39 protein-coding genes are annotated in these 54,677 nt (G+C 71.3%); 16 read left to right on the forward strand and 23 right to left on the reverse strand.

Features of this window, described 5'->3' with window-relative positions; translation table 11 throughout:
• Nucleotides 1-62: 62 nt before the first annotated feature.
• The 4 genes from ABZ896_RS24820 to ABZ896_RS24835 all read right to left on the reverse strand — a co-directional run bounded on the left by ABZ896_RS24820 (nt 63) and on the right by ABZ896_RS24835 (nt 7,594).
• Nucleotides 63-2,006, reverse strand: a complete 1,944-nt coding sequence (locus ABZ896_RS24820; RefSeq protein ID WP_360933049.1) for an ATP-dependent DNA helicase — start codon at nt 2,004-2,006, stop codon at nt 63-65.
• 301 nt (nt 2,007-2,307) lie between these two features.
• Nucleotides 2,308-3,141 (reverse strand): GNAT family N-acetyltransferase, encoded by an 834-nt coding sequence (locus ABZ896_RS24825; RefSeq protein ID WP_360933052.1) that lies wholly within the window; start codon nt 3,139-3,141, stop codon nt 2,308-2,310.
• A 38-nt stretch (nt 3,142-3,179) separates the two neighbouring features.
• Entirely contained in the window at nt 3,180-5,201 is a 2,022-nt protein-coding gene (locus ABZ896_RS24830) for an IucA/IucC family protein (protein WP_360933055.1), read from the reverse strand.
• 686 nt (nt 5,202-5,887) lie between these two features.
• Nucleotides 5,888-7,594, reverse strand: a complete 1,707-nt coding sequence (locus tag ABZ896_RS24835) for an aminotransferase class III-fold pyridoxal phosphate-dependent enzyme (RefSeq protein ID WP_360933058.1) — start codon at nt 7,592-7,594, stop codon at nt 5,888-5,890.
• A gap of 742 nt (nt 7,595-8,336) precedes the next feature.
• Between ABZ896_RS24835 and ABZ896_RS24840 the strand changes: the two genes are divergently transcribed.
• Nucleotides 8,337-9,539 (forward strand): hypothetical protein, encoded by a 1,203-nt coding sequence (locus ABZ896_RS24840; RefSeq protein WP_360933061.1) that lies wholly within the window; start codon nt 8,337-8,339, stop codon nt 9,537-9,539.
• A 370-nt stretch (nt 9,540-9,909) separates the two neighbouring features.
• Here ABZ896_RS24840 and hflX read toward each other — a convergent pair whose 3' ends face one another.
• The 6 genes from hflX to miaA all read right to left on the reverse strand — a co-directional run bounded on the left by hflX (nt 9,910) and on the right by miaA (nt 18,558).
• On the reverse strand, nt 9,910-11,403 hold the full coding sequence (gene hflX / locus ABZ896_RS24845; RefSeq protein ID WP_360933064.1) for a GTPase HflX: 1,494 nt from the start codon (nt 11,401-11,403) through the stop codon (nt 9,910-9,912).
• Between the two features lie 121 nt (nt 11,404-11,524).
• Nucleotides 11,525-13,099: a M1 family metallopeptidase gene (locus ABZ896_RS24850; protein WP_360933066.1), complete on the reverse strand. Its 1,575-nt coding sequence runs from the start codon at nt 13,097-13,099 to the stop codon at nt 11,525-11,527.
• A 176-nt stretch (nt 13,100-13,275) separates the two neighbouring features.
• A complete protein-coding gene (locus ABZ896_RS24855; RefSeq protein ID WP_360933069.1) occupies nt 13,276-15,783 on the reverse strand; it encodes an HD domain-containing protein in 2,508 nt (835 codons plus the stop codon).
• 282 nt (nt 15,784-16,065) lie between these two features.
• The gene (dapF, locus tag ABZ896_RS24860; RefSeq protein WP_360933072.1) at nt 16,066-16,935 is read right to left on the reverse strand and encodes a diaminopimelate epimerase; all 870 of its coding nucleotides are present in this window, start codon (nt 16,933-16,935) and stop codon (nt 16,066-16,068) included.
• 72 nt (nt 16,936-17,007) lie between these two features.
• Nucleotides 17,008-17,511, reverse strand: coding sequence for a hypothetical protein (locus ABZ896_RS24865; protein ID WP_360933160.1), 504 nt, complete (start codon nt 17,509-17,511; stop codon nt 17,008-17,010).
• Between the two features lie 108 nt (nt 17,512-17,619).
• Nucleotides 17,620-18,558 (reverse strand): tRNA (adenosine(37)-N6)-dimethylallyltransferase MiaA, encoded by a 939-nt coding sequence (miaA, locus tag ABZ896_RS24870; protein ID WP_360933076.1) that lies wholly within the window; start codon nt 18,556-18,558, stop codon nt 17,620-17,622.
• A 166-nt stretch (nt 18,559-18,724) separates the two neighbouring features.
• Between miaA and ABZ896_RS24875 the strand changes: the two genes are divergently transcribed.
• Nucleotides 18,725-19,003, forward strand: a complete 279-nt coding sequence (locus tag ABZ896_RS24875) for an antitoxin (RefSeq protein WP_360933079.1) — start codon at nt 18,725-18,727, stop codon at nt 19,001-19,003.
• 93 nt (nt 19,004-19,096) lie between these two features.
• Here ABZ896_RS24875 and ABZ896_RS24880 read toward each other — a convergent pair whose 3' ends face one another.
• The 6 genes from ABZ896_RS24880 to ABZ896_RS24905 are packed head-to-tail and all read right to left on the reverse strand — an operon-like array spanning nt 19,097 to nt 27,721.
• Nucleotides 19,097-19,825 carry a class III extradiol dioxygenase subunit B-like domain-containing protein gene (locus ABZ896_RS24880; RefSeq protein WP_360933082.1) on the reverse strand — a complete coding sequence of 243 codons (729 nt, stop codon included), beginning with the start codon at nt 19,823-19,825 and terminating at the stop codon, nt 19,097-19,099.
• A gap of 32 nt (nt 19,826-19,857) precedes the next feature.
• The gene (locus tag ABZ896_RS24885) at nt 19,858-20,151 is read right to left on the reverse strand and encodes a hypothetical protein (protein ID WP_360933085.1); all 294 of its coding nucleotides are present in this window, start codon (nt 20,149-20,151) and stop codon (nt 19,858-19,860) included.
• Between the two features lie 22 nt (nt 20,152-20,173).
• On the reverse strand, nt 20,174-21,700 hold the full coding sequence (gene miaB / locus ABZ896_RS24890; RefSeq protein WP_360933088.1) for a tRNA (N6-isopentenyl adenosine(37)-C2)-methylthiotransferase MiaB: 1,527 nt from the start codon (nt 21,698-21,700) through the stop codon (nt 20,174-20,176).
• A gap of 29 nt (nt 21,701-21,729) precedes the next feature.
• On the reverse strand, nt 21,730-23,370 hold the full coding sequence (locus ABZ896_RS24895) for a beta-1,3-glucanase family protein (protein ID WP_360933091.1): 1,641 nt from the start codon (nt 23,368-23,370) through the stop codon (nt 21,730-21,732).
• 22 nt (nt 23,371-23,392) lie between these two features.
• Entirely contained in the window at nt 23,393-24,829 is a 1,437-nt protein-coding gene (locus ABZ896_RS24900; protein ID WP_360933094.1) for a glycoside hydrolase family 76 protein, read from the reverse strand.
• A 21-nt stretch (nt 24,830-24,850) separates the two neighbouring features.
• Complete coding sequence (locus ABZ896_RS24905; protein WP_360933097.1) at nt 24,851-27,721, reverse strand: alpha-L-rhamnosidase; 2,871 nt, start codon at nt 27,719-27,721, stop codon at nt 24,851-24,853.
• 248 nt (nt 27,722-27,969) lie between these two features.
• Between ABZ896_RS24905 and ABZ896_RS24910 the strand changes: the two genes are divergently transcribed.
• Together ABZ896_RS24910 and ABZ896_RS24915 are read left to right on the forward strand one after the other, a co-directional pair.
• Nucleotides 27,970-29,796 (forward strand): glycoside hydrolase family 76 protein, encoded by a 1,827-nt coding sequence (locus ABZ896_RS24910; RefSeq protein ID WP_360933100.1) that lies wholly within the window; start codon nt 27,970-27,972, stop codon nt 29,794-29,796.
• 208 nt (nt 29,797-30,004) lie between these two features.
• Nucleotides 30,005-34,072, forward strand: a complete 4,068-nt coding sequence (locus ABZ896_RS24915; protein ID WP_360933103.1) for a helix-turn-helix domain-containing protein — start codon at nt 30,005-30,007, stop codon at nt 34,070-34,072.
• A 2-nt stretch (nt 34,073-34,074) separates the two neighbouring features.
• Here ABZ896_RS24915 and ABZ896_RS24920 read toward each other — a convergent pair whose 3' ends face one another.
• Complete coding sequence (locus ABZ896_RS24920; protein WP_360933106.1) at nt 34,075-34,767, reverse strand: M24 family metallopeptidase; 693 nt, start codon at nt 34,765-34,767, stop codon at nt 34,075-34,077.
• 102 nt (nt 34,768-34,869) lie between these two features.
• Between ABZ896_RS24920 and ABZ896_RS24925 the strand changes: the two genes are divergently transcribed.
• Together ABZ896_RS24925 and argG are read left to right on the forward strand one after the other, a co-directional pair.
• Nucleotides 34,870-35,541 (forward strand): TetR/AcrR family transcriptional regulator, encoded by a 672-nt coding sequence (locus ABZ896_RS24925; protein ID WP_360933109.1) that lies wholly within the window; start codon nt 34,870-34,872, stop codon nt 35,539-35,541.
• Between the two features lie 67 nt (nt 35,542-35,608).
• On the forward strand, nt 35,609-37,063 hold the full coding sequence (gene argG / locus ABZ896_RS24930) for an argininosuccinate synthase (RefSeq protein WP_360933112.1): 1,455 nt from the start codon (nt 35,609-35,611) through the stop codon (nt 37,061-37,063).
• Between the two features lie 134 nt (nt 37,064-37,197).
• Here the strand turns inward: argG and rutA are convergent, their stop codons facing one another.
• A complete protein-coding gene (gene rutA, locus ABZ896_RS24935; RefSeq protein ID WP_360933115.1) occupies nt 37,198-38,280 on the reverse strand; it encodes a pyrimidine utilization protein A in 1,083 nt (360 codons plus the stop codon).
• Nucleotides 38,281-38,382: 102 nt separating this feature from the next.
• On the opposite strand from rutA, the gene ABZ896_RS24940 reads away from it, so the two are divergent.
• Nucleotides 38,383-41,274 carry a SpoIIE family protein phosphatase gene (locus ABZ896_RS24940; RefSeq protein ID WP_360933118.1) on the forward strand — a complete coding sequence of 964 codons (2,892 nt, stop codon included), beginning with the start codon at nt 38,383-38,385 and terminating at the stop codon, nt 41,272-41,274.
• Nucleotides 41,275-41,341: 67 nt separating this feature from the next.
• The gene (locus tag ABZ896_RS24945; RefSeq protein WP_360933121.1) at nt 41,342-41,737 is read left to right on the forward strand and encodes a hypothetical protein; all 396 of its coding nucleotides are present in this window, start codon (nt 41,342-41,344) and stop codon (nt 41,735-41,737) included.
• Here ABZ896_RS24945 and ABZ896_RS24950 read toward each other — a convergent pair.
• On the reverse strand, nt 41,724-42,371 hold the full coding sequence (locus ABZ896_RS24950; RefSeq protein WP_360933124.1) for a response regulator transcription factor: 648 nt from the start codon (nt 42,369-42,371) through the stop codon (nt 41,724-41,726). The two genes, ABZ896_RS24945 and ABZ896_RS24950, sit on opposite strands and share 14 nt — an antisense overlap.
• Nucleotides 42,371-43,312 carry a HAMP domain-containing sensor histidine kinase gene (locus tag ABZ896_RS24955; RefSeq protein ID WP_360933127.1) on the reverse strand — a complete coding sequence of 314 codons (942 nt, stop codon included), beginning with the start codon at nt 43,310-43,312 and terminating at the stop codon, nt 42,371-42,373. The genes ABZ896_RS24950 and ABZ896_RS24955 overlap by 1 nt, the downstream gene beginning before the upstream one ends.
• 170 nt (nt 43,313-43,482) lie before the next feature.
• Between ABZ896_RS24955 and ABZ896_RS24960 the strand changes: the two genes are divergently transcribed.
• The gene (locus ABZ896_RS24960) at nt 43,483-43,968 is read left to right on the forward strand and encodes a TrkA C-terminal domain-containing protein (RefSeq protein ID WP_360933130.1); all 486 of its coding nucleotides are present in this window, start codon (nt 43,483-43,485) and stop codon (nt 43,966-43,968) included.
• Between the two features lie 4 nt (nt 43,969-43,972).
• Nucleotides 43,973-45,184 carry a cation:proton antiporter gene (locus tag ABZ896_RS24965; RefSeq protein WP_360933133.1) on the forward strand — a complete coding sequence of 404 codons (1,212 nt, stop codon included), beginning with the start codon at nt 43,973-43,975 and terminating at the stop codon, nt 45,182-45,184.
• A gap of 71 nt (nt 45,185-45,255) precedes the next feature.
• Here ABZ896_RS24965 and ABZ896_RS24970 read toward each other — a convergent pair whose 3' ends face one another.
• On the reverse strand, nt 45,256-45,648 hold the full coding sequence (locus tag ABZ896_RS24970) for a MazG nucleotide pyrophosphohydrolase domain-containing protein (protein WP_360933135.1): 393 nt from the start codon (nt 45,646-45,648) through the stop codon (nt 45,256-45,258).
• 819 nt (nt 45,649-46,467) lie between these two features.
• On the opposite strand from ABZ896_RS24970, the gene ABZ896_RS24975 reads away from it, so the two are divergent.
• Entirely contained in the window at nt 46,468-47,463 is a 996-nt protein-coding gene (locus ABZ896_RS24975; RefSeq protein WP_360933138.1) for a TAXI family TRAP transporter solute-binding subunit, read from the forward strand.
• A gap of 129 nt (nt 47,464-47,592) precedes the next feature.
• Here the strand turns inward: ABZ896_RS24975 and ABZ896_RS24980 are convergent, their stop codons facing one another.
• Both ABZ896_RS24980 and ABZ896_RS24985 read right to left on the reverse strand, forming a co-directional pair.
• The gene (locus ABZ896_RS24980; RefSeq protein WP_360933141.1) at nt 47,593-48,975 is read right to left on the reverse strand and encodes a HAMP domain-containing sensor histidine kinase; all 1,383 of its coding nucleotides are present in this window, start codon (nt 48,973-48,975) and stop codon (nt 47,593-47,595) included.
• Between the two features lie 64 nt (nt 48,976-49,039).
• Entirely contained in the window at nt 49,040-49,726 is a 687-nt protein-coding gene (locus ABZ896_RS24985; RefSeq protein ID WP_360933144.1) for a response regulator transcription factor, read from the reverse strand.
• Nucleotides 49,727-49,975: 249 nt separating this feature from the next.
• Here ABZ896_RS24985 and ABZ896_RS24990 point away from each other — a divergent pair, with 249 nt between their 5' ends.
• The 5 genes from ABZ896_RS24990 to ABZ896_RS25010 form a co-directional block, all read left to right on the forward strand.
• Nucleotides 49,976-50,752: an amino acid ABC transporter ATP-binding protein gene (locus ABZ896_RS24990; protein ID WP_360933147.1), complete on the forward strand. Its 777-nt coding sequence runs from the start codon at nt 49,976-49,978 to the stop codon at nt 50,750-50,752.
• Nucleotides 50,753-50,822: 70 nt separating this feature from the next.
• The gene (locus tag ABZ896_RS24995) at nt 50,823-51,671 is read left to right on the forward strand and encodes a glutamate ABC transporter substrate-binding protein (RefSeq protein WP_360933149.1); all 849 of its coding nucleotides are present in this window, start codon (nt 50,823-50,825) and stop codon (nt 51,669-51,671) included.
• A gap of 96 nt (nt 51,672-51,767) precedes the next feature.
• Entirely contained in the window at nt 51,768-52,442 is a 675-nt protein-coding gene (locus ABZ896_RS25000; protein ID WP_360933152.1) for an amino acid ABC transporter permease, read from the forward strand.
• The gene (locus ABZ896_RS25005; protein WP_360933155.1) at nt 52,439-53,347 is read left to right on the forward strand and encodes an amino acid ABC transporter permease; all 909 of its coding nucleotides are present in this window, start codon (nt 52,439-52,441) and stop codon (nt 53,345-53,347) included. Before ABZ896_RS25000 ends, ABZ896_RS25005 begins: the two co-directional genes overlap by 4 nt.
• Before the next feature lie 188 nt (nt 53,348-53,535).
• Nucleotides 53,536-54,677, forward strand: a 1,142-nt coding sequence (locus ABZ896_RS25010) for an FAD-dependent monooxygenase (RefSeq protein WP_360933158.1), incomplete at its 3' end; no start/stop codon positions are given.

Below are 54,677 nucleotides of genomic sequence, written 5' to 3' on the forward strand. Positions count from 1 at the left end.
CAACCGATGTGACGGACCATCGGTCCGATAGGTGCCGGCCCCACCGCAGTGACGGGCTCCGCTTACGCTCCACCCGAACCCCTCCCGGCATCCCAGTCCGTGGTGTACCAGAAGTCCGGCAGGGACGCCTTCAGGTAGCTGCCGTAGCGCGCGGTGGCCAGCCGCTGATCGAGTACGGCGACCACACCGCGGTCTCCGGACGCACGCACCAGGCGTCCGGCTCCCTGGGCCATCAGCAGGGCGGCGTGGGTGGCGGCGACCGCCATGAAGCCGTTGCCTCCGTTGTCCTCCACCGCCTTCTGGCGGGCGCTCATGATCGGGTCGTCGGGGCGCGGGAACGGGATCTTGTCCATGACGACCAACTGGCAGCTGGTGCCGGGGACGTCGACGCCCTGCCAGAGCGACAGCGTGCCGAAGAGACAGGTCTTCGGGTCCGCGGCGAAGCCCTTGATCAGCTCGCCCAGGGTCTCCTCGCCCTGAAGGAGGATCGGGAACTCCGGGATGCGGGTGCGCAGTTCCTCCGCGGCCAGCTGGGCGGCCCGCATGGAGGAGAACAGCCCCAGGGTGCGGCCGCCAGCCGCCTGGATGAGTTCCGTCAGCTCGTCGAGCATGTCCGCACGGTCGCCGTCCCGCGCGGGACGCGAGAGATGCTTGGCGACATAGAGAATGCCCTGCTTGCGGTAGTCGTACGGTGATCCCACGTCGAGGCCCTTCCACTGGGGAAGGTCGTCGCCCTCGGTGCCCTCCGGGGCGAGGCCCAGGGACGCCCCGACGCCGTTGAAGTCGCCGCCCAGCTTGAGGGTGGCGGAGGTGAGCACCACGGAGCGGTCCGTGAACAGCTTCTCCCGCAGCAGGCCCGACACCGACATGGGGGCCACGCGCAGGGAGGCGCCGAACCGGTCGTGGCGTTCGTACCAGACGACGTCCCACTCCGAGCCGTTGGTGATCCGCTCCGCCACGTCGTGGACCGACTCGACGGAAGCCAGCGCCTGCTTGCGGACGGCGTCCTCGTCCTGGACCGACTTGTCGCGGGTCGCGCCGATCGCGGAGATGACCGTACGCGCGGCGTCGCGCAGCGCCATGAGCGCGTAGCCGAGGTCCTCGGGGATCTCCTCCAGGCGGCCGGGCAGGGCCAGCTCCATCAGCCGCTCGAAGCCCTCGGCGGCGGTCTGGAGCTGGTCGGCGGCCTTCTCGTTGACCAGCTTCGCGGCGCGGCGCACCGCGCGGTTGACCTGGCCGGGGGTGAGCTCGCCGGTGGCGACGCCCGTGACCCGGGAGACCAGTTCGTGCGCCTCGTCGACGATCAGCACCTCGTGCTGCGGGAGGACCGGGGCGCCTTCGATGGCGTCGATCGCGAGCAGCGCGTGGTTGGTGACGACGACTTCCGCGAGCTTGGCGCGCTCGCGGGCCATCTCGGCGAAGCACTCGGCGCCGTACGCGCACTTCGAGGCGCCCAGGCACTCGCGGGAGGAGACGGAGATCTGTGCCCACGCCCGGTCGGAGACGCCCGGCGTGAGGTCGTCGCGGTCGCCGCTCTCCGTGTCCTGCGACCAGTCCCGCAGCCTGAGCAGGTCCTGACCCAGTTTGCTGGTGGGCGCGGCCGCCTCGAACTGGTCGAAGAGGCCCTCCTCCTCGTCCTGCGGAACGCCTTCATGCAGGCGGTGCAGGCACAGGTAGTTCGACCGGCCTTTGAGCATCGCGAACTCGGGGCGGCGGCGCAGCAGGGGGTGCAGCGCGTCGACCGTACGCGGCAGATCGCGCTCCACGAGCTGTCTCTGCAAGGCCAGGGTGGCTGTCGCCACGACGACACGCTCCCCGTGCGCGAGCGCGGGCACGAGATAGCCCAGCGACTTTCCGGTGCCGGTACCGGCCTGGACCAGCAGATGGGAACCGTCGTCGATCGCTTCCGCGACGGATTCGGCCATGGTCACCTGGCCGGGGCGCTCCGTGCCGCCGACGGCAGTGACGGCAGCATGCAGGAGTTCGGGGAGTGAGGGCTTCGTCATAGCGCGACCACCCTACGGCCCGGCACTGACAAAGGGGTGATCAAGGCAGGGGCCATGGGTGGGATCAAGACCGGGAGCTCGTCGGACGAGGGGTGGACGGGTGTCGGATCGGTTCGTGTCCGGCCGGACTTGGTCCGCTCAGGGGCGGGATCGGCTTATCGGAGACCGGAATTGACCGGGTGGGTCGCGAACTCTCGCGGTCCGGCCGATGGTTGGCGGGCTCTCCGGAAAATTCTGGAATCGGGTGGGAACCTGATCGGCTCGGGCGGTGTACCAAAAGTGACGAAGCGAGGACGCAGAGCTACAGCACATCGCGCAGGGAACGATCCCGGACCATGAGGGCCGCCCACTTGGCGGGCAGGTCGATCTCGGCGGAGAACCGGAAACCTGCGCTCAGAAAGGCGGCGACGGAAGGAATGTTGATGAGGTCGGGTTCCGCGACAACACGAGTACAGGCGGGTCGCCGGTCGAGGACGAGATCGGCGACGGTTCTCAGAAGAGTCGTGCCGAGACCGCGCCCGCGATCGGTGGCGGCGCCGATGAGGAGGTGGATACCGGTGTCGTGTGGCCTGGCCGGATAGTGGCGGGCCAGCGGATCGAGGTCCGCCCGGTAGATCTCCCAGTAGCTCATCGGCCTGCCGTCGAGCGTGCCGAGGCAGGGGACGCTGCGTCCGTCGCCTCCGAGTTGGGACCGCAGATGGCTCTCGGTTCGGTTCCGGGGCCCGGCCAGCTCCCAGAACTCCGCGACGGCGGGGGTATTCATCCAGCGGGAGATCAGTGGGAGGTCTTGCTCTACGTGTACGGGGACGAGTTGGACGACGCCGACGGAGGTGGGGACCGGTCCCCAGTGGGCGACGCCGTCCAGTAGGTCGTCGCTGGGGTGGGTGTCTGGGTCTCCCGCGCCGGCGGTCCGCTCGCTGCGGCGGGGAGCGAGGAGTTCCTGGGGCAGGCGCAGCTCCAGGGTGTCCTCGCAGTTGCCTTGTCCCCGGGTGGCAGACGCGGTGTGGCTGTCATTCGGATTGGGGCCGGTGCCGATGCGGGGGTCGGAGTCGGGGTCAGGCACCGCACAGGTGCGGGTTCGGGCGCGGGAGAGGGGTACGGAATCGGCGGTGGCGCGAGCGTCGGCGGGAGGCACAGGGCGCTCCTCTCAGGAGTGGGAGACGGGCATGTTCCTCAGGAATGAAGGGGGTTGGCGATGGTGACGTAGACGGACTGGGTGTCGACCGGGCCGACGAGTTCGTCGAGGTCGTGCACACGGGTCAGGAGGTTGGCCTTGCAGCGCAGGACGGGTGAGTCGAGCAGATGGCCGGGGAGTGTGGTGCGCAGTCGGGAAGGACCGGAGGCCACGCCGTCGAGGAACCGGCGGAAGGCGGCGAGCAGGAGACGTTCGTCAGCCAGGTGCTGGGAGCCGAACGCGCCGATGAGGCCGAGGACGTTGTTGATCGCCAGGTAGTAGGCGAACCGCTCGTCGGTGACCTCGTCGGACACGAAGGTGTCGCTGTGGTCGCCGATTCCGGGGAGCCGGGCCTGGAGCTGCGGCCGTCGGGACTCACGGAAGTAGTAGCCCTGGTTGTCGCGGTAACGGCCGCCGGCGGGCCAACCGTCGTCGTCCAGCAGGACAAGGGTGTTCTGCTGGTGTGCCTCCAGTGCGATCCCCGCTTCGGCGTCGAGCCACAGCACCGGGCGGACAACTTGCTCGAGGTAGCGCAGGAACCACTCCGCGGCGACGGCTCCTCTGGGGCGGCCGGTGCGGGCGGCGAGGCGGGTGACGAGTACGGCCAGCCGGGACCGCCAGACCGTCCGGTCCGGATCCGGGTCCGGACCTGCTGCAGCGCCCGGCCCTCCTGCGACGGTGCTGGTCGGGGTCCACGGGCAGGGTGAGACGAGTCCGGCGATGCAGGACACGTCGTGTGTCGGGCTGAACGGGTTGTGCCGGATCACTACGTCGAGCCCTGGGACGGGAGTGCCGTCGGGTGCGTCGACGGCGAGCCACGCCGGGTCGCGGACGATGTCGAAGGCCGGGTGGGCCGCCTGCCACTGCTCGGCCAGGCCGCTGCGCAGGAGTCGGTGCACCTCGACACCGCGATGGAGTTCCTTGCGGAGGTTCTCACGACGGGAGTTGGTGATGCGCAGGCCGAGCGAGAGCTTGAGCATGGCGGGGGCGTTGGAGCGGTGGACGGTTCGTACGGAGGAGGTGGGGTGCCAGGGGTCGCCGTGGGGGCCGAGGTCCTGGAGCAGGCCGGTGTCGAACAGCGCGGCGACCTCGGGGCGGTGGCGGAGCTCACGGAGCTGCCAGGGGTGCAGGGGCAGGGCCGTGTGGCCGTCGGGGAGTGGCAGGTCGGGGCCGGCCAGCCGTCGGGCGAGGCGGGGTGCGGCGACCGGGCGGCCGCCTTCGGTCCAGGCCGAGTCGGTGGCGAGCAGGGAGGGGGCGACAGCGAGCCAGTGCAGGGGGAAGGAGCCGCGCAACTCCGGTGAGTACGTGGGCGCTTCTGCTTCGGAGAGGCCTTCGCGGCTTTTCGGGGCGGGGTGCAGGGGGTGTCCGAGGACGAGTGCTTGCTCGGCGGAGAGGAAGAGATCGGTGCCGTTGGTGGGGTGCATACGGCGGTCGCGGATGAAGGTGGCGGTGCGGCGGGCTGAGTCGGCGACGCGTGCGACGAGTTGGGCTGCGGAGGGGGCTTCTGTTGTCTGGGGCTTTCTGGGGTCTGTGGCCTCACTTGGCTCCCTGGACTCCGTGGGCTCCCTCGGAACGGACTCCCTCGACTCCTTCGACTCCCTCGCGAGCAGGGACGCGAGGGTGACCGAGTCGACAGGTGGGGACTGGTCGGGGGCTCCGGTGAGATAGGGGCGACCGAAGCGGTGCCAGCCTGTCGGGGACCAGTAGTGCACCGGGGCGAGGAGGGACGTGCCGCTGGCGGGGAGGGGGATATGCAGGGTGCCGTCGTCGGGGGCCGGGAGGTCGGCTTCGCGGGCCCAGCAGCGCAGCAGGTTCTCTACGGCGGCTGCGTCGGCCGCGGTGTTCGGGTCGGGGTGGTCCAGGGGGTCGGTGGGGGTGCCGCGCAGGAGCTCCCGTTGTGGTGGGCCACCTTGGGTGGGGGCGTGGTTCTGCCTGTGGGGGTGTGGGGAGGAGGGTGAGGCGTCGGAGGGGCCGTGTGCGTGGGTGGGGGTGTGACTGTTGGGGGTGGGGGTGGCGTTCAAGGCGCTGTTCCTCGGGGCGGGGTGGTTCTGGGGTGGGGAAGGGGACGGGTCAGGGTTGCCGGTGGGGGTGTGGCGGGCTCGGGTCGTGGTGACGGCTGGTTGGGGGAGGTGGGTGCTTCAGAGGAAAAAGGCTGGCGGCTGGATCACGGTGGTCGGCTGGACAGACAGGTCTTCCGCCTGCGGCTTGGGCTTTGGCGTCGGCCCCCGCTGGCGGATTCCAGACAGGGGGTTCGGCGGCGGGTGGCGTGTGGGCTGGGAGCGGGAGCAGCCGCTGGTCCGGTAGCGGGTCGGGCTGCTGGCCAAGCTGGTGGTGGGGCGGCTTCGCTTCTCTCGGGGCATGCCAACTGGGCTCTCGCACCGCTCTGAATCCAGTGCCGCACCGGCCCTCCCACTCCGGGTCCACCTTGGCCCGGCACCAACAGAAGCCATAGTTCCGAGAGCAGGTGCGGCACCTGCATGAAGTCCAGCTCCGGCTCCGAGCGCTACCTCCAGCCACGGCCTCGGCTCCACCTCCAGCTCTGGCCCTAGCCCCAGCTCTGCCCCTGGCCCCGGCCCCAGCCCCAGCCCCAGCCCCAGCCCCAGCCCCAGCCCCAGCAAGCTTCCGATCAGACCGATCCCGTGCCCTCTCCGCCATCCGCCCCACCCCCACCAAGTCCGCAGCCCCGCCCCTCCGTTACCCCGCCCGATCACCCATCGCCCCGGCCGCCACGCCGCCCATCACCCCCCGAAACCCTCCCCCGCACTCGCCCAACGCCCCCTGCCCTGTACTCACCAGCCACCGTCGCCACCGCATCGGTCAGTCGGTCAAGGACCGCGTTGGTCTGTTCGTCGGTGATGGTCAGTGGGGGAAGAAGGCGGACGACGTTCGTGTGGTGGCCGCCGAGGTCGACGATGAGGCCGCGGCGGAGGCACTCCCGTTGGATGGCGGCGGCGAGTTCGGGGGCGGCTGGGCGAGGGCGGGAGGTGGTGGCTGCTGTGCCGGAATCGGCGGTGTGGTTGGTCGAGGGGGCCGGGGTGCGTTCGGCGATGCCGTGGGCGGACGTCCGTCGGCCGGGCCAGTCCGCTCCGGCGGCGTCCAGAAGCCTCGCCTTGGCTGGGGCTTCGCCGTCGGGGTGGTTGGGGTCCGGCAAGGGGGTCCGGACGGCGCCCTCTGAGACGGGGGCGTGGTTCGGCGCCGGCGGGTTCTCCGACAAGTCGAAGAGTGCGGGTTCAGCATCGCATCCACCCCGCTCTCCGAAGCCCGGACCGATGTGTTCGATGTCTCCTGCCGGGTCCACCATCTCCAGGCCGATCATCAGGCCTCTCCCCCGCACATCGCCGATGACGGGGAACTCCCGGGCGAGTTGGCGGAGGTGGGTGAGCATGCGGGTGCCGAGGGTGGCTGCGCGTTCGGTGAGGGCGTTCTCGCGGACGTAGGCCATCGTGGCGGTGCCGGCGGCCATGGCGAGTTGGTTGCCGCGGAAAGGGCCTGCGGGGGTGTCCGGTTCTCCGGTGTCGAGGTCGTCGCGGTGGACGAGGACGGCGAGGGGCAGGCTGCCGCCGATGGCCTGGGAGAGGATCATGGCGTCGGGTGTGATGCCGCTGTGGTCCACCGCCCAGAAGGCACCAGTGCGGCCGACGCCCGTGTGGCTCTCGTCGACGATCAGGGGGATCGAGCGGTCGGCGGTGATCTGTCGCATGCGCCGTAGCCAAGAGTCCGGTGCGGGGAGGAATCCGCCCTCGTTCTGGACGGGTTCGAGGATCATCCCGGCGGGCTGGGGCGCCTCGGGCCGGGGGTCGTCGAGGAGGGACTCGGTCCAGCGGGCGGCGAGTTCGGCGCCGTACGGACCGCCGATGCCGAAGGGGCGGCGGTAGTCCTGCGGATAGGGCAGGCGGGTTGCCCGTGCGGAGGAGGAGGGTGCCTCCGATGCGGCGCGGGAGTAGGTTCCGTGGGCGTCGGTGAAGGCGAGGATGTCGGGGCGCCCGGTGGCGGTGCGGACGAGTCGGGAGGCGGCCTGCACCGCGTCGGTGGCGGTCGGTCCGCAGAACTGGACGCGGGCGCGGTCGGCGAGGCCGGGCGGCAGGGTGCGGAGCAGTTCGATGACGAAGGCTTCCTGGACGGGGGTGGGCAGGTCGGGGACGTCCAGGGGCGCTCCCGAGTCGAGGACCTCGCGGATCGCTTCCAGGACCACGGGGTGGTTGTGCCCGAGCGCCAGGGTGCCGGCGCCCGAGAGGCAGTCCAGGTAACGGCGGCCGTCGGCGCCCTCGATGGTCAGGCCGCGGGCGCGGACGGGCACGATCGGCAGAGCGCGGGCGTAGGTGCGCGCCGCCGACTCGCGCGCCGGTTGGCGCCGCGGGACGCTCCCCCGCGTGGCGCGCGGAACGGACGCCCCCTCAACGACACCACCCGGCACCGACGCCTCCCGCACGGCAGCGGAAGGAACCAGCGGCTCCTCAACGCCAACACCCCGAACCGACGACTCCCCCACAGCACCACCTGGAAGAGGCGGCTCCTCAACACCAGCACCCCGAACCGACGACTCCCCCACAACACCACCTGGAAGAGGCGGCTCCTGAACGCCGACACCCCTCACCGACAACCCCTGCGCGGCAGCGGACCGCACCGGTGGCTCCTCAGAAGCACCGTGCGGAACAGACGGCTCCGGCCCGGCAGTGCGTTCCGTGATGGTCTCCCCCGGCGCAGTCTCGGTCACGGCCACTGTTCTCCCGTTCTCGCGCTGTGCGGGGCGAGCGACGTTCCGGTGATCTCGCCCGCTCCGACATACGAAAGCCCGAGGATCTTTGCTCGACGTCCCGGCACATCGCGCCGCCGGTGTCTCGAAATCTCCGGGGACTGGGGCATGGGAGACCGGACCGTCCACGGACAGCGAGCCCCCCACCGCTACCAACCCCGGACCGCCGAACGGGTTACGGGTGGCGCCAAGATCCTTGAAAGGCGCGGTCCTTGGGGGCAGCGCCAAGCGGCCGCATGGCCTCGGTGACGGAACTGTTGCGGTTCCGTCGGCTCGCCCCCACAGCGGGTGCATAGTGTGTGATGCCGTCCCAACATGCCGCGAGAGCGGGCGAATCCGTGAAGATCAGCGGGAAACGGCTAGGGGTGGCGTCCAGTTCGTCCACTCCGGGGGGAGTCAGATCATGGGATCCGTACGGTTGTCGTCGACCGTCCGTGGGGGCAGGGGCGCGCGTCTGTCGGCCGCGGTAGCGCTCGCCGCGGCGCTTGCACTGACCGCCACCGCCTGCGGCTCGGGCGGTACCGACGCGAATGCGCAGGCCTCCGCGTCCTCGACGGGTGACGACAAGATCACGATCCCGGACGACATCAGGGACCGGCTGAAAGAGCACGGGATCGACGTCGACCAGTGGAAGAACGGCGCGTGGAAGAACTGGGACAGGGACGACTGGCTGCGCGAGGCCCAGGACTACATCAACCCGATCATCGAGGGCCTGTGGGACCCGGACCGGATGCGGGAGGCCGAGGATCCGGACCGGGGTGTCCGGGACAGCGACCTCTCCGGTGACCAGGGAGTGACCGACCCGGAGCCGGCGCCGGTGCGGGCGCGGCCCGTGTCGCCCACGTATCACGCCAACGCCCCCGAGGCGGGCAAGGTGTTCTTCGACTCCCCCGAGGGCACGATGGTCTGCTCGGCGACGGTCGTGGCGGATCCCGCCGCCCCGGGGCGCTCCAACCTGGTGTGGACGGCGGGGCATTGTGTGCACGCGGGGGCGAACGGCGGGTGGTACCGCAACATCGCGTTCGTGCCGTCGTACAACGACCGGGGCCTGTCCGCAGCCCAGTTGGAGAACGCGAGCCGTGCGGAGTCCGCTCCCTACGGGGTCTGGTGGGCGGACTGGGCGCAGACCTCGGAGCAGTGGATCGAGCAGGGCGGGCCGACCGGCGGGGCGGGGGCGCCGTACGACTTCGCGGTCATCCATGTGACGCCGGAGGAGGGCGGCGGCGGCAAGTCGCTGGAGGAGACGGTCGGTTCGGCGCTGCCGGTGAACTTCGCCGCGCCCGCGGTGCCGCGGGTGGCGAGCATCACGGCGACGGGTTATCCGGCGGCGGAGCCGTTCGACGGGCAGACGATGTACCGGTGCGCGGACCGGCCGGGGCGGTTGTCGCTCAGTGCGGCGGACCCGACGATGTACCGCATCGGCTGCACCATGACCGGCGGTTCGTCGGGGGGCGGCTGGGTCGCGACGGGGGCGGACGGCAAGCCGGCGCTGGTGTCCAACACGTCGATCGGTCCGGTGACGGCAGGCTGGCTGGCGGGGCCGCGGCTGGGCGAGGTGGCCGAGGGTGTGTACGACTCGGTGAGCGAGAAGTTCGCGGGGCAGTGACGGCGTACGACGACCGATGACCACGGACTATGAAGCCCATGCCGCTCGACGACCCACGCCGGCCCGGCAAAACCGGCTCCCCTGTGAGCCACGCCGACCCCGCAAAACCCGGCTCCCCTGCGATCCACGCCGGCACACCAAAAGCCCGGCGGTCCACGCCGACACACACGAGCCCGACTCCCCCGGCCACCCACGCAGACACACCTGAGCCCCACTCCCCCAGCCGTCCACACCGGCACGCCTGAGCCCGGCCCGGCTCCCGCGAAGACCCACCCAGCACACCGAAGCCCCGCCGCTCAGCGCCACACACCGGCACGCCGAAGCCCCGCTCCTCACAGGAGGAACGGGGCTTCACACGGAGCAGAGCCTGTCAGGCCACCGGTGCCGGCACGTACGGTGCCAGATCCGCCGCCAGTTCCTCGTGGACCCGCACCTTGAGGAGCGTGCCCTCCGCGGTGTGCTCCTCGGAGAGCACCTCGCCCTCGGTGTGGGCGCGGGCGACGAGACGGCCCTCGGTGTACGGCACGAGCGCCTCGATCTCGACCGAGGGACGCGGCAGCTCGTTGTCGATGAGCGCGAGCAGTTCCGCGATGCCCTGGCCGGTACGGGCCGAGACCGCGATGGCGCGCTTCTCGATCCGCATCAGCCGCTGGAGCGTCAGCGGGTCGGCCGCGTCCGCCTTGTTGATCACGACGATCTCCGGTACGTCGGTGGCGCCGACGTCCCTGATCACCTCGCGTACGGCGAGCAGCTGCTCCTCCGGGTTCGGGTGCGCGCCGTCCACCACGTGCAGGATCAGGTCGGAGTCGCCGACCTCCTCCATCGTGGAGCGGAACGCCTCGACCAGGTGGTGCGGCAGGTGCCGTACAAAACCGACCGTGTCGGCCAGGGTGTACTGGCGGCCGCCAGGGGTCTCGGCCCGGCGGACGGTGGGGTCCAGGGTCGCGAACAGGGCGTTCTCGACCAGGACGCCCGCGCCCGTGAGGCGGTTGAGCAGGGAGGACTTTCCGGCGTTGGTGTAGCCCGCGATGGCGACCGAGGGCACCTTGTTGCGCCGGCGCACCTGGCGCTGGATCTCGCGGCCGGTCTTCATCTCCGCGATCTCCCGGCGCATCTTCGCCATCTTCTCGCGGATCCGTCGCCGGTCCGTCTCGATCTTGGTCTCACCGGGGCCACGGGTGGCGAGGCCGCCGCCCTTGCCGCCGCCCATCTGACGGGACAGCGACTGACCCCAGCCGCGCAGCCTCGGCAGCATGTACTGCATCTGCGCGAGCGCGACCTGCGCCTTGCCCTCTCGGGACTTGGCGTGCTGGGCGAAGATGTCGAGGATCAGGGCCGTACGGTCGATGACCTTGACCTTGACGACGTCTTCGAGGGCGATGAGCTGGCCGGGGCTGAGCTCGCCGTCACAGATGACGGTGTCGGCGCCGGACTCCACGACGATGTCGCGCAACTCCAGGGCCTTGCCGGAACCGATGAAGGTGGCCGCGTCGGGCTTGTCGCGGCGCTGGATCACGCCGTCGAGCACGAGCGCGCCCGCGGTCTCCGCGAGGGCGGCCAGCTCCGCGAGGGAGTTGTCCGCGTCCTGCACGGTCCCCGTGGTCCAGACGCCGACGAGGACGACCCGCTCCAGGCGGAGCTGGCGGTACTCGACCTCGGTGACGTCCTCGAGCTCGGTGGAGAGGCCCACGACGCGGCGCAGGGCCGCGCGCTCGGAGCGGTCGAACTGGTCGCCGTCCCGCTCTCCGTCGATCTCGTGGCTCCAGGCGACGTCCTCTTCCATCAGGGCATCGGCCCGAAGACCTTCGGCGTAGGTGTGCGCGGTGCGCTGCGTGTCCTGGGAAGAAGATGAAGAGGAGGTCATTGGATCCTTACGTCGTTGGGGATGCTGTCCGGTCAACGTACGAGTACCCCGGGAGATTCCCGAGCCCCGTGCCGCGCCGACCTGAAGAGGATCGCACGGGACGGGGCGTCTCGTCATCGCCTTATTGCGCGGGCGCGACGGCCTTCCAGTCGGGGTGACCGGGCATCGGCGGGGTCTTCTCGGCGTAGAGCCAGTCGTGCAGGAAGCCGTCGAGGTCGCGTCCGGAGATCCGGGAGGCGAGGCGCACGAAGTCGGCCGTCGTGGCCGTGCCGTCGTGGTGGTCGCGCACCCAGGCGCGCTCCAGGTTGTCGAAGGCGTCGGTGCCGATCTCCTGGCGCAGGGCGTACAGGACGAGGGCCGCGCCGTCGTAGACGTTCGGGCGGAAGATCCCGATCTTCTGGCCGGGCTGGGGCGGCTTGGGGGCCGCGGGCGGTCCGCCGCCCGCGCGCCAGCGGTCGGAGGCGCCGTACGCCGCCTTCATGCGCGCCTGGAGGGTGCGGCCGGACTTCTCCTCGGCGTACAGGGCCTCGTACCAGGTGGCGTGCCCCTCATTGAGCCACAGGTCGGACCAGGTGGCGGGGGTGACGCTGTCGCCGAACCATTGGTGGGCGAGTTCGTGGACCATGATCGAGTCGACGTACCACTCGGGGTAGGCGGGCTCGGTGAACAGGTCCTTCTCGAAGAGGGAGAGGGTTTGGGTTTCCAACTCGAACCCGGTGTCGGCGGACGCCATGAGCACGCCGTACGTCTCGAAGGGGTACGGGCCGACCTTGCCCTCCATCCAGGCGATCTGGCCGGGGGTCTTCTTCAGCCACGGTTCGAGGACCGCGCGGTCCTTCGTCGGTACGACGTCCCGGACGGGCAGGCCGTGCGGTCCCGTGCGGCGCAGCACGGTGGAGCGGCCGATGGAGACCTGGGCGAGCTCGGTGGCCATCGGGTGCTGGGTGCGGTACGTCCAGGTGGTGGCCCGCGCGGAGCGGTCCACGTCCGTGGGCAGACCATTGGCGACTGCGGTGTAGCCGTTGGGGGCGGTCACCCTGATGGTGAACATCGCCTTGTCGGAGGGGTGGTCGTTGCACGGGAAGACCAGGTGGGCGGCGTCGGCCTGGTTCGCCATGGCGAGCCCGTCCGCGGTGCGCACCCAGCCGCCGTCCCGGTCCTCGGCGGAGACCGGGTCACTGGTGTGCCGGACGGTGATCCGCATCCAGCTCCCGGCGGGCAGCGGGTCCTCGGGTGTTACGACGAGGTCCTCGCCCGCGCTGCTGAACGAGGCGGGCGTCCCGTCGACCGTCACGGACTCGACGTCGCCGTGCGCGAAGTCGAGGTTCACGCGCTCCAGCTCGGTCGTCGTCCACGCGTCAATGGTGGTGACGGCCGCGAGCGGCTTGCTGTTGCTGCCGGGATAGGTGAAGGCCAGGTCGTACGACGCCACGTCGTACCCGGGATTGCCGAGGTACGGGAAGAGCCGGTCCCCGACGCCGAGCGGCGCGGCCGGAGCGCTCGCGGCGAGCAGGCAGACGGAGACGGCGGAGGCGAGCAGTGCGGCGGCCTTACGACGTCGAGAGCTTCCGGTACGGCGACGGAGGGCGCCGAGGCCGGGGCGGCAAGGGCGGGTGACGTCAGCGGGACGGTGACCGTGGGTGGGAGCGGCAGGGGCGCCGGGGAGGAGGCCGTCGGCGCGAGGGGTGAGCGGCATGGACCACCGCTACCAGCGCGCGCGTGCCCTGCGGCGACGGCGCGCGACCGGCCCACCCGAACGGGTAAGGCGGGTGCTCCTGCCGTGCCGGGCCGGGGCAGGGCGGGAGGGCGGCACGCGTGCGTGGAGTACCGGCAGCAGGCCGCCTCGGACCTGGCCTCAACCGGCACCAGGGGTCACGCCCCCGGCGTCTGTGCCCTGCTCACGTCGTACACCCCGGGGACGTTCCGCATGGCGCGCATCAGAGCGGGGAGGTGGGTCGCGTCCGGGAGTTGGAGGGTGTAGGTGTGGCGTACTCGCTGCTGGCTGGGGGGTTCCACGGTCGCCGAGACGATCTCCGCGCCCTCCAGGGCGATGGCCTCCGTGAGGTCCGCGAGGAGGTGCGGGCGGCCGAACGATTCCGCGAACAGCGTGACCCGGCACTCGGACGTGTCACCCCAGTGCACCCCGACCTCGGTCCGCCCCAGCCCCTTCATCCGGGCCACGGCGGCGCATCCGGTGCGGTGCACGGTGACCACTCCCCCGCGTACGGCGAAACCGGTGACCTCGTCGGGCGGCACGGGCGTACAGCAGCCGGCCAGCCGCACGGTCGCCCCCGGCTGGTCGACAAGGGCGTTGGCAGCGCCCGGGTAGTCCGATGAGGACGGCGACGAAACGGTCGAGAGGGCGGAGGCCGCCGAGTCGGACGCGGCGGCGGAGAGGGAGTCGGAGGCAGCCGCCGACTGCGCGTCCGAAGCCGGTGAGCGGCCGTACGCGTCGGTGTCGGCGTCGGCCGTGCCACGCCCCACAGCACCTTCGCCGACACGCCCCGCAGCATCGCCGTCGGCACCAGACCCGCTACGGCCCACCGCACCAGCCCCGCTGCGCCCCCCAGCCCCCGGCTCCCCGTCGAGAACGGTCCACGCCCCATCGGCGTCCACCCGACCCCCACGGCCGCCCGGCCGGGACCCGCCCCGGTCGGGCCGGAAGGCGCCCGTGTCGGGCCGTGGTGCCCCCGTGCGGGGCCGGAGGGCGTCCGTGACGGCCTGGGAGGCCTCCGCGACGATCCCGGGGTTCTCAGCCCCGCTCGCGGCGTCGGCCCGCGCGTCCTCCGGTGACGGCGACGGATGCGTCGTGAGCCAGCGCTGGATGGCGATCCGGGCCGCCGGGGTGTGGGCGTGCTCCAGCCACTCCCGGGAGGGCTCGGAGGCCGGGTCCTGGCCCATGAGGAGCTGGACGGTGTCGCCGTCCTTGAGGACCGTGCTCAGCGTCGCCAGACGGCCGTTCACGCGCGCGCCGAGGCAGGCGTGCGCGTCCTCGCCGTACTGCGCGTACGCCGCGTCCACACAGGTCGCCCCCTCGGGCAGGCCGAGCGTGCCGCCGTCGGGCCGGAAGACGGTGATCTCACGGTCCTGGGCGAGGTCCTCGCGCAGCGTGGACCAGAAGGTGTCGGTGTCGGGCGCGGCCTTCTGCCAGTCGAGGAGGCGGGAGAGCCAGCCGGGACGGGTGGGGTCGACCCGCTCGCCGTCGAGCGCGCTCTGCTCCTCCAAAGGACCGACGTACGGGTTGCCGAGCGCGACGACCCCGGCCTCGGCGACCTTGTGCATCTGGTGCGTGCGGATGAGGACTTCGACGACCTGGCCGTCGCCGCGGGCCACGGCGGTGTGCAGCGACTGGTAGAGGTTGAACTTCGGTACGGCGATGAAGTCCTTGAACTCCGAGACGACCGGCGTCAGACAGGTGTGCAGTTCGCCGAGGACGCCGTAGCAGTCCGCGTCCTCGCCGACCAGGACCAGCAGCCGGCCGAAGTCCGCGCCGCGCAGCCGGCCGCGCTTGCGGGCCACCCGGTGCACGGAGACGAAGTGCCGTGGCCGGATGACGACTTCGGCCTGGATGTCGGCCTCGCGCAGCACCCCGCGCACCTCGTCGGCGACCTCGGCGAGCGGGTCGTCCGCGCGGGAGGCGTTGTCGACGATCAGCTCCCGCGTGTGCTCGTACTCCTCGGGGTGCAGGATCGCGAAGACCAGGTCCTCCAGCTCGGTCTTGAGGGCCTGGACGCCGAGGCGTTCGGCGAGCGGGATGAGGAAGTCCCGGGTGATCTTGGCGATGCGTTCCTGTTTCTCGGGGCGCATCACGCCGAGGGTTCGCATGTTGTGCAGCCGGTCGGCGAGTTTGATCGACATCACGCGGACGTCGTTGCCGGTGGCGACGAGCATTTTGCGGAAGGTCTCGGGCTCGGCGGCGGCGCCGTAGTCGACCTTCTCCAGCTTGGTGACGCCGTCGACGAGGAAGCGGACCTCGGCGCCGAACTCCTCGCCTACCTGATCGAGCGTCACCTCGGTGTCCTCGACGGTGTCGTGGAGCAGAGAGGCCGTCAAGGTCGTGGTCTCGGCGCCGAGTTCGGCGAGGATGAGGGTCACGGCGAGCGGGTGGGTGATGTACGGCTCACCGCTCTTGCGCATCTGGCCGCGGTGCGAGGACTCGGCCAGGACCCAGGCTCGGCGCAGGGGTTCGAGGTCGGCGTCGGGGTGATGGGCGCGGTGGGCCTCGGCGACATGGCCGATCGCGTCGGGCAGCCGGTCGCGGGAGGCGGGGCCGAGCAGGGCGGCACGCCCCAGGCGGCGCAGGTCGATACGCGCACGCCAGCGCGCGGCGGGAGCGGCTGTCGCACCTGCGGTCGCGGGATTCGTGGCCTCCGCACTCATGGGCACCTCCGGCTGTGGACCGGCGGACGGGGTGCCCCATGGCGGACACGGCTCAGGGGATGGCATTCCCCCGTCCGGGCCGGTGCTTGATGCTACCGAGCCCATCACGCCCGGCTGACCGCCTCTCGGCGAGCGTGAAACGGATCACCCATTCGAGCGACGATTCGAAGGTTTACGTTTTCACGCCACCTGAACTGCGGGGTGCCGTGGTTTCGAACCGGGTGACGCTCCGGAGGCTGCGGTTCCACGCCTCCGAAAGCGTCTCGCTCATCATTCAATCGGTCAACGTACGGCGTTTTCAAGCCAGTCGGCGTCGATCTCGCCCTCGGCGACGATCACCGCGGGGCCGGTCATCTCGATCTCGCCGTCGGGCTGCTCGGTGATCACGAGGGTGCCGCCGGGCACGTCGACGGTGTACGTGACGGGGGCGCCGGTGACCGCCGGGTCGGTGCCGTCCCTGCGGGCGGTGGCCACGGCGACGGCGCACGCGCCCGTGCCGCACGAGCGGGTCTCGCCGGAGCCGCGCTCGTGCACGCGCAGGGCGACATGGCGGGGGCCGCGGTCGACGACGAACTCGACGTTGACGCCGTCCGGGTAGGCGGCGGCCGGGCTGAAGGGCGGCGGATCGTAGAGGGAGCCCGCGTGCGCGAGGTCGTCCACGAAGGCGACGGCGTGCGGGTTGCCCATGTTCACGTTCCGGGCGGGCCAGGTGCGGTCGCCGACGCTCACGGTGACGTCGCCCTCGGGGAGCCGGGCCTTGCCCATGCCGACGGTGACGTCGCCGGCCTTGTCGATGTGCACGGTCTTCACACCGCCGCGGGTCGCCACGGCGAGGTCGCCCTCGGTGGTGTGACCTGCGTGGACGAGGTAGCGGGCGAAGACCCTGACGCCGTTGCCGCACATCTCGGCGACCGAGCCGTCGCCGTTGCGGTAGTCCATGAACCACTCGGCCTCGTCGGCCAGGTGCTTCGCCTCGGGGTGTGACGCGGATCGCACGACGTGCAGGAGGCCGTCACCGCCGATGCCGGCCCGGCGGTCGCAGAGGGCCGCGACGGTCTCTCGGGGGAGGTCGAGGGTGTTCTCGGGGTCCGGGATGATCACGAAGTCGTTCTCGGTGCCGTGACCCTTGAGAAAGGGGATCCGCGTGCTCATGTATCGATCGTACGTGCAGGCCGGTGGGGGCTGGTCGCGCAGTTCCCCGCGCCCCTAAAAGACAGAAGACTTCTAGCGCAGCCTTGCCACACGCCACACGGCGAGAACGATCACCACTGCCACCAGCAGCACATATGCCAGTACGACCCGCCAGTCCGCGCGCCGGTCCGAACCCCTCTGCGGCAGACCCGGCCACGTGTAACCAACCCTGCGCGTCGCCATCATTCCCCAGCCCGCGGCACAGGAGCAGATCAGCAGGCCCAGCATCGCGATCACCGCTCCGCTGTCGCCGAAGTCGAAGGCCAGCGGGAAGGCGAACATCAGGGAGCCGACCGCGGCCAGGGAGACGATGGGGGCGAGCTGCCAGATGCGCAGGCGGCGCTGTGGGCGCAGTTCGACCTCGACCTCTTCCCCGCCCGCGAACATCTCCTCGGGGTCGGGGCCGTCGTCGGTCACACCGCCCGGCACCTCGTCCGGCCCGTCCGGGCTCAGACGGTCGCCGTCCTGCTCCGGTTCACCGCTGTCGGCGGTGAGGGGCTCAGTGCCTTGTGCGGTGTCGCGAGGGCCGGCCTCCATCGCCACGCGCCCTCCCAACTCGGACTCCACTTGGTCGATCGAAGCTCGATGATGGCACGGCGCCGGAGGCGGGGATGACGGCCGGAGCGTCCCGATGCCAGGACGTGATCAGGCTGTAACCGGTCGTTCGACCAACGCCAGTGCGAGCTGCGGAAGTTCCGTGAGATCCGCCGCGGCCCCACTCAACCAGTGCACCCGCGGATCGCGCCTGAACCACGAATCCTGACGGCGCGCGAAGCGTTTCGTGGACCGGACCGTCTCATTCCGCGCCTCCTCCAACGTGCACTCCCCGGCCAGGGCCGCGAGCACCTGCTGGTATCCGAGCGCACGCGAGGCGGTGACCCCGTCGCGCAGCCCCCGCGCCTCCAGTTCCCGCACCTCGTCGACGAGACCCGCCTCCCACATTCGGTCGACCCGGCGGGCGATGCGTTCGTCGAGTTCGGGGCGCGCCACGTCGACACCGATCTGGACGGTGTCGTAGACGGAGTCGTGGCCGGGGAGGTTGGCGGTGAAGGGCTTGCCGGTGATCTCGATCACCTCCAGGGCCCGGACGATACGACGGCCGTTGCTCGGCAGGATCGCCTGCGCGGCCCCGGGGTCGGCGGCGGCGAGACGGGCGTGCAGCGCGCCGGAGCCGCGCAGCTGGAGCTCCTCCTCCAGCCGGGCCCGGACCTCGGGGTCGGTGCCGGGGAACTCCAGGTTGTCGACGGCCCCGCGGACGTACAGCCCGGAGCCGCCGACCAGGACCGGCCAGCGGCCCTCGGCGAGCAGGGCGTCGATCCGGGCACGGGCGAGGCGCTGGTACTCGGCGACGGAGGCCGTGACCGTCACGTCCCAGATGTCGAGGAGGTGGTGCGGGACGCCGCCGCGCTCCTCGGCCGTCAGTTTCGCGGTGCCGATGTCCATCCCCCGGTAGAGCTGCATGGAGTCGGCGTTGACGACCTCGCCGCCCAGGCGCTGGGCGAGGAAGACGCCCAGATCGGACTTTCCGGCCGCGGTGGGACCGACGACGGCGATGACGCGGGGGGCGGGGGGTGCGCTGCTCACCGCCCCAGTCTCGCAAACGCCGGGGGTCGCACGGACGGACGTCCCGGATCACGCGGGAATCCCCTCACACGAGTAGCGTATGGAGTTGATATGGGCGTTTTCGCCACAGAAGCCCCGGCCGCCGAGGGCGCCCGCACGTAACAGCCCCCGCGTGGGAAGGTGGACGATGGGTCTCCTGGACAATTTGAAGGCCAAGCTCAACCCGGCCAAGGACAAGGTCTCCGGCCTCGCCCAGCAGCACGGGGACAAGATCCAGCACGGTCTGGACAAGGCAGCCAAGGTCGTCGACGAGAAGACCAAGGGCAAGTACAGCGACCGGATCCAGACGGGCACGGGCAAGGCCAAGGACGCCATGGACCGCCTCGCGCACAAGGACGGCACCGAGGGACACGGAGGCGCCGGCGGCGGCACCACACCGCCCGCCGCACCCCCGCCGATGTCCTGACCGACCGCACGGCACACCCACGGACGGCCGCGGAGCACGACGCTCCCGGCCGTCCACCGCGTTCCGGGCCGTTCACACAGTGCGCTACGGCGGTCAGGACCAGGTCGCGACCACGTACCCCACGCCGTACGGCGCGTCCTCGTACAGCAGCGTGCCCTCCAGGCGCGCGCCCTCCCCCGCACCCGCGAGGATCTGCCAGGGGGCCCGGCCCGAGGCCTTCAGTGCGTACGCCAGGTCCGCGTCCAGCCCTTTGAGGGCCGCCACGTCCGCCGCGCCCAGCGCACGCCCGACCGCCTCGTCGAAAGGAGCCGCGCGCTCGTCCAGGTAGCCGGGGGCCTTGAGTGTGCGGCAGGCGCTGGCGTCGCCCATCGCCAGCATCGCCACCCGCTCGGCCCGGGCGGCGAGATCCCTTCCGCTCTGGATACACCGCTCGGCCTCCAGCGGTTCCCCCACGCCGAGTCCCTCGATCGGGGCGTCGGACCAGCCGGTGCGTTCCAGCAGCCACGCGGCGACCGCCAGCGAGGGGGGCAACGGGCGCTCCGGCGCCGTATCGCCACCGTCCGGTCCGTGCCGTACTCCGAGCTGTACGTCGAGATCCACGCCGAAGCCGCGGAAGGAGCCCGGCGCGCCCCCGGGGTGCGGACCGCGCCCGGCCCGCTCGGCCGGCCCGACGACGACCAGCAGGTCGGGGCGGGCGGCGGCGAGCACGCCCAGCGCGTCCGTGCAGGCGGCACGCGCGGCGTCCAGCTCGGGCGCGGCACCCGCGGCGACGGCGGGCACGAGGAGGGGCGGGCAGGGGCAGACGGCGGCGGCGACCAGCATGATCGGGAGCCTACCGTCAGGGGTGGTTCGGGTCAGGAGCCCTTCGGTTCGGAGTCCGTGCTCCACACCAGCTCGGCCAGCCGGTACGTGGCGACGAACGTGCACACCATGCCCTTGATCCTGGTGTAGTAGGCGTCTCCGTCGCCGATCCGGAAGACCTCACGCCGCTGCTGGCGCAGCCCCTTGCGGGGAGGGTGGGTGCAGGCGATCTCGTAGAGACGGGCTCGGGCCCCGTCGCCGGTGTCCTCGAAGCGTGTCACCTCCTCGCAGGAGAAGTCGTCCACGCCCTCGTTGCCGTACTGGACGATCACCACCCAGTGCGCCATACCCGCCCCCTCGTCGACCCGCTCAGTGCGCCGCGCACCCCCCGGTGGCCGCCGGCAGCGGCTCCGGGACCCCGATCTTCGGCAGGCCCAGCATCACACCCGCCGGCTTCGCCGCCTCCGTCGCGTTCCGCTTCTCCCACGCGTCGCCCGCGCGCGTGCGGCGCACGTCGAGGACGGGGCCCTCGGCGAGGAGGTGGTGCGGGGCCGCGTACGTGATCTCGACCGTGACCACGTCACCCGGCCGTACGTCCTGCTCCGGCTTGGTGAAGTGGACCAGGCGGTTGTCGGGGGCGCGGCCGGAGAGGCGGTGGGTGGAGCCGTCCTTGCGGCCCTCGCCCTCGGCGACCATCAGATCGACCTTGCGGCCGACCTGCTTCTTGTTCTCGTCCCAGGAGATCTCCTCCTGAAGGGCGACGAGACGCTCGTAGCGCGCCTGGACGACCTCCTTGGGGATCTGCCCCTCCATGGTGGCCGCCGGGGTACCGGGGCGCTTGGAGTACTGGAAGGTGAAGGCGTTGGTGAAGCGGGCCTCGCGGACGACGTGCAGGGTCTGCTCGAAGTCCTCCTCGGTCTCGCCGGGGAAGCCCACGATGATGTCGGTCGAGATCGCGGCGTCCGGCATCGCGGCCCGCACCTTCTCGATGATCCCGAGGTAACGGTCCTGCCGGTACGAGCGGCGCATCGCCTTCAGGACGGTGTCCGAGCCGGACTGGAGGGGCATGTGCAGCTGTGGCATGACGTTCGGCGTCTCGGCCATCGCCGCGATCACGTCGTCCGTGAAGTCACGCGGGTGCGGGGAGGTGAAGCGGACCCGCTCCAGGCCCTCGATCGCGCCACACGCGCGCAGCAGCTTGCTGAACGCCTCGCGGTCGCCGATGTCGGAGCCGTACGCGTTGACGTTCTGTCCGAGCAGGGTGATCTCGGAGACGCCCTCGGCGACCAGGGCCTCGATCTCGGCGAGGATGTCGCCGGTACGGCGGTCCTTCTCCTTGCCGCGCAGGGCCGGGACGATGCAGAAGGTGCAGGTGTTGTTGCAGCCGACGGAGATCGACACCCAGGCCGCGTAGGCGCTCTCGCGGCGGGTCGGCAGGGTGGACGGGAACGCCTCAAGCGACTCGGCGATCTCGACCTGCGCCTCCTCCTGCACGCGCGCGCGTTCCAGCAGGACCGGCAGCTTGCCGATGTTGTGCGTGCCGAAGACGACGTCCACCCAGGGCGCCCGCTGGACGATGGTGTCGCGGTCCTTCTGGGCGAGGCAGCCGCCGACCGCGATCTGCATGCCGGGCCGCTTGGTCTTCATCGGGGCGAGGTGTCCGAGGTTGCCGTACAGCTTGTTGTCGGCGTTCTCCCGGACCGCGCAGGTGTTGAAGACGACGACGTCGGCGTCGCCGTTGGCCCCCTCCGGGGCCTTCTCGTAGCCGGCCTCTTCGAGCAGCCCGGACAAGCGCTCGGAATCGTGGACGTTCATCTGACATCCATAGGTACGGATTTCGTATGTTTTGGATGTCTGAACGTCCACGGCCGCGCTCCGGTCACTGCTGATGGTCATGGGTCAAGGGTAGGCGCTCCCCGCGGAGGTCAGGCCGCGAAGCCGAACCAGTGGACGTTGACGAAGTCGGCGGGCTGTCCGCTGGCGAAGGTCAGATATACGGTGTGGACGCCGGTGATCCTGCTGATGTTCGCCGGAATGGTCACCCAGTTCTGCCAGCCGCCGGTGTTGGCAACAGCGAAGCTGCCGACCGGCGTCGCCGTGGGGCTGTCCAGCGCGACCTGCACCAGACCGCTGACCCCGCTCGCGGCTCCGGAGGCCACGCGGGCGAGGAACTGGGTCGCCCCGCCGCTGCCGAAGTCGACGTTCGCGTAGCCGAGCCAGTCGCCGTTGGCGATGTAGCCCACGTCGTAGCCGCCGCCGGTGTCGCTGGTGGGCTCGGTGACGGTGCCGGACTGGCTGCTGTACGAGGCCGCCTGGATCGTGGAGTAGGCGCTGGTCCCGCCGGAGGGCGGGGTGGTCCCTCCGCCGCCGTGGACCGGGCTCAGCGTCACGGTCAGCAGGGAGGGGTCACCGGCGGTGACGAAGCCGGACTGGTCGGTGCCGCCGTCGGGGGTGACGTCGTCGTAGGGGAAGGCGTAGCCACGGCCTTCGGTGGAGGTGGCGTGCACGAGCCGGGCGTAGTGGTTGGTGGGGCTCGTCGTGTAGTAGGTGGCGGGGTTCTCGCCGTTCGGCTGGTCGGCGTCGGCGAGCAGGGTGCTGCGGTTGAGGGCCGCGCTGATGCGGGCGGTGAGGGCGCCCATGACGGCCGAGGAGACGTTGAAGGGGCCCGTGTTGCAGCTGAAGATGTCGGCGGCCGACGGCTTCGCGAAGGACCCGGCTCCGGGGAAGGTCAGCAGACCGCCGGAGACCGTGCCGGTCAGGGTGCCCCAGGACGCCTGGGTGTTGACGCGGAGCGGGGTGGAGGCGTACTTCGCCCAGACCTGGTCGACGTAGGAGGAGTAATAGCCGGAGAAGAGCGAGGAGTTGCGCACGATTCCGGCGTTGGGGCTGAGGGCCCGCAGGTTCTGGCCGCCGGAGGTGACGACCAGTTGCTCCCAGCCGCCTCCCTGCGCGCTGAGCCCGGCGCAGATCGTGTCGAGCCCGCCCGCCGGGAGCCCCGGGACGGTCTGGATGCCGCCCGAGTCGGTCGTGAGCTTCAGTCCGATCGGCAGGGACGCGAAGTCGACGGCGCTGATGTTGGCGTACAGGACCGAGCTGTTGAAGGTGAACTCGCAGAAACCCCACTGGATGCCGATGTTCGGGTCGGCGGAGTTGGTCACCGAGGGTTCGACGAGCGCGGGTCCGGGGTTGAGCCGGAACGTCAGCCTGCTGTCCAGGGAGAACCAGATCCGGCCGCCCGCCGTGCGCGGGATGGTGATCCGCCTGGCGCCCGCGCCCGAGGCGTTGAGCGGGATCGCGCAGTCCACCGCGAGCGGGGTGCCGTTCGAGGGCGGGGACGACGGGTAGTACGGCGTCCGGCCGTCCGCCTGGAGCAGATACCAGGCGTTGCCGTTGTCGAGCGCGAGTCCGGTGACGTACGCGTAGACCGTGCCGGATCCGGTGTTGTTCTGGAGGTCGACGCTGACGGTCGAGGCGGTGGCGGAGGCGCGGCCTGTCATACCGGCGAGGAGGGCGGGGGTGGCCACTCCGGCCAGGGAGGCTCTGAGAAGGGTTCGGCGGTTCAGCATGCGGTTCTCCTCAAGACGTGGGTCAGGACGCCGCGTTCATCAGGTCGAGCGCGCTCTGCTGGCGGGCCGCGTCCGTGGAGTCGAACGGCCCGTCCCAGTGGAGCCCGTACGCGTCCAGGGCGTTGCGGTCGTTGGCGTAGGCCGAGTTGGCCTGCCTGGCGATGTACGAGGTGTAAGGCCGGTCGGAGAGAAGGGAGTTGAAGGCGTTCAGCCCCCGGATGTAGGCGCCCTTGAAGGAGGGCCCGTCACCCCCGCAACCACCCGCCTCGCACGGCTCGCGCAGGATGCCGCCGGAGTTGAGCGAGGTGGAGGTGGTCGAGGCGTCGCCGATCTGACGGCCGGTGGTGAGCAGGGCCGTGTCTCCGGTGGCGCGGTACAACTCGGCCAGCCCGTTCAGCAGCACCCCTTGGTTGTACGACCACGCCGTGGACCCGTTGTTGCCACAAGTCGCCAGGTCTATGCCGTCGTTGACGAGATGGGAGCCGTTGATCATGCCGGTGCCCTTGAACCAGGACCACTCGGCATTGGCCCGGCCGAGGTAGAGCGTGTCGCCGGAGATCCGGTTGTGCAGGGCCGCGTTCAGTTGCAGGTAGAGGGAGTTGGCGATGGCGTTCTTGTACGTCCTCGCCGTGCTCCACCACACTCCGCCGCCGCAGGTGGAATCCCAGTACTGCGCCATGTGGTCGGCGTCGGCCCGGGCGGTGGCGAGGTAACGGGCGTCGCCGGTCAGGTCGTAGGCGGCGACCCAGGCGAGCCCCCACCACCCGGTGTCGTCGATGTAGTCGTTGCGGAACTGGCCGCCCTGGGCGCCCAGTTGGCGGTCGTAGGTGGTGGCGATGGCGTACCGGTAGCTGCCCATCCCGGTGACGCGGATGTTGTCGATGATCGCGGTCAGGGCGTTGGCGGAGTTCCACCAGCCGGTGGTGTCGAAGAGACCCGTCGAGGTGTTGTACGACTGCATCAGCGCGGTGGCCGCCGCCGTGGGCCGGCTCCAGGCGTTCCAGGTGGTCCGGGCCCACGCCGTGCAGGCGATCTCGGCGCGGTCGCCCGCCTTGCCGCAGGCGCGCAGGGCGCCGACGCCGTTGTTGCCCCAGTCGTCGACGTTGTACATCAGGGTCCGCCAACCCCGTTGCCCCGCGGGGATGGTGGTGTCGCCGAGCCTGCTGCCCGAGCTCCAGGTGCGGCCGCCGTCGAAGGAGCGGTCGAGCCAGACCTCGTCGGTGGGGCTGCCGTTGTCGATCGAGGCCCAGCCCATGGCGTCGGTGTCGTCGAAGTGCAGGGTGACGGTGCGGGAGTAGAGGGTGGCGGTGACGGGTTGGCGGTCGGTCGGGGAGAGGGCGGGGTCGCGGGCGTCGCAGTACTTGTTGCAGACGGTCGCCTCGGGGGCGGCGCTCGCGACACCGCCCGCCGTGACCGTACCGAGGAGGACAAGCGTCGTGATCAGGCCGACGGACTTCATGTCACCTACTCCGGGAAAGGGTCAGGGCGTCAGGTAGCAGCTCTTGAGCACACCGGGCAGCGGGTCCGTACCGAAGGCCGCCGTCGTACAACTGGCGCCCCCGGTAAAGGACTTGTAGAGGAACCGGCCGCGCGCTCCATAGGCGACGGTCCGCTGCCCGCTGAACGCACAGGTGCCGCCCTCGGCGGAGCAGGACGTGGCATAACCGGACGGCCCGCCGGTCGCCGTGTAGCAGGACTTCGACTCGCCGGGGATCGGGTCGCCGAACACGGCGTTGGTGCACGGGGTGTCGCCGCTGGCCGTGAGCGTGGTGAACGCCCCGTAGGCGCCGTAGGCCACCGGCTGGCCCGCGACGGCCGGGCAGGTGCCGGCCTCGGCGACGCAGAGGGTGTAGCCGGGCGGGGCACCGGCGCCCGCCACGTAGCATGACTTGGCGACGCCGTCGATGGGGTCGCCGAAGTGGGCGTTGGTGCAGGCGACCGAGCCGTTGGTCACCTGGTGGGCGAAGTTGCCGTTGCCGCCGTAGGCCACGTCACGGTTGTAGCCGGGGACGGAGCAGGTGCCGTTCTCGGAGGCGCACACGGTGTATCCGGGCGGGCCGCCCGCGTCGGCGACGTAGCAGGACTTGAGGATGTTCGCCGCCGGGTCGCCGCCGAAGGAGGCGCTGGTGCAGGGCGTGCCGCCGGTCACCGTCTTGTACGTGTACGTCCCGGCGCCGTACGCCACCGAGCGGGTCCCGCTGAAGGAGCAGGCGCCGCCCTCCCCGGCACACCGGGTGAACCCCGCCTTCAACTGGCCGCTCGCAGCGGGGTCGTTGGGCTCGGCCGGGTTGCCCAGGCCGGACGCGGTCACGGTGTAGCTGCCCGGGGCGACCCCGGTGAGGTAGACGTACGTGTCGTCCTGGCTCGCGCCGGTGATGCCGGTGGTGGGAGTGAAGGTGCCGTTGCTCCAGACCGTGGTGCCGTTCACGGCCACGGTGACGGTGCCGCCGGACTTGGGGATGCCGATCCGGCCGGTGGTGCCCGCCGGGCTGGTGAGCTGCGCCCAGTAGGTGCCGGCGTTGCGGTCGCGGGACCAGGAGGCGTCAACGGCCCCCTGGGGCATGGTGATGCGCCCCTGGGCGTTGGCCAGGTCGCCGGGGTGGGGGACGAAGCGGTAGGTGTTGGCGACGGACTCCGGGGCGATGCCCAGCACGTCGAAGGTGAGCGTCGAGGTGGGCGCGGTCGACCAGCCGTGGGCCAGGCTCATGAACGAACCGCCGTACGCCAGACCGCCGTCCGCCTTCACGCCCTCCCAGAAGGTGCTCTTGGTCCCGATGTCACTGTCGAGCATGTGGCCCCAGGTGCGGCGGATCTGGTCCAGGGCGGTGTAGTCGTCATTGGCCGCGAAGCGGGCGTTGAGCTCCATGCCGCCGGCGAACGGCGAGACGTTGCCGCCCCATTCGGGGGTGGTGGGGCCGTACGCGCCCCAGTTCTTCCCGAGCCCGGCCACGATGCTCTTCGCCTTGGCGGTGGAGTCGGTCAACCCGTACCAGACGGCTAGGGAGTTGCCGTCCTGCGGATACAGACCGCTGGTGGGGTTGTCCTTGTACATGCCCTTCGAGGCGTCCCACAGAAGGGAGTTGGCCGCGGTCCTGATGGCGGCCGCCTTGTTGATCCAGCTCGCGGCGAGCGCGCTGTCGCCTTCGGCCGCGGCCAGCGTCGCGCCGCCCTTGAGCGCGGCGAACAACAGCGCGTTGGCGGAGATGTTCTCGCCGCCCTGGCCGACCCGGGCCCAGTCCTGCGTACGCGTCACGTTGAGCAGGTTGTTGCCGTCGACCTTGCCCAGGATGAAGGCCATCCCGCGCTTGAAGTTCGTCCACTCGGAGTCCAGCCAAGCCCGGTCGCCCGAGTAGGTGTAGTACGTGGACGTGCCCAGCAGGGTCCAGGTGTGGTACGTGTCCGACCCGGTGAGGTTGAACACCGGTCCCGACCAAGGGATTTCACCCTCCGCCGACTGGGCGTCGTACATCGTGGAGAGCGCGTTGCGGGTGGCGGCGAGGCCGGCCGCGCCCGCGTAGGCGTACTGCGTGGGCACGGCGATGCCCAGGTCGCCCGGCCACACCGTACGGTCGCGCTTGGCACCGTCGACCAGGACGGAGTCGCCGACGCCGACGGTGGCGCTGCTGTCCCACGCCGAGGCGGGCGGGGGCCAGGCCCGGCCCTGGTTCGAGGCGATGGTGTTGAGCTGGACCGTGTAGGCACCGGCGTACCAGATGCGGTTGAGCAGGTCGTCGCTGGAGTGGAAGTAGTTGGGGTAGTCGGCGGGGTTCGCCTTCTCCGGATCCGCGGTGAAACCGAGACTCACGCCCTTCAGGTCCACCCAGCCCGACGTGTCGACGAAGACCGTCAAGTAGCGGAAGCCGCCGCGGAGTTGGGCGGTGGGCATGGTGTACGTGCCGTTCGCGGCGGCGGTGGTGTAGAGGGCGCCGTCCTCGCCGTCCCGGCCGCTGCTGCGGTCGCTGTTGGTGCCGACGTACAGGGACGACTCGCTGAAGGCCAGTCCGATCCGCTGGACGTTGTCGCTGGTGGAGCCGAAGGACAACGTTGCCACGCCGCCGACTTCCTTGCCGAAGTCGAGTGTGATCGCCGACTGCGAGCCGGAGATCCGGGTCGCCTGGCCGCTGAGGACGTTCTGCGGGTTGGCGACGCTGCCCGAAGTGGCGTACACGGCGGCCGGCTTGAGGGTGCGTGAGGTCGGCGCGTAGGCCAGGGGGTCGACTGCCGCCTGGGACACGGCGTTTGCAGTCGCCGACGCCGTGGTGGTCGCGGGAGGGGAGGCTTCGGCGGGCGGCGCGAGGGCCGTGGCCGTCATGGTGGCCGTGGCCAGGGCGAGGCCGAACAGGCGGCGCATGGGTACCTCCCGGAAGGAGCGCGGAGCACAGCGGGACACACGAGAGCGGTGTGAATCGATTCAACCCATGGAGACTGAACCGATGATGGGCGCCTGAAAACACGGGTGTCAAGCCGTCACACGCATCCCGAACTCCACAGAAACAAGCGAGTGTTGAGCCATTGACAGGGACTCGCCAAGCCGCTTCACTACCCGGAGGAAAGGTATGGACCAGTGCTCGATCCCCGGCCGCCCGACGGGACTGTCACATGCGCGCCCTCCTCCTGATCCTTGTCGCCGCGACCGTTGCACTGTTCCCGAATGCGACCCTCGCTGCGGCCGCAGCCGCCCCGGTGTGCGTCCTGTCCTGCGACACCCTCGACCCCTCGCTCGCCCGCCAGGAGACCTTCCCGGTGCCGGCCAAGGACCTCAACGGCCGCCGTGTCCAACTGCACGTCTCCGACGCCGACGACATGGCCTGGGCGAGCATCGACGGCGGCGTGACCGGCGACTCGGTGTGGCTGGACCGCTCGTGGGACGGCGGCGCGACCTGGGAGGGGCTGCTGGGCAGGGCGAGCATCCCCGGCACCTGGACCGGCACCAGGACGCTGATGTACAACCTCACCGACCCGCGCGCCCACCGCCGCGGGCTCGTCCGGGCCTGCGGCGACGCGGCCGCCGTCGGCTGCACGGCCTGGGCCCACCCCACCGTCTGCGACCGGCTCTGCGACGGAACCAGCGCCGGACAGGCGGCCGTTGACGACCAGCCGGTGCCCGCCACCACGATCCACGGCCGCACGGTCCGGCTCCACGTCGACCAGCGGAACTCCATGGCGTGGGCCTCCCTCGACAGCGGCGGCGCCGGCGACGAGATCTGGCTCGACCGCTCCTGGGACGCCGGCGCGACCTGGCCGGACGGCTCCTCGCTCGGCCGTACGGCGGTGCCGTCCGGGGCCACCACCACCCGTACCGCGATGTACGCGACCCGCGACCCGCGCGGCCTCCTCTACGGCGGTGCGGTCCGCGCCTGCGGCCGGGAGGCCGGGCACCAGGAGGGCGGTTGCACCGCCTGGGCCAGGCCCGCACCGACCCGGGCCCGCGCCGCGGCGGACACGCTGATGGCGTCGTACGACCCCTACGACGGCTGGTGGCGCGGCAGTTGGTGGAACTCCGCGGCCGCCCTCACCTCCCTCATCGACTTCGCCGGGGCCTCCGGCACCCACGACTACGACTGGGTGATCGCGCGCACCTTCGACCGGAACAGGGGGAACTTCCCGGCGGGGGTGCGCAGTTCGGACGCGATCGAGGGCCACTTCATCAGCCGGTCGATCGACGACTCGGGCTGGTGGGCCATCGCCTGGCTCCACGCGTACGACTACACCGGCGACGCCCGCTATCTCGACGAGGCGGTCACGATCGCCGACTACTTGCGGGGGTACTGGGATCCGGGCACCTGCGGCGGGGGCGTGTGGTGGGACCGCGAGCGGACGTACAAGAACGCCGTGACGAACGGCCAATACCTCTGGCTGACCACGGCACTTCACCAGCGTCTGCCCGGTGACACCGTATGGCTCCAGCGGGCGAGGACCGCCGCCGACTGGTACCGGTCCAGCGGGATGATCAACGCGGCGGGGCTGGTGAACGACGGGCTGACCTCCGCCTGCGCCAACAACCGCGGCACGGTGTGGAGTTACAACCAGGGACTGGCCATCGGCGGGTTCACCGAACTGTGGCGGGCGACCGGGGACGCCTCGCTGCTCGCCACCGCACGCACCCTCGCCGACGCCGCCGTCGGCGACTCGGCGCTGACCGTGAACGGCGTGCTCACCGAGTCCTGCGACATCGGCTCCGCCTCCTGCGACGACAACCAGAAGCAGTTCAAGGGCATCTTCATGCGCCACTTCGCCGACCTCGCGAAGGCCACCGGCTCGGCCGCATACGCGAGTTACGTCCAGAACCAGGCGGACACCCTGTGGGCGCGGGACCGCACCGCCCTCAACACCCGCGGCCAACGCTGGGCGGGCACATCCCCCAACCAGACCGACTGGCGTACCCAGTCCAGCGCCCTCGAAGCGCTGACGGCGGCCATGGGCTGAGAGTTGCGATGCGGGCCCCCGTGACCGCCCGGCGAAAGCTCCCCTCGAACGCCGGGCGGCCCGGTGGCCCCCGTCATGAGGAAACCCCGGCGCGCGGGGGTGGTACAGCCTGTTGCCGAAACCCCGTACGAGCCCCGACAGTGGTCGGACAAAGCCGGACAGGGGTGGTGGCGGTCGCCATCAGCCCATATGCCGCCCAGGGGGACGGATGCCGATGGGGGACGACGGGCGGCCTCGACACCACGAGGAGTCCGATCCGGCGACGATCGACTCGGTGTCCGACTTCGCGCACCGGCTGACCCAGGCCCGATTACGGGCGGGCCTCACCGTCCGCGAGGTGGCCCACGCCGTACGGATCGCGCCCAGCACGGCGGGCGACTACTTCTCCGGGCGCCATCTGCCTCCGGTACGGGCCGCGAAGCTGCTCACCGACATCCTCCTCGCGTGCGGTGTGAGCGACCCGGGCGTCCTCGGGCAGTGGCACGAGGCGCTCGTACGGCTGCGTATCGCGCCGGGACGCCCGGCGGCCGGGGCCCCTGTCCCGTACCGGGGGCTGCGGGCCTTCGAGGAGGAGCACGCGGAGTGGTTCTTCGGCCGGGAGGCGCTGACGGCCACGCTGGTGGAGCGGCTGCGCGCGCCGGCCGCGGCCGGGGGCGGGCTGCTGGCCGTGGTCGGCCCGTCGGGCTCCGGCAAGTCCTCCCTGCTGCGCGCCGGACTGGTCCCGGCGGTGCGGGGCGGCGCGCTGGAGGACGCGAGCGGTACGGCGGCGGGCCCGCGCCGGGTCGTCCTGATGACCCCGGGACGGCACCCGACGGACGAGCTGACTCCGCTGCTGGAGGGATCACCGCTCGTGGTGGTGGACCAGTTCGAGGCGCTCTTCACCGCCTGTCCTGACCCCGCCGAACGCGCCCGCTTCGTGGCGGCCCTCTGTGACCCGGGTGCCGGGCTCGTCGTCATCGGACTGCGCGCCGACTTCTACGCCCAGGCCCTCCAACTCCCGCCCCTCGCCCGTGCCTTGCAGAACGAGCAGCTGGTGGTGGGGCCGCTCACCCGGGACGAGATGCGCGAGGCGATCGTCGGTCCGGCTCGCAGGGCGCGGTTGGAGGTCGAGAGCGGGCTGGTGGAACTGCTGCTGCGCGACCTGACACCGCGCTCCGTGGCGGGAGACGCCGACCAGGACAGCACCGAGGACAGCACCACCGCCGCCCACGACCCCGGCGCCCTCCCCCTCCTCTCCCACGCCCTCCTCGCCACCTGGCAGGGCGCACCGCGCGGCCGACTCACCGTCGCCGCGTACCACGACAGCGGCGGCATCCGGGACGCCGTCGCCCGCACCGCGGAGACGGTGTTCGCCGAACTCTCCGGCAACCAGCGGGACATCGCCCGGCTGATCTTCCTGCGGCTGGTGCACGTCTCCGACCACGCCCTCAACACCAGACGCCGGGTCTCCCTCGACGAACTGCTCGACCCGGACGCGCCCCAAGCCGGCGAGTACACCGCCGTGTTGGCCGCCTACGTCGAGCAGCGGCTGGTCACCGTCGACAGCGAGTCGGTCGAGATCTCGCACGAGTCGCTGCTCACCGCGTGGCCTCGATTACGGGAGTGGATCGGCGCGGACCGGGCCGGACTGCGGATCCACCGGCGGTTGACCGAGGCCGCCCGGCACTGGAAGGAGGCGCAGCACGACCCCGGGCTGCTGCTGCGCGGCACGGCGCTCGCCGTGACCGGCGAATGGGCGGCCGACGCCGCGCACACCGACGCGGTCAACGCCGACGAACGCGCCTTCCTGGACGCCTCCTTGAGCCACCGGGACCAGGAGCGCAGGGCCGCCCGCAACCGCACCCGGCGGCTGTACCAGCTGCTCGCCCTGACGGTGGTGCTCCTCTTCGTCGCCTCCGGCCTCTACGGCTACGCCCGCCACCAGCGCGGTCTCGCCGAGGACGCCCGTGCGCAGGCGGAGTCGCGGCAGATGGCGGCGGAGGCGGTCCGGATCGGCCGGCACGACCCCTCGGTCAGCGCGCAGCTCGCCCTCGCGGCGTACCGGACGGCACGGACCCAGGAGGCCCGGGCGGGTCTGATGGACTCCTCGGCCGCGCCCTCCGCGATCCGGCTGACCGGCTTCACGGGGCTGGTCCAGGCGATGGCCTTCGACAAGGCGCGTACTCTGCTGGCGGCGGGCTCCTCGGACGGCACGGTGCGGCTGTGGAGCACCAAGGACGCGGCCCGGCCCGCCGCCCTGAGCAGGTTGCGCGTCTCGGCCGAACTGGCCGTGTTCGCGGTCGCGTTGAGCCCGGACGGCCGCACCCTCGTGGCGGGCGGCGGCCAGGGGCTGCTGCGTCGCTGGGACCTCGCGGACCCCCGGCATCCGCGCCCGCTGCCCGATCTGCCGGGCACGCCGGAGGCCACGGTGTACGCGCTGGCGTTCGCTCCCGACGGCCGGGGGCTGGCCGCGGCGGGCGCGGACCGCACGGTACGGCTGTGGCCGGACGCCCGCGCGACGGCTGCCGCCGGCGAACCTGTCGTCCTGCGGGGCGGCGACGACTACCAGCAGGCGGTGGCGTTCAGCCCGGACGGCACACTGATCGCGGCCGCGAGCCACGACGGCCGAGCCCGCCTGTGGCGCACACCGGGCACCGGAGACACGGCCGGCACCGGGGGCACGGCCGGCGGCGCAGACACGGCCAGCACCGGAGGCACGGCCAGCGGCGCAGACACGGCCAGCACCGGGAGCACGACCGGCAGCGCAGACACGGCCAGCACCGGGAGCACGACCGGCAGCGCAGACACGGCCAGCACCGGAGGCACGACCGGCGACGCAGACACGGCCGAGCCCACGACCGCCCGCGCCGCCCACAACACGGCCGACCCCACCACCCCCCTCGCCACCCTCCCCGCCTTCGAAGGCCCCGCCCTCGGCATCGCCTTCAGCCCCGACGGCCGTGTGCTCGCCGTCTGCAGTCAGGACCGTTCCACGCGTCTGTGGGACGTCTCGGCGCCCTCCCGGCCCCGCGCCGCGCCCTCCCCCGAGGGCGAGGCGGACAGCTGGGTCAACGCCGTGGCGTTCAGTCCGGACGGCGCGGCGCTCGCGATCGGCGGCAGCGACGACGCCGTACGCCTGTGGGACCGCGCGGCAGGCTACGTCTCGGCGACCCTGCCGCACCCGGGCGCGGTGACGTCCGTGGCGTGGCTCGACGCGCGGACGCTGGTGACCGGGTGCTCGGACGGCGTCCTCCGGCTGTGGTCGCTTCCCTCCCCCGTGCTGACCTCGGCGCAGGGCGTCAACGCGCTCGCCTACAGCCCCGACAGCCGCCTCCTCGCCGTCGGCACACTGGACCTGCGACTGTGGGACCTCGCCCGGCACGAACCCGTCGGCACACCGTGGAGTCCGGGCGGCGACACCTTCGTCCAGTCGGTGACGTTCGCGCCGAAGGGCCGGATCCTCGCCGTCGGCTACAGCGACGGCCTGGTGCGCCTGTTCGCGTACTCCACGAAAGGCGAACTGACGGCCCGGGGCGAGCCGTTCCGGGCGGCCCGCACCGGCACGGTCGAGTCCATGACCTTCGACCGCACCGGCAAGGTGCTGGCCACCGGCGCCGACGACAGCACGGTCCGGCTGTGGGACACCGCCCACCCGGACGAGGTGCATGCCCTGCGTACGCTCACCGGCGCGACGGACGCGGTCCTGTCCGTGGCCTTCACCCCGGACGGACGGCACCTCGCGGCGGGCAGCATCGACCGCGCCGTACGCCTGTGGGCGCTGTCCGCGCAGTCCGCCGATCCGCTGGTGACGCTGCACGGTCCGACCGGCTATGTGTGGTCGGTGGCGTTCAGCCCCGACGGCCGGACCCTGGCCGCGGGCAGCGCCGACCGCACGGTCCGGCTGTGGGACGTCACCGCCCCGCGCCGCCCGGTACGCGTGGGACCGGACCTGACCGGCTTCACCAGTTACGTCTACTCCGTCGCCTTCAGCCCGGACGGCCGGACGCTGGCGGCCGGCAGCACCGACTCGACGGTGTGGCTCTACGACGTCTCCGACTCCCGCGCGCCCGACCTGAACGCCGTTCTCACCGCCGCCACCGGCCATGTCTACGCGGTCGCCTTCAGCCCCGACGGGACCACGCTGGCCGCGGGCGGCGAGGACCACACCGTCCGGCTGTGGGACACCGACGTGGACGCCATCGCCCGGCACCTGTGCAGCACCCGCGGCGACCCGCTGACCCCGTCGGAGTGGCGCCGCTTCCTCCCGGCGGTCCCGGAGGTGTCGACCTGCCGGTGACTTCAGAGGGTGAGCAGTTCCTCGTGGAAGCCGCCGAACTCCCGTTCCCGGTCCACCAGATGGATCTCCAGGATCCAGTGGCAGACCCGCCCGGCCTTGTCGGTGCGGCGCAGCGGGGTGTCGTTGGCGGCCGTGATGTACGACTCCACGTCCGCGCCCTCGATCCACTCGTGCGGGAACTCCCCCACGAGGTGGCCGGCGTGCCAGCCGCCGAACTCCCAGCCGGCCTCCGCGGCCAGCCGCCCGACCTCGGCGTACAGCCGGGCGCCCGTCATCGAGGGATCGCTCTCGAAGAAGCGGCGCCCCGCGGCGAAGATCCTCGGCAGGTCGTCCCGCAGCCGGTGCTTGACGGGGTCGTCGCCGAGTACGAAGGTCCGCCCGAAGTCGGCCTCGTACTCCTCGAAGATCGGCCCGAAGTCGGCGAACACGATGTCGTCGGCGCCGATGACCCGGTCCGGCGGGTTCTCCTTGTACGGCAGGAGGGTGTTCGGGCCGGAGCGCACGATCCGCTTGTGCCAGTGCCGGGTGGTGCCGAACAGCTCGTTGGCGAGGTCCCGGATCCGGTCGCTGACCGCCCGCTCGCCCTCCCCCGGCGCGACGAGAGCGCGCTCGCCGATCTCGTCGAAGAGCCGCTCGGCCTTGGCCTGCGCGTCCAGGAGCCGCGCCGCGCGTGTGGGTTCGTCGTCGTCCGTCATGGGGCGAACGTAAGGACCGGGATCATCGTCGGCAAACGGATTTCACCGGATCCATCAGGGACATGCCACGGGTCTAGAGTACGCGGAAACGCGGAGGCGCCCATGGCCGAGAACATGGCCGAGAACACCGCGCCGAGGCGCCTCGACCGGCGCCGGGAGCGGACCAGGAACGCCCTGGTGTACGCGGCCCAGCGGCTGCTCGCCGAGCGGCGGACCGAGGTCGCGATCCAGGAGATCACCGACCTCGCCGATGTCGGGGTCGGCTCCTTCTACAACCACTTCGACAGCAAGGAGGCCCTCTTCCGCACCGCCGCGGAGGAGGCCCTGGAGTGGTGGGGCACGCTCATGGACCGGCTCACCGCGGACCTCGACGACCCCGCGGTCGCCTTCGCCCAGAGCCTGCGCCTGACCGGCCGACTGCACCGCCGCCACCCCCGCCTGAGCCGGGTACTGCTCTCCGTCGGCCCCGAACTGGCCCGCTCCGAGCGGGGTCTCGCACCGCGCGCCCACCGGGACATCCGGGCCGCGGCCACGGCGGGACGCTTCCGGGTGGACGACCCGGACCTCGCGCTGGCGATGACCGCGGGTGCCGTCCTGGCGCTGGGCGCGCTCGTGCACGCCCAGCCGGACCGCGACGACGCCAGCTCCGCGGACCAGGTCGCCCTCGGCCTGCTCCGGCAGTTCGGCGTCCCGGAGGCCGAGGCGTTACGCATCTGCTCGCTGGAGCTGCCCGACCTCGCGCGGCTCGACCCGATCGACGGTCCCTACGGATGACGTGAATCACGTGCGGGCCCACATCAGGGGCTTTGCATGACCATGCGTCGTGATGCATAATCTTCCTATGTCCAAGGTCCTCACGTCCCTGCCCGCCGGCGAGCGCGTCGGCATCGCCTTCTCCGGCGGTCTCGACACCTCCGTCGCTGTCGCGTGGATGCGCGACAAGGGCGCCATCCCGTGCACCTACACCGCGAACATCGGCCAGTACGACGAGCCCGACATCGACTCGGTGCCCGGCCGCGCGAAGACCTACGGTGCCGAGATCGCGCGCCTGGTCGACTGCCGTGCCGCGCTGGTCGAGGAGGGCCTGGCCGCGCTCACCTGCGGCGCGTTCCACATCCGCTCCGGCGGGCGGGCGTACTTCAACACCACCCCGCTGGGCCGCGCGGTCACCGGCACGCTCCTGGTGCGGGCGATGCTGGAGGACAACGTCCAGATCTGGGGCGACGGCTCGACCTTCAAGGGCAACGACATCGAGCGGTTCTACCGCTACGGCCTGCTCGCCAACCCCAACCTGCGGATCTACAAGCCGTGGCTGGACGCGCACTTCGTGACCGAGCTGGGCGGCCGCAAGGAGATGTCGGAGTGGCTCGTCGCCCACGACCTCCCCTACCGGGACTCGACGGAGAAGGCGTACTCCACCGACGCCAACATCTGGGGCGCCACCCACGAGGCCAAGACCCTGGAGCACCTCAACACCGGCGTCGAGACCGTCGACCCGATCATGGGCGTCAAGTTCTGGGACCCGTCGGTCGAGATCGCCCCCGAGGACGTGACGATCGGCTTCGACCAGGGCCGCCCGGTGACGATCAACGGCAAGGAGTTCGGCTCCGCCGTCGACCTCGTCATGGAGGCCAACGCGATCGGCGGCCGGCACGGCCTCGGCATGTCCGACCAGATCGAGAACCGCATCATCGAGGCGAAGAGCCGCGGCATCTACGAGGCGCCGGGCATGGCCCTGCTCTTCGCGGCCTACGAGCGTCTCGTCAACGCGATCCACAACGAGGACACCGTCGCCCAGTACCACAACGAGGGCCGGCGCCTCGGCCGTCTGATGTACGAGGGCCGCTGGCTGGACCCGCAGGCGCTGATGATCCGGGAGTCGCTCCAGCGCTGGGTCGGCGCCGCGATCACCGGCGAGGTCACCCTGCGGCTGCGGCGCGGCGAGGACTACTCCCTCCTCGACACCACGGGCCCGGCGTTCTCGTACCACCCGGACAAGCTCTCCATGGAGCGGACCGTCGACTCGGCGTTCGGCCCGGTCGACCGGATCGGCCAGCTCACCATGCGCAACCTCGACATCGCCGACTCGCGCGCCAAGCTGGAGCAGTACGTCGGCCTCGGCCTGATCGGCACCGGCAGCCCCACCATCGGCGCCTCCCAGGCGGCCGCGACGGGCCTCATCGGCACCATGCCGGAGCTCCCCGAGGGCGGCGCCGAGGCCATCGCCTCCCGCGGCGAGGCCCCGGAGGACGAGGCGCTCCTGGACCGCGCCGCGATGGAGTTCGGCACGGACTGACGGAGTACCGCACGAGAAAGGCCGGTCCCGGCGACGGGGCCGGCCTTTCGGCTCCCGGCGACTGAACCCACCAAAGGGGCGCGGGGAACTGCGCGACCGGCCCCCACCGGCCCGCAGCCAACGACGCGCCCCCGTCAGCCCGCACCCACCCGCCCCTCCCGAGACCGCATCAACGGCTGAATCCGCGTCCCAAAGTTCTCGATCCCCTCCAGGAAGTCGTCGAAGACCAGCATGATCCCCTTGGTCCCCTCGACCCCGGCGATCTCGTCGAGCATCCGAGCCACACTCTCGTACGACCCCACAAGCGTCCCCATGTTGAAGTTCACGGCGCCTTCCGGCAGGACGATCGTGCGCGCCGTGGACGAGTCGTCGGCGGTCGCGTCACTCGCCGACTCCCCCGCCATGTAGGCCAGCGCCGCGAGGTCTGCGTTGTCGTGGTAGTCCTGCCACTTGGCCCGCGCGGCCTCGTCGGTCTCGTCGGCGATGACCATGAACAGCGACAGCGCCCCCACGTCCCGCCCGCTCTCCCGCACCGCCCCCCGCAGGGTCTCCGTGGCCTGAGTGAACGCGAGCGGGGTGTTCACCCCGCTTCCCAGGATGAAGTTGTAGTCGGCGTGCTCGGCGGCGAACCGCATACCGGTGCCGCTCTGCCCCGCGGCGACGATGTCGATGTGCCCGTCCGCCGGGCGCGGCGAGAGCACGCAGTCGTCCATCTCGTAGAACTCGCCCTTGAAGTTGCTGACACCCTCGCTCCACAGCTCCTTCATGACCGTCACGTACTCCACGGCACGCGCGTAACGGTTGCCGAAGTGCTCGTCGCCGGGCCAGACGCCCATCTGTGTGTACTCGCCGGGCGCCCAGCCGGTGACGATGTTGACGCCGAAGCGCCCGGGGGCGATGGAGTCGACGGTGACCGCCATGCGCGCGACGATCGCGGGCGGCAGGGCGAGGATCGGGGTGGAGGCGTACAGCCTGATCCGCTCGGTCACCGCGGCGAGGCCCGCCATCAGCGTGAACGACTCCAGGCAGTGGTCCCAGAACTCCGTCTCGCCGCCGAAGCCCTTCAGCTTGATCATGGAGAGGGCGAAGTCGAGTCCATGCTCCTCGGCCTTCTGCACGACGGCCTTGTTCAGCTCGAAACTCGGCAGATATTGAGGAGAGCTCTTGGAGATGAGCCAGCCGTTGTTGCCGATGGGGATGAAGACACCTATGTCCATGCGAGCGCACTACCCTGACTGGCCCTCCACAACTCTCCTTGATCCACGCCCTGTTGGCCGATGCAGGTGGCCGCGGGAATACATGAACGATAAGTTCCCGGCATGAACGCGCGCCTCGCTCTGCTGCACACGGTGCCTCCGGGGGTCCCGGAGAGCGAGGTGTTCCGGCTGGCGCTCGGCCACGCGGTGGGCGAGCTGGGCGCGCTCGGCGGGACCATCCACCTGCGCGGTCCGATGTCCGCGCTGCGTCTCGTCTCCTCCGTCGGACTGCCGCCCGCCCTCACCCGCGCCTGGGAGATCGTCGACCAGGAGGGGCCGCTCGCGCCGGCCCGCGCGCTCCAGCAGGGCGGCGGGGTCTGGGTGCCGGTCGACCCGGACGAGACGGACCTGACCGCGGTCGGCACCGGCCTGGTCTCCCTGCCCATGTTCAGCGGCCGGCGCAGCGTCGGCGCGCTGACCGTGCTGGCCGGCGACGCGGGCGAGCCCACGCCCGGGCACTGGGACTTCCTCCAGGACGTGCTCGCCTGGACCGAGGAACGCGTCGCCAAGGCCCCGCCGCCGTCCGGCCCCGCCCAGACGGACCTGGGCGGCGAGCGGCTGCGGCAGGCCCTGAAGGAGGTGCAGGTCGGCTCCTGGGACTGGGACATCCGGGGCGGCGACCTCATCTGGGACGAGGCCGCGCTGGAGCTGTACGGCACCCGCCCCGCCGACTTCACCGGCAAGATCGACAACTGGATGCGGATCGTCCACCCCGACGACCTGGCCCCGACCCTCGCGGCGGCCCAGCGGGCCATCCTCGACCACGGCGTCTACGAGGCCGAGTACCGCGTACGGCGCCTGGACGGTACCTGGGGCTGGACCCAGGCCCGCGGCCGGGCGACCTACGACGAGCGCGGCGAGGCGCTCAGGATGATCGGGGTCGGCTGGGAGAGCAACGAGTCGCGTACCGCCCGGGACGCCCTCAGCCGGGCCCTGCGGCACATGAGCGACGGCTTCCTCGCGGTGGACGACGAGTGGCGGATCACCTTCGCCAACCTGGAGGCCGAGCGGGTCCTCGGCTACTCCGAGGAGGAGCTGTTCGGCCTGCTGCTGTGGGACCTGTCCGCCGCCCGGCAGCTGCCCGGCCTGAAGGAGCAGTGCCTGGCGGCCGCGGCCGAGGACCGGCCCGCCGGGTTCGACGTACAGCTGCCGGACTCCGGGGAGCGCTTCCACGTACGGCTGGTGCCGGGGCCCGACGGGCGCACGCTCTACTTCCAGGACGTCACCGAGAAGCGGCGGCTCGCGGAGGAGCGGCGGGCCGCCGAACGGGCCGCGGCCGAGCGGGCGGTACGGATCGCGGAGCTGACCGCGGAGCTCGCCAAGGCGACCACCTCGCAGGACGTGGTGGACGCGGTCGCCCGCAAGGTGCTGCCGCCGTTCGCCGCCGCGGGCCTGATGATCCAGGTCGTCGAGGACGACCGGCTGCACCACGTGGGGTCCGTCGGCTACCCGGACGACTTCCTCGCCCTCGTCGAGAAGCGCCCCACCTCCGTCGACGACCCGGCCTGGGACCCCACGGACGCCGAGACACCGGTCTTCCTGTCCTCGCCGCGGGAGTTCACCGCGCGCTACCCGGACCTCGCCGAGCTGCCCGAGCGCTCCGGCAAGCAGGCCTGGGCGTTCCTGCCGCTGACGGCCTCCGGGCACACCTTCGGCGTGTGCGTCCTCTCCTTCGACCGGCCGCGCGTGCTCAACGACGAGGAGCGCGCACTGCTCAGCACCATCAGCGGCCTCGTCGCCCAGTCCTTGGAGCGGGCCCGGCTCTACGACGCCGAGCTGACCCGGTCCCGGGAACTCCAGCGCAGTCTGCTCCCGCAGGCGCTGCCCGAACTGCCCGCGTGCACGGCGGCCGCGCGCTATCTGCCGGCCGGGCAGGGCGCGGACGTGGGCGGCGACTGGTACGACATCATCCCGCTGTCCGGCGGACAGGTGGCGCTCGTGGTCGGAGACGTCATGGGGCACGGGCTGCCGGAGGCGGCCACCATGGGGCGGCTGCGCACCGCCGTGCACACCCTGGCCGACCTGGAGCTGCCGCCGGACGAGATCATGGGGCACCTCAACGACATCGTGAGCGGCATGGGCGAGGCGTCGTACGCGACCTGTCTGTACGCGCTGTACGACCCGACGACCGGGGTCTGCACCCTGTCCCGGGCCGGGCATCCGCCGCCGGCGCTGGTGCGGCCCGACGGTTCGGTCCACTTCCCGGAGCCGGACGCCGACCCGCCGCTGGGCGCGGCCAAACCGCCGTTCGAGACGGTCGAGTTGGAGGTGCCCGAGGGCAGTCTGCTCGTGCTGTACACGGACGGGCTGGTCGAGTCGGCGAAGCGGGAGATCGACGAGGGGATGGGGGAGCTGGCGCGGCTGCTGGGGGCGGCGCACGCGGACGGGACGGCCGTAGACCTTGAACGGCTGTGCGACCGGCTGACGGCCGGACTGCTGCCGACGGACCAGCAGGCGGCGGACGACGCGGCGTTCCTGGTGGCACGGCTGCACGCGCTCCCGGCGGACCGGATGGCGTCCTGGCCACTTGCCGACGACCCCCGGGCGGCCGGCCAGGCCCGCCGGCACGTCCGCGACCAGTTGTCGGCGTGGGACCTGGACGACCTGGCCCCCACGACGGAACTCCTCGTCAGCGAGCTGGTCGGCAACGTCGTCCGGCACGCCCGCGGCCCGATCCGTCTACGCCTCCTCCACACCTCGACCCTGATCTGCGAGGTCTACGACGGCAGCCAGACGATGCCCCGCATCCGCCGGGCGTCCGAGACGGACGAAGGCGGCCGCGGTCTCCAGCTCATCGCAGCCCTCACCACCTCCTGGGGCGCCCGCTTCACCCCCAAGGGCAAATGCATCTGGACAGAACAGCCCCTCCCCCTCCCGGGCCACCCCGCCCCGGAACCCACCCCACCCCCACTGAACCTGGCGGACTTCGACGAGGACTGGGAGTCGTTGCTCTGACACTCCCGCTGCTCCGTTCGGCCCAGCAGCACAGGCCGTACGGCGGGCGCGTCCCTACGGTCGCCCCATGGGTATACGCATCGCATACGCCGGAGCGCTGACAGCCCTCCTGGCCGTCGGCCCGCTCGCCGGCGTCGCACACGCTCGCGCCGACCTGGACTGCTCGGACTTCACCTATCAGGAGGACGCGCAGGCGGTGTACGACCGCGACACCTCCGACCCGAACCGGCTGGACGAAGACCAGGGGCCGGACGACGGGATCGCCTGTGAAGTGCTGCCGCGCAGAAGTGCCGCCGCCCTACCGCTGGCCACGGCCGTTCCGACGCTCGGTGTCCAGGGCGGGCTAGGGGGCAGTACCGGACCCGCCGACTTCGAGCGCGCGGCGGGCGTGGCCCTGGTCGTCGCCGGGGGCGGTCTCGTCGTCGCGTACGGCGTGCGGCGGCACCGGCTCAGGGGTCGATGAGGCCCGCCCGGATGGCGTAGCGGGTCAGCTCCAGGCGGTCTTTCATGCCCAGTTTGTGGAGGAGGTTGGCGCGGTGGCGTTCCACCGTCTTCGCGCTGATGAAGAGCAGTTCGCCGATCTCCTTCGTGGTGTGGCCCTCCGCGACCAGCTTGAGGATCTCCTCCTCGCGCTCGGTGACGGCCCGCGTGGGCAGGTCGTCACCGCGGTGGAGCCGGTCCAGGTAGGAGCGGACCAGCGCCCGCTCCGCCCCCGGGTACACGAACGGCTCGTCCCGTACGGCCGCCCGGCACGCCTCGACCAGATCCCGGTCGGCGACGGACTTGAGGACGTACCCGCTGGCCCCCGCCTTGAGCGCCTCGAAGAAGTACTGCTCGTTGTCGTACATCGTCAGGATCAGGATGTGCAGCCCGGGCAACCGCCGCGACAGCTCCCGCGCCGCCTGCAACCCGGTCATCCGGGGCATCGCCACGTCCAGGACGGCGAGGTCGACCTCAGACGCCCGCGCCATCTCGACGGCTTCCGCCCCGTCCCCGGCCTCCGCGACCACCGTGAGATCCGGCTCGCTCTCCAGGATCAGCCGCACCCCTCGTCGTACCAGAGTGTGATCATCGGCGAGCAGCACCCGCGTGGTCATCAACCCACCCCCACCGGTATCCGCAACCGCACATCCGTCCCCCGCCCGGGCCCCGCCCCCACCGAGAACGCCGCCCCTATCAGCAGCGCCCGCTCCCGCATGCCCTGTATCCCCGCCCCCTCCGCGGCCCCGCCCAGCCCCGAGCCGTTGTCCCGCACGAGCAGCTCCACGCCTCCGTCGACGGGCCGGAGCCGCACCTCCGCGTGGTCCGCCGCCGAGTGCCGTGCCGTGTTGGTGAGACCCTCCTGGGCGACCCGGTAGACGACCAGTTCCGACTCCTCGGTCAGCCGGGGCAGATCGCCGCCGACGTGATGGCGCACGGTCAGCCCGTGCGTGGTGAACTCCGTCGCGAGCGAGCGCAGCGCGCTCGGCAGCCCCAGCTCCTCCAGCACCCCGGGCCGCAGCCGGCGCGCGATCCGCCGGATCTCGTCGAGCCCCGCGCGCGTGGCCTCCTGCGCCTGCCCGACCTCCTCGCGCAGCTCTCCCGGCGCCCGGTCGGCGACCCGCTTCAGCTGCAACAGGACGGCCGTCAGCGTCTGCCCCACCTCGTCGTGCAACTCCCGCGCGATCCGGTGCCGTTCCCGCTCCTGCGCGGAGAGCGCACGGGCCGCGCCGGTCGCCCGCTCCGCCTCCAGCCGGTCCAGCATGGTGTTGTACGTCGTGATCAGCTCGGCCGTCTCGGCGGGACCGGAGACGGGGGCACGCACCCCGGGCCGCAGCAGGTCCACCGCGGCCATGGCCCCGCCCAGCCGCTTCAGCGGCGCGAGCCCGACCCGCAGCACGACCGCGTTGGCGGCCAGCAGCAACGCGAGCCCCCCGACGACGACCAGGGCCTCGTGCGGCAGCACCGGCGTCGACACGGTCACCGGCCCCAGCAGCAGCGCGGCGGCGACGACCAGCCCGAGGGCGTTGAGCGAGAAGATCCGCCAGAACAACGACACGGTCCGGCTCCCGCTCCTCTCGCACGACGTCTCCCCGGCCACCCTCTTCGGCCCCGGTCGCTCGCGTATATCCGTCACGACACCCATATCGCCACCGTACGGGGTACTGAAAGCATGCGATCGCGATCATCTGCGACCGGACGAGAAGCTTGCCGAAAAGGGGAAGAAACGTGTCTGCTCCGCGCCTGAGGGCGACGCCGCTGCCGGGAATCGGGGTCCAGTACGACCTCATCACCCGGGAGGACCGCCATCTGTCCGTGGTGGCGCACCGCGACGGTGCCCGCACGGTGAGCGTCTACCGGGCGGACGACCCCGACTCCTGCGCCCAGTCGCTGCGGCTGACCGGCTCCGAGGCGGGCGCCCTGATCGACGCGCTCAAGCCCTCCCACCACAGCGCGAGCCTGCTCTACACCTCCGACCTGGGCCTCGTCGCCGAACGCATCGAGGTGGCCGCGGGCTCCCGCTGGAACGGCCGGGTCCTCGGTGACACCCGGATGCGCACGGACACCGGCGCCTCGGTGGTGGCCGCGCTGCGGCGGGCCGAGGCGATCCCCTCCCCGGCACCGGACTTCCGGCTGGCGGGCGGTGACATCCTCATCGTCGTCGGCACCCGCGAGGGCGTCGACGCCGCCGCCGCGATCCTCGGGCGGGAGTGACAGGGTGCACTCCTCCGCGGTTCTGCTGATCGAGTTCGGTTCGATCATCCTGGGTCTGGGGCTTCTCGGCCGGTTCGCCGCCCGTTTCCGCCTCTCGCCCATCCCGCTCTACCTGCTGGCCGGCCTCGCGTTCGGCGAGGGCGGTCTGCTGCCGCTCGGCGCGAGCGAGGAGTTCGTCTCCATAGGCGCCGAGATCGGCGTGATCCTCCTGCTGCTGATGCTGGGCCTGGAGTACTCCGCCGGTGACCTGGTCACCAACCTCAAGGCGCACTACCCGTCCGGCCTGGTCGACGGCGCGCTCAACGCGCTGCCGGGCGCGGCGGCCGCGCTGCTGCTCGGCTGGGGGCCGGTGGCCGCCGTCGTCCTCGCGGGCGTCACCTGGATCTCCTCCTCCGGCGTCATCGCGAAGGTCCTCGGGGACCTCGGCCGGGTGGGCAACCGTGAGACCCCGGTCATCCTCAGCGTCCTGGTCCTGGAGGACCTGGCGATGGCGGTGTACCTGCCGATCGTGACGGCGCTGGTGGCGGGCGCCGGGCTCATGGCGGGAAGTGTCACGCTGGCGATCGCGCTGGGCGCGGCGGGGCTTGTGTTGTTCATCGCGGTTCGTTACGGACGGCTGATCTCGCGGTTCGTGTCGAGTGACGATCCGGAGAAGCTGCTGCTCGTGGTGTTGGGCCTGACGATCCTGGTCGCGGGGGTGGCACAGGAGCTTCAGGTGTCTGCCGCGGTCGGGGCGTTCCTGGTGGGGATCGCGCTGTCCGGGGACGTGGCGGAGGGGGCGCACACCCTCCTCAGCCCGCTGCGTGACCTCTTCGCCGCTGTCTTCTTCGTCTTCTTCGGGCTGCACACGGATCCGGCGAGCATTCCGCCGGTGCTGTTGCCCGCGCTGGCCTTGGCGGTCGTGACGGCCGGTACGAAGATCGCCACGGGGTACTGGGCGGCTCGGCGGGCCGGGATATCGGAGAAGGGGAGGTGGCGGACGGGGGGTGCGTTGGTGGCTCGGGGGGAGTTCTCGATCGTGATCGCGGGGCTGGCGGTTACGGCGGGGATCGAGCCGTCGTTGGGGCCGCTGGCCACGGCGTACGTCTTGATCCTGGTCATCGTCGGGCCGCTCACCGCGCGGTATACGGAGCCGGTGGCCATGCGGTTCGTGAAGCGGCGGGAGGTTTCGTCGTCGCCGGTTGCGGAGGCTCGGGCGTCTGTGCGGGGGGAATGACGGCCGTTGTCGGGTGCGGGTCCGGTGGGGGCTGGTCGCGCAGTTCCCCGCGCCCCTAAAAGGCAGGTGGGTTAGTTCCAACCCTGCCTTCGCAGTACCGCCGCCACATCCGGGGCCTCGTAGTGGTCCCCCTTCAGGACCTTGCCGTCCGCCCTCCGGCTGACCTCGCCGTCGGGGCCCAGCTTGGTCATGTTGCTGCGGTGGATCTCCGCGATCACCTCGTCCAGGTCGATGCCGTGGACGAGGGCGGTGCCGTACGCGACGTAGACGACGTCGGCGAGTTCGTGGGCGAGGCGGTCCAGGGGGCCGTCGACCGCGACCTCGGCGACCTCGGCCGCCTCCTCCGCCAGCAACCGGCCGCGCTGGGCGGCGAGTTCGGGCGACACCTCGGTGGGTGTGGTGCGGGCGTCCAGTCCGAAGGCGAGATGAAAGGCGCGGACGAGATCGACGGGTGAGGCGGTCATACGGCGACTCTAGCGACCACGTTCCCGCACGCCGGAACTCCCTGTCCCCACCCGGACTCCCCCACCCCGCTCCGGACTCCCCGAGCCGACTCCGGACTCCCGGACCGCACCCCGGACTCCCCGACCGCACCCGGAGATCCGACGACCATCTGAGGCCCGGCCATGAGCCGCAGGCCACTGAAAGTCCCGGGCGCGGGCCGCCGAAGCCCTGGGCCGCCCCAGAAGCCCAAAAGCCCGACCTCACCGAGCCGCGGGGCCACCTCACATCCCGACCCGACCTCACCATGCCGCGAGGCCGTCGCGCATCCCGACCCGACCTCACCAAGCCGCGAGGCCATCTCGTATCCCAGCCTGGCCTCGCCAAACCGCAGGGCCCCCTCGCATCCCGACCCGACCTCACCAAGCCGCGAGGCCGTCGCGCATCCCGACCCGACCCGCCAAGCCGCGGGACCGCCTCGTATCCCAGCCTGGCCTCGCCAAGCCGCGGAGCCACCTCGCGTCCCGGCTCGACCTCGCCGAGCCGCGGGGCCACCTCACATCCCAGCCTGGCCTCGCCAAACCGCAGGGCCATCTCGCATCCCGACCCGACCTTGCCAAACCGCAGGGCCGCCTAACATCCCGACCCGACCTCGCCGAGCCCGGCACCCGCCCGCCACACCGGCCCGCACCCGCCTCCGGCCGCCACGCCTTCGACACCCCAGCCCCTGACCCTCCCCCCGTCCTGGTCAGCACCCGCCTCAGGCCGCTACCCCTTCGACATCCCGGCCCTGAACCCCCCGTCCTGGTCAGCACCCCGCAGGGCCTGGCAGGATCGCCCGCATGTCCAAGTCGTTCCCCCGCATCGGCCGCCGCCACGCGCTCCGGGCCGCGGCCGCCGGGCTCGTGGCCCTCGGCCTGCTGCTGTGGTGGCTGCTGCCCCTCGGCGAGGATCCCCCGAGCGGCACGATCACCATCAGTACGGGAACCAAGGCCGGCGTCTACCAGCGGTACGGCGAGCTCCTGCGGGACGCGCTCCGCGAGGACATGCCCGACCTGACGGTGGACCTCCAGACCAGCGCGGGCTCGCAGGAGAACGTCAAGCGCGTGGCCACGGGCGGGACCGACTTCGCGATCGCCGCCGCGGACGCCGTCGAGACGTACGAGCAGCGCGGCGGGACCGGCGCGGACAAGCTGCGCGGGGTCGCCCGCCTCTACGACGACTACGTGCAGATCGTCGTCCCGGCGGACTCGGACATCCGCTCCGTGGCGGACCTCAAGGGCAAGCGGGTCTCCATCGGCCCCGTCAACTCCGGCGTACGGCTGATAGCGGAGCGTGTCCTCAGGGCCGCCGGCCTCGATCCGGCCAAGGACATCGTGCCGCGCGCGGAGGGCATCGACACCGGACCCCGGCTGCTCGGACACGGACTGGACGCGTTCTTCTGGTCGGGCGGCCTGCCGACGGACGGGCTGAGCCTGCTCGCCGAACGGTCCACCTTCCGGTTCGTGCCGATCCCCGCCTCCCTCGTGGCGAAGCTGCACGCGGACGGCACGGCGAGCCGCTACTACCGCGCGACCAACATGCCGGCCTCGGCCTATCCGACCGTCCAGAACGGCAAGGCGGTGGCCACGATGGCGGTCTCCAACCTCCTGGTGACCCGCGAGGACATGGACCCCCGGCTCACCGAGTGGCTCACCCGTACGGTCATCAAGAGCCGCGACGTCATCGGCCGCCACGTCCACTCCGCCCAGCTGGTCGACGTCCGCACGGCGATCTACACCGACCCCCTGCCCCTCCACACCGGCGCCCGCCGCTACTACCGCTCGGTCAAGCCGTAACGGAACCGCCGGAGCCTCTCGGGCACGCCGTCACATCCTCTCGTCGGCACCCGATTGCCGGCACCCGACTTGGCGGCACTCGACGCCCCGCACCCACCCAGTCCGCGACGCCCCCACCCACGGCACCCCTCACCCCGTCGGCCGGCTCCTCGGTACCGCCACCGTCACCTTCAGTCCGTGCGGTTCGTGGTGGTCGTACGAGATCGTGCCGCCGCCCGCCGCGAGGAGCGCGCGGGAGATGGACAGGCCGAGGCCGGAGCCCTTGACGTTCTGGTGCCGGCCGCTGCGCCAGAAGCGGTCGCCGACGCGGGCGAGTTCCTCGTCGCTGAGGCCGGGGCCCAGGTCGGTGACCACGACCGTGGAGGTGTCGCCGTCGGCGGCCACCGTGACCTCCACGGTGCCGTCCTCGGGCGTGAACTTCACCGCGTTGTCGATCACCGCGTCCAGCGCGCTGGAGAGGGTGACCGGGTCGGCCCAGGCGGTGGTCGGCGGACAACTCCCCACCAGCCGTACCCCCTTGGCCTCCGCGGTCGGCGCCCAGGCCGCGACCCGCTCCGCGGTGAGCTCTCCGATGTCGGTGGTCCTCAGATGCGCCTCGGTGTGCTCGGCCAGCGCGAGGTCGAGCAGGTCGTCGAGGACCTGGGCCAGCCGCTTGCCCTCGGCCTGCACGGAGGCGATCTCCTTGTTGCCCTCCGGGAGTTCGAAGGCGAGCAACTCGATGCGCAGCAGCAGCGCGGCGAGCGGGTTGCGCAACTGGTGCGAGGCGTCGGCCACGAAGGCGCGCTGCTGCTCCAACACGTCCTCGACGTTGTCCGCCATCTCGTTGAACGACCGCGCCAGGCGCCGGAGTTCGGGCGGCCCGCCGGCGGCGGCCACGCGGGACTTGAGCCGTCCGGTGGCGATGTCGTGGGTGGTGGCGTCGAGGACCCGTACGGGTCTGAGGACCCAGCCGGTCAGCCGCAGCGCGGCGCCGACGGCCAGCAGCATGGCGGCGAGTTCGCCCACGAAGACGACCACCCAGTCGTGCAGGATCCGCGAACGCATGGGCTCGGTGGGCGAGTCGGTGACGACCACCGCGACGACGTCGCCGTCCCGGATCACCGGCGAGGCGACCACCAGACGGCCGCGCTGCCAGGGCCACACCTGCTTGGGGTCCTGGCTGCGCCGGCTGAGCAGCGCCTCCTCGAACGCGTCACGCACCTCGCCCTCCGGGGGGAGGAACCACGGGCTCGGTGCCGTGGCCATGGGTACGTCACCGTCGTAGAAGACACCGACACGAATGCCGTAGACCTTGTAGTAGCTGGTGAGTTCACTCTCCAGTGTCTCCAGCCGCTCGTCCGAGTCGTCGGTGACGAACTGGGCGAGCGCCGCGAAGTGGGCCGTGTCGTCGATCCGGTCGACGACCACCTTCTGCTGCTGGGCGGAGGCCACACCGATGGCCAGCGGGATCCCGAGGGCCAGCAGCACGGCCGCCATCAGCACGATCAGCAGCGGCAACAGACGTGTACGCACGACCCCGCCTACACCCGCCCCGCCGGTCCACGCCGGAGCCCGGCCACCTGGGCCGCCTCCCCGCTCACGCCGTCGGCGCGACGAGCCGGTAGCCCACGCCCCGGACCGTCTCGATCAGGGCCGGCATCCGGAGTTTCGCGCGGAGCGAGGCCACGTGGACCTCCAGGGTGCGGCCGGTGCCCTCCCAGCTGGTGCGCCAGACCTCGCTGATGATCTGCTCGCGCCGGAAGACCACCCCGGGCCGCTGCGCGAGCAGGGCGAGCAGGTCGAACTCCTTGCGGGTCAGCTGAACGGCCGTACCGTCCACGGTGACCTGACGGGTCGGCAGCTCGATGCGCACACCGCCGAGCACCAGCGCGCTGTCCCCGCCGTCCGGCACGTCCTCGTGCGCGGTGCGCCGACTGACGGCGTGGATCCGGGCGAGCAGCTCCCCGGTGTCGTACGGCTTGACCACGTAGTCGTCGGCCCCGAGGTTGAGCCCGTGGATGCGCGAGCGCACGTCGGAGCGGGCGGTGACCATGATCACCGGCGTGCTGGTGCGCTTGCGGATCTTGCCGCACACCTCGTAGCCGTCCTGGTCGGGCAGGCCGAGGTCCAGCAGCACGACCCCGAAGCCGTTGCCCTCCGGGACGAGCGCCTGGAGCGCCTCCTCGCCGCTGCGGGCGTGCGTGACGTCGAAACCGTGCCGGGCGAGCACCGCGGACAGGGCCGCGGCCACGTGGTTGTCGTCCTCGACGAGGAGAAGTCTCACCCGGGCCCCCTTCGGATCGTCGGACGTCTCATCCGTGCAGTCACGCCGATGGAGGAGGACGACGTCAAGCAGCTTCCGGTTGCGCCGCGGTTCCGTTACCCGGCCGATATGCGCACTGGTCGCAACTGCTACAACACGTGTCCGATTGCTATCGGATCGTGATGCTCAGATTCCCCTCAGATGTAATGACGCAGGTCGCACGGTGTCACTAAGGTCCTCCGAAACCGAGGAGGACGGAGCCCGATAGCGATGACCGAAGTATCGGTGACCAAGGAAGACATGGTCGCGGCCGACGAGCTGGTCGTCCTGAAGAGCGTCAACAAGCACTTCGGCGCGTTGCACGTACTCCAGGACATCGACCTGACGATCGCCCGCGGCGAGGTCGTCGTGGTCATCGGACCCTCCGGGTCCGGGAAGTCCACCCTGTGCCGCACCATCAACCGTCTGGAGACGATCGACAACGGTTCGATCACCATCGACGGCAAGCCGCTGCCCGCCGAGGGCAAGGAGCTGGCCCGGCTGCGCGCCGACGTGGGCATGGTCTTCCAGTCCTTCAACCTCTTCGCGCACAAGACCGTGCTCGAGAACGTGATGCTGGGTCAGATCAAGGTCCGCAAGGCCGACAAGGCCAAGGCCGAGGAGAAGGCGCGCGCCCTGCTCGACCGGGTCGGCGTCGCCACCCAGGCGGACAAGTACCCCGCCCAGCTCTCCGGCGGCCAGCAGCAGCGGGTCGCGATCGCGCGGGCGCTGGCCATGGACCCGAAGGTCATGCTCTTCGACGAGCCCACGTCGGCGCTCGACCCCGAGATGATCAACGAGGTGCTGGAGGTCATGCAGCAGCTCGCCCGTGATGGAATGACCATGATCGTCGTCACACACGAAATGGGCTTCGCACGATCGGCCGCAAACCGCGTGGTGTTCATGGCGGACGGCCGGATCGTCGAACAGGCTGCGCCAGAGCAGTTCTTCAGCAATCCGCGCAGCGATCGTGCCAAGGACTTCCTGTCGAAGATCCTGCACCACTGACGATCTCCCGGGAGCGCCGGGTGTGCTCCCGCACGGCTCGCGTCTGTTCACCACACAAAGGATGTTCACCATGAAGCTCCGCAAGGTCACCGCCGCCTCGGCCGCCGTCCTCGCCCTCGCCCTGTCCGCGACCGCCTGCGGCGGCGACAGCAAGGACGACGCGAGCTCGAGCTCCAGCGGCGGCGGTGGCGGCACCATCAAGGTCGGTATCAAGTTCGACCAGCCCGGTCTCGGCCTGAAGGAGCCCAACGGTTCCTTCGCCGGCTTCGACGTGGACGTGGCGACCTACGTGGCCAAGCAGCTCGGCTACGAGCCGAACCAGATCGAGTTCGTCGAGACCAAGTCCGCCGACCGTGAGAACGCGCTGGCCCGTGGCGACGTCAAGTTCATCGCGGCCACCTACTCGATCAACGACGAGCGCAAGAAGAAGGTCGACTTCGCCGGCCCCTACCTGCTCGCCCACCAGGACCTGCTGGTGAAGTCGGACTCCGACATCAAGGAGGGCACCGACCTCAACGGCAAGAACCTCTGCTCGGTGACCGGCTCCACCTCGGCGCAGAACGTCAAGAACGACATCGCCCCGAAGGCCAACCTCAAGGAGTACGGCGGCTACTCGGAGTGCATCGCCGCCCTCCAGAGCGGTGTCGTGGACGCGGTCACCACCGACGACTCGATCCTCGCGGGCTTCGCCTCGCAGTCGCAGTACAAGGGCAAGTTCAAGCTCGCCGGCCTCAAGCTGAGCAACGAGAACTACGGCATCGGCGTCAAGAAGGGCGACACGGCGACGGTCGACAAGATCAACGCCGCCCTGGAGAAGATGGTCAGCGACGGCTCCTGGCAGAAGGCGGTCGACAAGAACCTCGGCCCGGCCGACTACAAGAACGAGCCCGCGCCGAAGATCGGCAACATCGTCAAGTAACGCGACGGTCCACCGGCGTGCCGCCGTCCACCGCGATCGAGGCGGCGGCGCGCCGCGCTGCCCACGTACGCCACCCACCCGGAAGCGCGGGAGATCGTGTTCGACTTTCTTTCAGACTATGACAATCCGAGCCTGTTGGGCGCCTTCTGGATGACGGTGAAGCTCACCTTCTTCTCCGGCGTCGGCTCCCTGGTCTGGGGCACCCTCCTGGCCGCGATGCGGGTCAGCCCGGTCCCGCTCATGCGGGGCTTCGGCACGGCCTACGTGAACATCGTCCGGAACATCCCCCTCACCGTCATCATCCTGTTCTGCTCGCTGGGTCTCGCGGACATCTTCCGCGTGACGATGGGCGCCGACGACTTCAAGGTCCAGGGTTTCCGGCTGGCGATCCTCGGCTTCGTCGCCTACACCGCGGCCTTCGTCTGCGAGGCGCTGCGCTCGGGCATCAACACGGTGCCGATGGGCCAGGCGGAAGCGGCGCGCGCCATCGGCCTGAACTTCACCCAGACCCTGCGCCTGATCGTGCTGCCGCAGGCGTTCCGCGCGGTCATCGGCCCGCTGGCCAACGTCCTGATCGCGCTCACGAAGAACACCACGGTGGCCGCCGCGATCGGCGTCGCCGAGGCCGCGTACCTGATGAAGGAAATGATCGAGAACGAGGCTCAGACGCTGCTCATCGGCGCGGTCTTCGCCTTCGGTTTCGTGGTACTGACCCTGCCCACCGGCCTCTTCCTCGGCTGGCTGAGCAAGCGACTGGCGGTGAAGCGATGAGTTCGGTCCTCTACGACACCCCGGGCCCCCGTGCCAAACGGCGCAACGTGGTCCTCTCGGTGGTCTTCGTCGTCCTGCTCGCCGCGCTGGTGTGGTGGGTCTGGACGGTCCTGGACGACAAGGGCCAGCTGGAATGGGCCCTGTGGAAGCCGTTCACCCAGTCGGAGGCATGGACGACCTACCTGCTGCCGGGCCTCGGCGAGACCCTCAAGGCGGCGGCGCTCGCCATGGTGATCGGCCTTCCGCTCGGCGCGGTCTTCGGCATCGCCCGCCTCTCCGACCACCGCTGGGTGCGGGGCGTGGCCGGCACGGTGGTCGAGTTCTTCCGCGCCATCCCGGTGCTGCTGCTGATGCTGTTCGCCAACGAGGTCTACGCCCGCTCCACGGACGTCGGCACCGAGAGCCGGCCGCTCTACGCGGTCGTCACCGGCCTGGTGCTCTACAACGCGGCCGTCCTCGCCGAGGTCGTCCGGGCCGGCATCCTCGCGCTGCCCAAGGGGCAGACGGAGGCGGCCCAGGCGGTCGGGCTGCGCAAGGGCCAGACGATGACCCTCATCCTGCTGCCGCAGGCGGTGACCGCGATGCTGCCGGCCATCGTCAGCCAGCTCGTCGTCATCGTGAAGGACACCGCGCTCGGCGGTGTGATGATCGGCTTCACCGAGCTGCTCAGCGAGCGCGCGACCCTGGCGGCGAACTACGCCAACGTCATCCAGAGCTTCGTCGTCGTGGCGATCATCTACATCGTCGTCAACTTCATCCTCACGAGCTTCGCGAGCTGGCTGGAGAAGCGGCTGCGGCGGAGCAAGAAGAGCACGGGGGCGGTGCTCGGCGCGACCGACATGGAGGAGATGAACCCGGCGGCGGTGGGCGGCACCTTCGGCACGGGCGCCGGCGGCACCATCTGATGAGCAGTCAATTGGCCTGAACGGCTTGCTCGTACGACTCGGAGGCAGTGGCATGATCGCCACTGCCTCCGTCACTTGACGCAAACACCGGCAATGGGTTGCATACGTTCTGTGATCGTGCACCCTGCTCCAACCTCCTGTTCACATATGTCCCTCGGGACTCCACCGCGAGCGGGGAGCGCCGCGCCGTGGACCCTGTGATCATCGTCGGGGCGGGGCCCGTCGGGCTCACGCTCGCCCTCGCCCTGGCCCGCCAGGAGGTCCCCTCCGTGGTCCTCGACGAGGGCCCCGGCAAGGACGAACCCCGCCTCGCCCGCACGGCCGTCCTGCACCCGGACACGGCCGCCCTCGTGGCCCGTCTGACCGGGACGCCCCTCGACGACCTGGGCGTCCACTGGACCGGCTGGCGCTCGATGCGGCGCAAGCAGGTGATGCGCGAGGTGGACTTCGAGGGGGCCGGTGTCGATTCAGGTGCCGGGGGCTTCGGCTCGGAGGGCACCGGTGATCTCGAGGTGGCCGGCCGCGCGCCGCTGCACCTCGCCCAGCACGTCCTGACCGGCGCGCTGCGGGCCGCCCTCGCCGAGGAACGGCTGGTCAAGGTCGCCACCGACAGCAGACTCGACTCGATCGAGCAGGAGCCCTCCGGCGTCACCGCCCACACCCGTGGCCCCAAGGGCACGTGGTGGCGCGGCAGTTACCTGATCGGCTGCGACGGCCCCCGCTCCACCGTCCGCAAGCTCCAGGACATCCGCTTCCCCGGCCGTACGGCGGTGGAGCGCCACGCGGTCGCCGCCCTGCGCACCGAACTCCCCTGGGAGGGACGCGCGTTGCTGCACCGGATGCCCCCGTGGCGCACGAGCGGCGCCTCGGCCGGCGAGGTCACCGCGCGCCCCCTCCCGGACGGCGTGTGGCGCCTGGACTGGCTGCTGCCCCCGGGCAAGGACCTGGTCACGCCCGAGCTGCTGATCGCCCGCGTCCGCGAGACCCTCACCGGCTGGACGGGCGGCTCCGCGCCGTCGTACGACCTCCTCGACACCGGTGTGCACACCGTGCACCACCGGCTGGCCCGCCGTTGGCGTGCGGGCCGCGTCCTGCTCGCCGGGGACGCGGCGCACCTGCTCGGGGCGCTCGGCACCCAGGGGCTCGACGAGGGCCTCAGGGACGCCGACAACCTCGCCTGGAAGCTGGCCCTGGCCTGGCACCACGGCCCGCACGAGGCGCTGCTCGACAGCTACCCACCCTCTGGATCAACCAGGGCATGTTCACCGACGCCGGCATGCAGGAGGGCTGGACCTCCCAGGACTTCGCCGCGGTCGCCAAGCAGGCCACC

It is taken from the genome of Streptomyces sp. NPDC047072 (genome assembly GCF_040643855.1).
GTDB lineage: Bacteria > Actinomycetota > Actinomycetes > Streptomycetales > Streptomycetaceae > Streptomyces.

Bases quoted from the DNA above. Each gene is read 5' to 3' on its own strand.
- ABZ896_RS24975 (WP_360933138.1), top strand. From the start codon at position 46,468: ATGTCCAAGTCGTTCCCCCGCATCGGCCGCCGCCACGCGCTCCGGGCC.
- ABZ896_RS24925 (WP_360933109.1), top strand. From the start codon at position 34,870: ATGGCCGAGAACATGGCCGAGAACACCGCGCCGAGGCGCCTCGACCGG.
- ABZ896_RS24950 (WP_360933124.1), bottom strand. From the start codon at position 42,371: ATGACCACGCGGGTGCTGCTCGCCGATGATCACACTCTGGTACGACGA.
- miaB (WP_360933088.1), bottom strand. From the start codon at position 21,700: ATGACCATCAGCAGTGACCGGAGCGCGGCCGTGGACGTTCAGACATCC.
- ABZ896_RS24920 (WP_360933106.1), bottom strand. From the start codon at position 34,767: ATGACGGACGACGACGAACCCACACGCGCGGCGCGGCTCCTGGACGCG.
- hflX (WP_360933064.1), bottom strand. From the start codon at position 11,403: ATGACCTCCTCTTCATCTTCTTCCCAGGACACGCAGCGCACCGCGCAC.
- ABZ896_RS24995 (WP_360933149.1), top strand. From the start codon at position 50,823: ATGAAGCTCCGCAAGGTCACCGCCGCCTCGGCCGCCGTCCTCGCCCTC.
- ABZ896_RS24875 (WP_360933079.1), top strand. From the start codon at position 18,725: ATGGGTCTCCTGGACAATTTGAAGGCCAAGCTCAACCCGGCCAAGGAC.
- ABZ896_RS24915 (WP_360933103.1), top strand. From the start codon at position 30,005: ATGCCGATGGGGGACGACGGGCGGCCTCGACACCACGAGGAGTCCGAT.
- ABZ896_RS24885 (WP_360933085.1), bottom strand. From the start codon at position 20,151: ATGGCGCACTGGGTGGTGATCGTCCAGTACGGCAACGAGGGCGTGGAC.
- argG (WP_360933112.1), top strand. From the start codon at position 35,609: ATGTCCAAGGTCCTCACGTCCCTGCCCGCCGGCGAGCGCGTCGGCATC.
- ABZ896_RS24970 (WP_360933135.1), bottom strand. From the start codon at position 45,648: ATGACCGCCTCACCCGTCGATCTCGTCCGCGCCTTTCATCTCGCCTTC.
- ABZ896_RS24900 (WP_360933094.1), bottom strand. From the start codon at position 24,829: ATGAAGTCCGTCGGCCTGATCACGACGCTTGTCCTCCTCGGTACGGTC.
- ABZ896_RS24855 (WP_360933069.1), bottom strand. From the start codon at position 15,783: ATGAGTGCGGAGGCCACGAATCCCGCGACCGCAGGTGCGACAGCCGCT.
- ABZ896_RS24910 (WP_360933100.1), top strand. From the start codon at position 27,970: ATGCGCGCCCTCCTCCTGATCCTTGTCGCCGCGACCGTTGCACTGTTC.
- ABZ896_RS24880 (WP_360933082.1), bottom strand. From the start codon at position 19,825: ATGCTGGTCGCCGCCGCCGTCTGCCCCTGCCCGCCCCTCCTCGTGCCC.
- ABZ896_RS24820 (WP_360933049.1), bottom strand. From the start codon at position 2,006: ATGACGAAGCCCTCACTCCCCGAACTCCTGCATGCTGCCGTCACTGCC.
- ABZ896_RS24865 (WP_360933160.1), bottom strand. From the start codon at position 17,511: ATGGAGGCCGGCCCTCGCGACACCGCACAAGGCACTGAGCCCCTCACC.
- ABZ896_RS25005 (WP_360933155.1), top strand. From the start codon at position 52,439: ATGAGTTCGGTCCTCTACGACACCCCGGGCCCCCGTGCCAAACGGCGC.
- ABZ896_RS24895 (WP_360933091.1), bottom strand. From the start codon at position 23,370: ATGCTGAACCGCCGAACCCTTCTCAGAGCCTCCCTGGCCGGAGTGGCC.
- ABZ896_RS24905 (WP_360933097.1), bottom strand. From the start codon at position 27,721: ATGCGCCGCCTGTTCGGCCTCGCCCTGGCCACGGCCACCATGACGGCC.
- ABZ896_RS24840 (WP_360933061.1), top strand. From the start codon at position 8,337: ATGGGATCCGTACGGTTGTCGTCGACCGTCCGTGGGGGCAGGGGCGCG.
- ABZ896_RS24945 (WP_360933121.1), top strand. From the start codon at position 41,342: ATGGGTATACGCATCGCATACGCCGGAGCGCTGACAGCCCTCCTGGCC.
- ABZ896_RS24990 (WP_360933147.1), top strand. From the start codon at position 49,976: ATGACCGAAGTATCGGTGACCAAGGAAGACATGGTCGCGGCCGACGAG.
- rutA (WP_360933115.1), bottom strand. From the start codon at position 38,280: ATGGACATAGGTGTCTTCATCCCCATCGGCAACAACGGCTGGCTCATC.
- ABZ896_RS24850 (WP_360933066.1), bottom strand. From the start codon at position 13,099: ATGCCGCTCACCCCTCGCGCCGACGGCCTCCTCCCCGGCGCCCCTGCC.
- ABZ896_RS24940 (WP_360933118.1), top strand. From the start codon at position 38,383: ATGAACGCGCGCCTCGCTCTGCTGCACACGGTGCCTCCGGGGGTCCCG.
- dapF (WP_360933072.1), bottom strand. From the start codon at position 16,935: ATGAGCACGCGGATCCCCTTTCTCAAGGGTCACGGCACCGAGAACGAC.